General features: G+C 50.2%; 43 protein-coding genes and 1 tRNA gene (1 of these 44 running past the window's edge). 18 read left to right on the top strand and 26 right to left on the bottom strand.

The window, feature by feature from the left end; genetic code table 11:
- Positions 1 to 432: 432 nt before the first annotated feature.
- From ACYVJG_RS08965 to ACYVJG_RS08985, 5 genes are all read left to right on the top strand, one after another.
- The gene (locus ACYVJG_RS08965) at positions 433 to 4,257 is read left to right on the top strand and encodes a YhdP family protein (protein WP_460430762.1); all 3,825 of its coding nucleotides are present in this window, start codon (positions 433 to 435) and stop codon (positions 4,255 to 4,257) included.
- A complete protein-coding gene (locus tag ACYVJG_RS08970; protein ID WP_460430763.1) occupies positions 4,254 to 5,060 on the top strand; it encodes a carbon-nitrogen hydrolase family protein in 807 nt (268 codons plus the stop codon). The genes ACYVJG_RS08965 and ACYVJG_RS08970 overlap by 4 nt, the downstream gene beginning before the upstream one ends.
- A gap of 17 nt (positions 5,061 to 5,077) precedes the next feature.
- Positions 5,078 to 6,520: a metalloprotease TldD gene (gene tldD, locus ACYVJG_RS08975; protein ID WP_460430764.1), complete on the top strand. Its 1,443-nt coding sequence runs from the start codon at positions 5,078 to 5,080 to the stop codon at positions 6,518 to 6,520.
- Between the two features lie 86 nt (positions 6,521 to 6,606).
- Positions 6,607 to 7,320 (top strand): TetR/AcrR family transcriptional regulator, encoded by a 714-nt coding sequence (locus tag ACYVJG_RS08980; protein ID WP_022653061.1) that lies wholly within the window; start codon positions 6,607 to 6,609, stop codon positions 7,318 to 7,320.
- Between the two features lie 36 nt (positions 7,321 to 7,356).
- Positions 7,357 to 7,767: an acyl-CoA thioesterase gene (locus tag ACYVJG_RS08985; protein ID WP_022653060.1), complete on the top strand. Its 411-nt coding sequence runs from the start codon at positions 7,357 to 7,359 to the stop codon at positions 7,765 to 7,767.
- Positions 7,768 to 7,775: 8 nt separating this feature from the next.
- On the opposite strand, the gene ACYVJG_RS08990 is transcribed toward ACYVJG_RS08985, so the two are convergent.
- Positions 7,776 to 8,615 (bottom strand): 2OG-Fe(II) oxygenase, encoded by an 840-nt coding sequence (locus tag ACYVJG_RS08990; RefSeq protein ID WP_460430765.1) that lies wholly within the window; start codon positions 8,613 to 8,615, stop codon positions 7,776 to 7,778.
- 253 nt (positions 8,616 to 8,868) lie between these two features.
- On the opposite strand from ACYVJG_RS08990, the gene ACYVJG_RS08995 reads away from it, so the two are divergent.
- Positions 8,869 to 9,075, top strand: a complete 207-nt coding sequence (locus tag ACYVJG_RS08995; protein ID WP_460430766.1) for a hypothetical protein — start codon at positions 8,869 to 8,871, stop codon at positions 9,073 to 9,075.
- 127 nt (positions 9,076 to 9,202) lie between these two features.
- Here the strand turns inward: ACYVJG_RS08995 and ACYVJG_RS09000 are convergent, their stop codons facing one another.
- Both ACYVJG_RS09000 and mfd read right to left on the bottom strand, forming a co-directional pair.
- A complete protein-coding gene (locus ACYVJG_RS09000) occupies positions 9,203 to 9,721 on the bottom strand; it encodes a metal-dependent hydrolase (protein ID WP_052165366.1) in 519 nt (172 codons plus the stop codon).
- Between the two features lie 2 nt (positions 9,722 to 9,723).
- Positions 9,724 to 13,134: a transcription-repair coupling factor gene (gene mfd / locus ACYVJG_RS09005; RefSeq protein ID WP_460430767.1), complete on the bottom strand. Its 3,411-nt coding sequence runs from the start codon at positions 13,132 to 13,134 to the stop codon at positions 9,724 to 9,726.
- Positions 13,135 to 13,420: 286 nt separating this feature from the next.
- On the opposite strand from mfd, the gene ACYVJG_RS09010 reads away from it, so the two are divergent.
- A complete protein-coding gene (locus ACYVJG_RS09010; protein WP_460430768.1) occupies positions 13,421 to 15,940 on the top strand; it encodes a sensor domain-containing protein in 2,520 nt (839 codons plus the stop codon).
- 314 nt (positions 15,941 to 16,254) lie between these two features.
- Here the strand turns inward: ACYVJG_RS09010 and ACYVJG_RS09015 are convergent, their stop codons facing one another.
- The 6 genes from ACYVJG_RS09015 to leuC all read right to left on the bottom strand — a co-directional run bounded on the left by ACYVJG_RS09015 (position 16,255) and on the right by leuC (position 23,995).
- Positions 16,255 to 18,387: a FimV/HubP family polar landmark protein gene (locus ACYVJG_RS09015; RefSeq protein ID WP_460430769.1), complete on the bottom strand. Its 2,133-nt coding sequence runs from the start codon at positions 18,385 to 18,387 to the stop codon at positions 16,255 to 16,257.
- Positions 18,388 to 18,504: 117 nt separating this feature from the next.
- Complete coding sequence (locus ACYVJG_RS09020; RefSeq protein WP_460430770.1) at positions 18,505 to 19,473, bottom strand: Asd/ArgC dimerization domain-containing protein; 969 nt, start codon at positions 19,471 to 19,473, stop codon at positions 18,505 to 18,507.
- A gap of 194 nt (positions 19,474 to 19,667) precedes the next feature.
- Positions 19,668 to 20,783 (bottom strand): aspartate-semialdehyde dehydrogenase, encoded by a 1,116-nt coding sequence (asd, locus tag ACYVJG_RS09025; protein ID WP_460430824.1) that lies wholly within the window; start codon positions 20,781 to 20,783, stop codon positions 19,668 to 19,670.
- 49 nt (positions 20,784 to 20,832) lie between these two features.
- A complete protein-coding gene (gene leuB, locus ACYVJG_RS09030; RefSeq protein WP_460430771.1) occupies positions 20,833 to 21,894 on the bottom strand; it encodes a 3-isopropylmalate dehydrogenase in 1,062 nt (353 codons plus the stop codon).
- Positions 21,895 to 21,923: 29 nt separating this feature from the next.
- Entirely contained in the window at positions 21,924 to 22,562 is a 639-nt protein-coding gene (gene leuD, locus ACYVJG_RS09035; RefSeq protein ID WP_460430772.1) for a 3-isopropylmalate dehydratase small subunit, read from the bottom strand.
- An 11-nt stretch (positions 22,563 to 22,573) separates the two neighbouring features.
- Positions 22,574 to 23,995 carry a 3-isopropylmalate dehydratase large subunit gene (gene leuC / locus ACYVJG_RS09040; RefSeq protein ID WP_460430825.1) on the bottom strand — a complete coding sequence of 474 codons (1,422 nt, stop codon included), beginning with the start codon at positions 23,993 to 23,995 and terminating at the stop codon, positions 22,574 to 22,576.
- Positions 23,996 to 24,164: 169 nt separating this feature from the next.
- Here leuC and ACYVJG_RS09045 point away from each other — a divergent pair, with 169 nt between their 5' ends.
- On the top strand, positions 24,165 to 25,586 hold the full coding sequence (locus tag ACYVJG_RS09045; RefSeq protein WP_460430773.1) for an MATE family efflux transporter: 1,422 nt from the start codon (positions 24,165 to 24,167) through the stop codon (positions 25,584 to 25,586).
- An 8-nt stretch (positions 25,587 to 25,594) separates the two neighbouring features.
- Entirely contained in the window at positions 25,595 to 26,605 is a 1,011-nt protein-coding gene (gene murB, locus ACYVJG_RS09050; protein ID WP_460430774.1) for a UDP-N-acetylmuramate dehydrogenase, read from the top strand.
- On the opposite strand, the gene ACYVJG_RS09055 is transcribed toward murB, so the two are convergent.
- Both ACYVJG_RS09055 and ACYVJG_RS09060 read right to left on the bottom strand, forming a co-directional pair.
- Positions 26,602 to 27,048, bottom strand: coding sequence for a c-type cytochrome (locus ACYVJG_RS09055; protein ID WP_460430775.1), 447 nt, complete (start codon positions 27,046 to 27,048; stop codon positions 26,602 to 26,604). The genes murB and ACYVJG_RS09055 overlap by 4 nt on opposite strands.
- A gap of 99 nt (positions 27,049 to 27,147) precedes the next feature.
- Positions 27,148 to 28,941 (bottom strand): DEAD/DEAH box helicase, encoded by a 1,794-nt coding sequence (locus tag ACYVJG_RS09060; protein WP_460430776.1) that lies wholly within the window; start codon positions 28,939 to 28,941, stop codon positions 27,148 to 27,150.
- Positions 28,942 to 29,466: 525 nt separating this feature from the next.
- Here ACYVJG_RS09060 and uvrB point away from each other — a divergent pair.
- Positions 29,467 to 31,461: an excinuclease ABC subunit UvrB gene (gene uvrB / locus ACYVJG_RS09065; RefSeq protein WP_460430777.1), complete on the top strand. Its 1,995-nt coding sequence runs from the start codon at positions 29,467 to 29,469 to the stop codon at positions 31,459 to 31,461.
- Here uvrB and ACYVJG_RS09070 read toward each other — a convergent pair.
- The 10 genes from ACYVJG_RS09070 to ACYVJG_RS09115 form a co-directional block, all read right to left on the bottom strand.
- Positions 31,458 to 33,776 (bottom strand): Tex family protein, encoded by a 2,319-nt coding sequence (locus ACYVJG_RS09070; protein WP_460430826.1) that lies wholly within the window; start codon positions 33,774 to 33,776, stop codon positions 31,458 to 31,460. The two genes, uvrB and ACYVJG_RS09070, sit on opposite strands and share 4 nt — an antisense overlap.
- Positions 33,777 to 33,801: 25 nt before the next feature.
- The gene (locus ACYVJG_RS09075) at positions 33,802 to 34,146 is read right to left on the bottom strand and encodes a MerR family transcriptional regulator (protein WP_022653087.1); all 345 of its coding nucleotides are present in this window, start codon (positions 34,144 to 34,146) and stop codon (positions 33,802 to 33,804) included.
- Positions 34,127 to 34,429: an integration host factor subunit alpha gene (locus tag ACYVJG_RS09080; protein ID WP_022653088.1), complete on the bottom strand. Its 303-nt coding sequence runs from the start codon at positions 34,427 to 34,429 to the stop codon at positions 34,127 to 34,129. Before ACYVJG_RS09080 ends, ACYVJG_RS09075 begins: the two co-directional genes overlap by 20 nt.
- A gap of 87 nt (positions 34,430 to 34,516) precedes the next feature.
- On the bottom strand, positions 34,517 to 36,880 hold the full coding sequence (gene pheT / locus ACYVJG_RS09085) for a phenylalanine--tRNA ligase subunit beta (protein ID WP_460430778.1): 2,364 nt from the start codon (positions 36,878 to 36,880) through the stop codon (positions 34,517 to 34,519).
- Between the two features lie 24 nt (positions 36,881 to 36,904).
- Positions 36,905 to 37,888 (bottom strand): phenylalanine--tRNA ligase subunit alpha, encoded by a 984-nt coding sequence (gene pheS, locus ACYVJG_RS09090; RefSeq protein WP_022653090.1) that lies wholly within the window; start codon positions 37,886 to 37,888, stop codon positions 36,905 to 36,907.
- A gap of 161 nt (positions 37,889 to 38,049) precedes the next feature.
- Positions 38,050 to 38,409, bottom strand: coding sequence for a 50S ribosomal protein L20 (gene rplT, locus ACYVJG_RS09095; RefSeq protein ID WP_022653091.1), 360 nt, complete (start codon positions 38,407 to 38,409; stop codon positions 38,050 to 38,052).
- Positions 38,410 to 38,420: 11 nt separating this feature from the next.
- Complete coding sequence (gene rpmI, locus ACYVJG_RS09100) at positions 38,421 to 38,618, bottom strand: 50S ribosomal protein L35 (RefSeq protein ID WP_022653092.1); 198 nt, start codon at positions 38,616 to 38,618, stop codon at positions 38,421 to 38,423.
- A 169-nt stretch (positions 38,619 to 38,787) separates the two neighbouring features.
- On the bottom strand, positions 38,788 to 39,333 hold the full coding sequence (gene infC / locus ACYVJG_RS09105; protein WP_444541696.1) for a translation initiation factor IF-3: 546 nt from the start codon (positions 39,331 to 39,333) through the stop codon (positions 38,788 to 38,790).
- Entirely contained in the window at positions 39,330 to 41,249 is a 1,920-nt protein-coding gene (gene thrS / locus ACYVJG_RS09110) for a threonine--tRNA ligase (protein WP_460430779.1), read from the bottom strand. The genes infC and thrS overlap by 4 nt, the downstream gene beginning before the upstream one ends.
- A gap of 187 nt (positions 41,250 to 41,436) precedes the next feature.
- Positions 41,437 to 41,513, bottom strand: a tRNA-Val gene (locus ACYVJG_RS09115).
- A gap of 127 nt (positions 41,514 to 41,640) precedes the next feature.
- Between ACYVJG_RS09115 and tgt the strand changes: the two genes are divergently transcribed.
- The 6 genes from tgt (at position 41,641) to mutL (ending at position 48,729) form a co-directional block, all read left to right on the top strand.
- On the top strand, positions 41,641 to 42,759 hold the full coding sequence (gene tgt / locus ACYVJG_RS09120) for a tRNA guanosine(34) transglycosylase Tgt (protein ID WP_460430780.1): 1,119 nt from the start codon (positions 41,641 to 41,643) through the stop codon (positions 42,757 to 42,759).
- Between the two features lie 92 nt (positions 42,760 to 42,851).
- Entirely contained in the window at positions 42,852 to 43,175 is a 324-nt protein-coding gene (gene yajC, locus ACYVJG_RS09125) for a preprotein translocase subunit YajC (RefSeq protein ID WP_460430781.1), read from the top strand.
- Between the two features lie 106 nt (positions 43,176 to 43,281).
- Positions 43,282 to 45,096 carry a protein translocase subunit SecD gene (gene secD / locus ACYVJG_RS09130; protein WP_460430782.1) on the top strand — a complete coding sequence of 605 codons (1,815 nt, stop codon included), beginning with the start codon at positions 43,282 to 43,284 and terminating at the stop codon, positions 45,094 to 45,096.
- 29 nt (positions 45,097 to 45,125) lie between these two features.
- Complete coding sequence (gene secF, locus ACYVJG_RS09135) at positions 45,126 to 46,061, top strand: protein translocase subunit SecF (protein ID WP_460430783.1); 936 nt, start codon at positions 45,126 to 45,128, stop codon at positions 46,059 to 46,061.
- 85 nt (positions 46,062 to 46,146) lie between these two features.
- Complete coding sequence (locus tag ACYVJG_RS09140; protein WP_460430827.1) at positions 46,147 to 46,788, top strand: DedA family protein; 642 nt, start codon at positions 46,147 to 46,149, stop codon at positions 46,786 to 46,788.
- A gap of 15 nt (positions 46,789 to 46,803) precedes the next feature.
- A complete protein-coding gene (mutL, locus tag ACYVJG_RS09145) occupies positions 46,804 to 48,729 on the top strand; it encodes a DNA mismatch repair endonuclease MutL (RefSeq protein WP_460430784.1) in 1,926 nt (641 codons plus the stop codon).
- Here the strand turns inward: mutL and ACYVJG_RS09150 are convergent.
- The 5 genes from ACYVJG_RS09150 to ccoN form a co-directional block, all read right to left on the bottom strand.
- On the bottom strand, positions 48,691 to 49,605 hold the full coding sequence (locus ACYVJG_RS09150) for an alpha/beta hydrolase (protein WP_460430785.1): 915 nt from the start codon (positions 49,603 to 49,605) through the stop codon (positions 48,691 to 48,693). The two genes, mutL and ACYVJG_RS09150, sit on opposite strands and share 39 nt — an antisense overlap.
- A 70-nt stretch (positions 49,606 to 49,675) precedes the next feature.
- Positions 49,676 to 50,590, bottom strand: a complete 915-nt coding sequence (ccoP, locus tag ACYVJG_RS09155) for a cytochrome-c oxidase, cbb3-type subunit III (protein ID WP_460430786.1) — start codon at positions 50,588 to 50,590, stop codon at positions 49,676 to 49,678.
- Positions 50,587 to 50,793 (bottom strand): cbb3-type cytochrome oxidase subunit 3, encoded by a 207-nt coding sequence (locus tag ACYVJG_RS09160; RefSeq protein WP_460430787.1) that lies wholly within the window; start codon positions 50,791 to 50,793, stop codon positions 50,587 to 50,589. The genes ccoP and ACYVJG_RS09160 overlap by 4 nt, the downstream gene beginning before the upstream one ends.
- 14 nt (positions 50,794 to 50,807) lie before the next feature.
- Positions 50,808 to 51,422 carry a cytochrome-c oxidase, cbb3-type subunit II gene (gene ccoO, locus ACYVJG_RS09165; RefSeq protein WP_022653104.1) on the bottom strand — a complete coding sequence of 205 codons (615 nt, stop codon included), beginning with the start codon at positions 51,420 to 51,422 and terminating at the stop codon, positions 50,808 to 50,810.
- Between the two features lie 18 nt (positions 51,423 to 51,440).
- Positions 51,441 to 52,868, bottom strand: coding sequence for a cytochrome-c oxidase, cbb3-type subunit I (gene ccoN, locus ACYVJG_RS09170; RefSeq protein ID WP_460430788.1), 1,428 nt, complete (start codon positions 52,866 to 52,868; stop codon positions 51,441 to 51,443).
- Positions 52,869 to 53,221: 353 nt separating this feature from the next.
- Here ccoN and ACYVJG_RS09175 point away from each other — a divergent pair, with 353 nt between their 5' ends.
- Both ACYVJG_RS09175 and pepN read left to right on the top strand, forming a co-directional pair.
- Positions 53,222 to 55,024 (top strand): M61 family metallopeptidase, encoded by a 1,803-nt coding sequence (locus ACYVJG_RS09175; protein WP_460430789.1) that lies wholly within the window; start codon positions 53,222 to 53,224, stop codon positions 55,022 to 55,024.
- An 85-nt stretch (positions 55,025 to 55,109) separates the two neighbouring features.
- A protein-coding gene (pepN, locus tag ACYVJG_RS09180; RefSeq protein ID WP_460430790.1) for an aminopeptidase N crosses the window boundary here: on the top strand, positions 55,110 to 57,671 show its 5' portion. It continues 84 nt past the right edge of the window; 2,562 of the gene's 2,646 nt are visible here — the first part of the coding sequence; it begins with the start codon at positions 55,110 to 55,112; its stop codon lies beyond the right edge, outside the window.

A 57,671-nucleotide genomic window follows, 5' to 3' on the forward strand; every position in this document is an offset into this window, starting at 1 on the left:
CCTTGCCCGCATTGGCGAGACCGCCGTCTCGCCAAGGGCGGCTGTAAATACGCCTGATGTTGGAAATGGGATCAACCATGCTCTCGTTTCACAATAAAGCCTTCGACTTCAGTCGAGGGTTATTTACGGACATTCCTGATTGCGAGACATCACCATACGGGTTAAACAGCAAACATGAGTTGGGGCGCGATATGATGAGACTAAAATTTTAACCTGTATTATCAAAGCATTTTATGCTTTTACTAACAAATCAATCAAGAATAGCGATTTATTGCTATTTTAATTTTTTTGTCGGATCCACCCTGAAAAATGCCGATGATTTACCTCTGTTGCCAAAAAACAGCGATAGCTAATACAGGCTAAAGGTTGTTGTGTTTTCCTCGGTTAGCAGATAATGCGGCCATAATTCCCCTGCTCGGTACCCCATCGCACATGATTGTTGCCCCTCGCCCTCGCTTTTTATCGCTTGCTTGGCGCGCACTACGCGCCATTGCGGTGATATCGGTCATGGCGGTGTTGCTATTGGTGGCGGTATGGCAGGGCTATGTCTTACCACAACTGCCAAACTGGAAAACCACCCTTGCCGCGCGACTGAGTCAAGAAACGGGCTATCGGGTAGAACTTGGCGAACTCAATGCACGTTGGTTGGGTTTACATCCACAAATCGAACTCAGTCGGGTGGTGATTACGCCACCAGATGACAATGCACCCCCTTTGCTATTCAACCGGCTGACCTTGGTACCAGCGTGGTCGAGCCTATGGCAATGGCGACCTAATTTCGCCAACATCGTTTTACATCAGCCCAAAGTGGATATTCGCCGCGATCCACAGGGACAGTTGAGCATTAACGGCATCACCCTGCAACCCGACGCTGAAAGCGATGGCCAACTCGGGCGCTGGTTATTACAGCAAGATCGGTTGGAGATTCGCGAAGCGTGGCTGCATTTCCGTGATGACCGAGTAGGGTTAAGCCCCATTACCTTAAGCCACGGCAACATCACCCTACAACGTGGTTGGTTGGGCCATGAATTAAGCCTCACCGCCACCCCACCCCGCGCTTGGTTACACACCTTTCGTGCCCGTTTGCAATGGCAAGGCGAAGACCCGCAACAGTGGCAGCAATGGCAAGGCGAAATGGAGATTGAGCTAGCAGGGGCGCGTTTTGCGCCGTGGGCGGCTTATCTGAAAGACATTTTGCACCGGCAAGAAGGCGAAGCAGCGGTCAAAATGAAACTGCAATTTGCCGAAGGCCGTATCACCGAATTAGATGCTAAAACCAGCATCAGCAATGGCCTGTTGCAATTTGCTCAACCCAGCAGCGAAACCCTGAGCGTGCCGAATGTCTCTGGTCATATTCGCTACCAACATCACACCCTCGGCACCATGCGTCTACAGGCTAACGACATCAGCGCCAGCACTTCCGCCGGTAAACTGTTTGAACGCGGCAAGATCGAAGGGGAATGGCAAACCGGCCCCCGTGGGCGGGGCAAACTGGCGATGACCGGGCTGACCTTGTCAGCCTTAAAACCGATCATTCGCCAACTGCCCCTCGACGATAACCTAGCTTGGCGCAGCCTCGACCCCAGCGGTTTTATTCAACAAGCGAAAATTGAATGGCAGGGTGATGTCTACCAGCCACAACGCTACCGCTTTCAAGGCACATTTAATGATCTTGGTTGGCAAGGCCAAGCCTCGCTACCCAGCGCACAAGGGCTCAGTGGTCAATTGGAGTTTTCGGAACGCGGCGGACGCATCCGGCTCAGAGGCCAACAAAACACCCAACTGCATCTGCCCGAGGTCTTTGCCCAAGCATGGTCATTACAACAGCTAGAAGGCGATCTGTCTTGGCAACGGCAGACGGCACAACACATTGCGGTGGAAGTGCATCAGCTACGTTTTGCCAACAGCGATTTAGCCGGCGAAGTCGAAGGTCGTTATGACTACCACAGCGGACGGGCAGGGGACATTCATTTAACCGGCCAACTGCACCGGCTACAAGCCTCACAAGTTGCGCGCTATCTGCCCTTGGTGTTGGATAGCGAAGTCCGTCGGTGGTTGGCACAAGCCCTGCCAAAGGGCGAAGCAAAAGCGGCGCAATTCCGTCTTATCGGTAATTTAGATCGATTTCCCTTTGCCGATGGGGGGGGTGAATTTAGCGTTGAGGGGCAGGCCGAAGGGGTGACTTTAGCCTTCGATCCCGCATGGCCAGCGATTGAAAATATCCAAGGCACGCTGTCTTTCCACAACGAGAAGCTGACCATCACCGCAAAACAGGCCTCGGTGAAGGGGGTGCAGGTGCATGAAGTGAGCGCCGAGATCCCCGATTTGGCCGCTGTAGGGGGTCACTTATTTTTAAGTGGGCGCGCCCAAGGCGAGACACAAAACTTCTTCCGTTTTCTTGCTGCCAGCCCACTGAATGCCATACTGGCCTCACTCCCCAGCCGCAGCCGCGCCGAGGGAACAGGCGAGCTACACCTTGCCTTGGATATCCCGTTTGCCGATGTCGAAAAAACCCAAGTCAAAGGCAGCTACCATTTTCAAGGCAATCGTTTACAACTGCTGGCTGATGTACCGCCGCTCGATCACGTCAAGGGTACGCTTTGGTTTGATCAACAGGGCTTGCGAATTGATGGCATCACATTACACGCCCTCGGTGGGCAAAGTGTTTTAACGGCACAACGCCGTCGGGATGGCAAATTGGCGTTTGATGTGCAAGGAGATGTCAATATCCGTGCGGTAGGTCAACGCTATTTACCAGCATGGTTACAGCCTTTGTTACAAGGGCAAACCCGCCATCACACCCAATTTATCATTCATGACGGCTTAGAAAGTTTCAGTGTCAACAGCGATTTACGCGGCATCGAAAGTCAGCTGCCCGCACCGTTGACCAAACCCCGCCTCGGTATCTTACCGTTTAGCCTCGACTGGCAACAAACGACAACACCGTCATCAGAGGTGGCGCTACAGGTCAAAATCGCCGAGCATTTTGCCGGTCAATGGGCATTACAAGGTGAACAGATTCGCGCCAGTACGCTGCATATCGGCCACAGCGAACGCCCTGTCTTACCACGCCAAGGCAGCGTGATTGATGTCAAAAGTGATGAAGCCAGTCTCGACAGCTGGTTAGCCTTACTCGCCCCGTTGGGACAACAAGATGACCGCAGCCATTTGAGTTATCCAATCGTATTAAATCTGGAAAGCCAACGCCTCAATTGGACAGATTACCAACTGAAGCAGGTCTATGTGCAAGCCAGTAGCCAGAATGGTAAAACATGGGACGGCAAATTTCAGGCAGCAGGCCTACAAGGTGGGTTTGTCTGGTGGCAAGGACAACCCAGCCGCTTAGAGCTGCGATTGCCTGAATTAAAATTGCCCTTGGAAAAATACCGTACTTCCACCGGCCACGCCGCCGCAACCCTCGATCAACGCCCACTACAGCAGTGGCCGTTATTAGAATTACAGGTGGGTAAGTTGCAATATCGTGGACGGCAGCTTGGGCAAATGCAGCTCAACGGCCGGCCCAGTGAGCGCGGGTGGGAGATTCAGAAACTGAGTTTGCTTAACCAAGATGGTCGCCTCGCGGCCTCCGGCTATCTACAACAAGAACCAGCCCTGACTTGGTTAGAAGTCGAAACCGATAGCAAACAACTTGGTGGGTTTATCCAACGTCTTTCTGGCAGCCAAGCCATGCGGCAAGGCCAAGGTCATTTACAGGGTCGTGTACAATGGCAGGGAAAATTAGCCGATTTTCAAACTGCAGCCTTAAATGGCACTTTGGCGTTTCGTGCCGAAAATGGGCATTTTGCTAAACTGGATCCGGGGCCCGCAAAATTATTGGGGGTGCTGAGTTTACAATCGCTATCGCGCCGCCTACGGTTAGATTTCCGTGATTTGGTTGGCGAGGGTTTTGCTTTTGATAGCGTTACCGGCAATATCAAAATTGAGAATGGTATTTTTCATAGCCAAAATGTGTTGATTCAAGCACCAGCCGCCGAAGTGAGGTTGCAGGGCAATGTCGATTTAGTACAAGAACAACAAACCTTGCGGGTACAAGTTGAACCACGCATTGCAGAAAGTTTGGCGATTGCCACGGGCGCAGTTTTACTTAACCCCGCCATTGGCATCGCTGCATTAGCGGCACAAAAAGTGCTGCAAGATCCGGTCAGCAAGTTAATGACTTTGGAGTATCAAGTCACAGGGTCGTTACAAGAGCCCACTATTCAAGCCATCACACCACGAGACAAACCACAACCATGACAAAAAATTGGACTGCTGCCGTGATACAGATGGTATCTGGCACCGACATCCCCACCAACTTAGCCCGCGCCCGCCATTGGGTTGCCAATGCGGCGGCCCAAGGGGCACAACTGGTTGTTCTACCTGAATACTTTGCCATCATGGGGCACAGTGACAAAGATAAAGTGGCCCAGCGGGAACGCTTTGGTGAGGGCCCTATTCAAGCGGCCTTGCAGCAAATGGCACAACAGCATCAAATTTGGTTAATCGGTGGCACCTTACCTCTCGATGCCGGCAATGACGAAAAAGTGTGGAACACCACCTTGATGTTTAACCCAGCCGGAGAATGCTGCACCCGCTATGACAAAGTGCATTTATTTGGTTTTAGTGGTTTAGGCGAGCGTTACGCCGAGGCCGACACTATCGAGCCAGGCACAGCGCGGGTGGTTGCAGATACCCCCTTTGGCCGCTTGGGTCTGTCGGTATGCTACGACTTACGTTTCCCAGAGTTATTCCGTGGCATGGGCGAAGTCGATGCAATCATCCTACCCGCCGCCTTTACCGCCACCACCGGACAAGCACATTGGGAACCCTTATTGCGTGCCCGTGCCATTGAAAACCAATGTTATGTTTTGGCCTCAGCCCAAGGGGGTGAGCATGAGAATGGCCGTAAAACACACGGCCATAGCATGATTATCGACCCGTGGGGACGAATTCTCGGTGAGTTACCACAAGGGGAAGGCGTAGTCATAGCAGAAATCAACCCCAGCCTCACCGAATCGGTGCGGACACGCTTGCCTGCCCTTCGCCACCGTATTTTTTAATTTAGGACAACCAGACCATGACCCACCTCTTTGCCGAAGCCGAACAGCGGTTACTTGTGCCTGCTGGCTTAAATGAACAAGCCTTACAACAGGTGTTTTCTCGTTTACACAGTCATGCCATTGACGATGCCGACTTATATTTCCAATTTACCCGCAGCGAAGGCTGGAGCTTGGAAGAAGGTATTGTGAAATCGGGTAGCCATAGTATTGACCAAGGTGTGGGCGTGCGGGCGATTTGTGGAGATAAAACGGCTTTTGCCTATTCAGATGATATTAGCCTGCCAGCGTTACTGGCCGCCGCCGACACCACCCGCGCCATTGCCCAAGTCGGTCAATCGCAACAAATTGGTTTAAGCCAACGCGCCCAAGGCCATCAACTCTACGCCGGCATCGACCCCATCCCCAGCCTTGATTCTGCCGCCAAAATTGCCTTATTAGAAAAAGTAGAACAATTGGCTCGCGCACAAGATCCACGGGTTAAACAAGTGATGGCCGGTTTAGCGGCAGAATATGATGTGGTGTATTTAGCGCGCTTAGATGGCACCCGCGCGGCAGATGTTCGCCCCTTAGTCCGTCTGTCGGTGATGGTGATTGTGGAACAAGATGGCCGCCGTGAGCAGGGCAGTGCCGGCGGCGGCGGTCGTTTTGATTTTGCTCACTTCACCGAAGCACGTTTACTCGATTATGTGCAAAAAGCTGTTCAACAAGCTTTGATTAACCTAGAAGCGCGCCCTGCACCTGCCGGTGCGATGACGGTGGTACTAGGGCATGGGTGGCCGGGGATTTTATTGCATGAAGCGATTGGTCATGGCTTGGAAGGCGACTTTAACCGCAAGGGCAGTTCGGCGTTCTCGGGCAAAATTGGTGAACGGGTTGCCGCCCCTGGGGTAACGGTAATTGATGATGGCACGTTAGCAGATCGGCGCGGTTCGTTGAATATCGACGATGAGGGTACCCCGACACAACGCACGGTGTTAATTGAGGACGGGATTCTCAAAGGCTATATGCAAGACCGCATGAACGCACGCTTAATGGGCATGGCCCCCACGGGTAATGGTCGCCGCGAATCGTATGCACATTTACCGATGCCACGCATGACCAACACCTACATGCTCAATGGTCAACACGATGCACAAGAGATTATTGCCTCGGTCAAAGATGGCTTATATGCCGTCAATTTTGGCGGCGGGCAAGTGGACATTACCAGCGGTAAATTTGTGTTTTCTGCCAGCGAAGCATGGCGAATTGAAAACGGCAAACTGACCTATCCAGTCAAAGGCGCCAGCTTAATTGGCAATGGCCCCGAGGTATTGAATTATGTGTCGATGGTGGGCAATGACATGGCGCTTGACCCAGGCGTGGGCACCTGTGGCAAAGAAGGACAGAGTGTGCCGGTGGGCGTAGGACAACCCACATTGCGCATCGATGGCGGTTTAACCGTCGGTGGCACCCACACCTAAAAAAACAATCGTTTTAATTTTGTCGGCGCTGTGTTAAAAGCGTGTTTTGCCATTATGTGATGGTCTTGTTAAAAAGCCGTTGATTCATGACTGACTCTAGCTATTCTTTTTACGCCTCGGATGCCGCACTCGAACCTGTGCGGCAAGACACTGCAACTCGCATCTTAGATGTGGCAGAGCGCTTGTTTGTTGAACACGGCTTTGAGGCCACCAGCCTGCGGATGATTACGCAACAGGCCGAGGTCAACTTGGCGGCGGTGAATTACCACTTCGGTTCTAAAGATGCCCTGTTACAACAGGCAGTCATCCGCCGCCTTGCACCGTGGAGCCAAGCCTGTGTCACCGAGTTAGACGCGCTTGAAGCGTTGGAAGAGGCGTTGACCGTAGAACGCTTGGTGATGGCTTTTATCTTGCCATCGCTGGCGATGTCACGCGACCCCAGTCGGGGTGGAGCGATTTTTGTCCGTTTGTTATCGCGGACTTTTATCGAAAACCACAAGCTACTGCGCGAAGCAATTTCGGTGCAACACAGCGAATTTGTCAGCCGTTATAGCCGCGCTTTTGCCAAGGTATTGCCACATTTATCGGCAGATGAATTGGCATGGCGCTTACATTTCAGTTTTAGTTTGATGTTTAACGCCTTTGCCGGGAACGATGTGTTAAAGATTTTCCTCAAACGGCAAGGTGCAGTGACGGCGCGAGAACCAGAATTGGTGGCGAAACACTTGGTACCCTATGTGGTCGCAGGTCTATTAGCCCCCCCTTCTGACATCACGTTTACGTCACAGAGCCTAAGCTAATCTACAAACTGCCTTTTCTCTGTCTGTGAGGTCAATATGAGTGATACCCCACTTCCCTCTTTATTAGACTGGTCTGGCCCGCATGGTGTGTTGGCATTGCGCCTTGAAGCCGATAGCCACAGTGTCAATGCCCACGGTCGAGTGCAAGCAGGGTGGTTGATTGCACGGATGGAACAGGCGGCGGTATTGATTGCCGAACGATTGACCCTTGGTGGAGTTACCACGGTCGCCATCAACACCTGTCAATTTAACACACCGCTATTTCGCGGTGATGTGTTGAGCTTATATGTAGAACGGCTGCGGGTTGGGCAGCACTCACTGACTTTGAAAGTCAGTGCCAATGTCCATCGGTTGCATGAGGTGTTGCCGGTGACGGAATTGGTGTTGACGCTGGTGGCGATTGATGAACACGGCCACAGTCGCCTCATCCCCCCGCCACAGGCGTGAATGTTCAATCAAATATAAGGCCGCTGGCGGAGCCACTTGGTGGCGATGTATTTCACGCCAGCCCGCACCGGTGCACCGGCATGGAGTGCGCGCCGGTCGGAACGGCCCTGTTCATCGACATTGCTAAAATACAATGCACGTCCAGTACGAGGCCGCACCGATAAGCCCAACTCAGGAAACTCAGTAGCGCCACCCTCATCCACTTCATTGAGATATAACACCAATGTGGCCACACGTTGCCCACCGTGCCCTAAACGCGCAGCAATGGCAGGGTTGTTAACGTCAAACCAATCATAATGTGCCTTGTACTCACCGCCAGGGGTATAGCGCAATACTTGAATGCCTTCGCCATGTTCGACCGGCCAATCGACCAACGCCGCCAACCGCTGTTCAATGGTCGCCAACAATGGACTTTCACCCCGCTGAAAACCGGCACCATCGCTGCGGCGTTCTGGATGCAACACCGGCTGACCATCATCCCCCACCACCGTCGCACGGGTTAATTTGCTTTCACCCGCACTAATCAGCTCACGGCATTCATCTGCTGTTAGCACATTGTCGAAGACAATCACTTCTGGGCTTTTTAGGTGTAGGGCAATTTGAATTTCATGCCCAGCAATTGACACGCTATTCCCGCTCACCGCCGGTTTCGGTGCAATCAGGGTATTGATATCACTGCTGGCAGCATGGAGGGGCGCTTCGGCGGCGGCGAATAGTTTGACGATAATCGCGTGATCGAGCCCTCCTTTTTCTTTCATATCACGCCATAGATCGGCTGCAAGGCAACCCCGTTGCAAATTATGGCGCAGCCAGTCTAGCCATTGTTGGTACGGTAATAATTCATTCATAGAATCTCCGCAAGGAAACCCCTGACTTGAGTCAGGGGAGGAATTGCGGGTGCGCAAAGCGCACCCTGTGGTATAAACTGTGACGCATGGTCGATGTCGTCACAAAACGTAATTACTTCTATCAAACGGCCTACCATGTGATCTGGTGCCCGAAGTATCGGCGCGACGTACTGATTGGAGCGGTGGCATCAGCGCCGAAACTATCCGCCGCTACATTGAGCGTTGCGAGCATGTCACCAAGAGGCGATGAGCGATGATGCGCACGGCGTCGATTCGGCTTGATACGACGGCGGAACACGCGGGCCGTCTTGCAGCACTTCAAGTGGCCTATGCGGACGCCTGCAACCGTCTTGTTCCCATCGTACGCGAGCGCCGTCTGTACAACCGCGAATGCAAGTCGAAATCTTGCCCGCATTGGCGAGACCGCCGTCTCGCCAAGGGCGGCTGTAAATACGCCTGATGTTGGAAATGGGATCAACCATGCTCTCGTTTCACAATAAAGCCTGCGACTTCAGTCGCGGGTTATTTACGTGATCTGTCACTTTCAGCGGGCCCGCGCCGCATTATCCATTCTGACATCGTATCTTTTAACTGAACAACTGCACCAGCCAATCGAAAAAGGGACGACATTGATGCCCACCACACACCACCCACACGGCAGTAAAGCCCATCAACATCCCCACCACCACCTTCTCACCGACGCCCCCCGTTACCACGGTGACTGGCGAGCGAAAGCGTTGCCGCCAAGGCCATAATAGGGGAATGCCGGAGGGCGTGACAAAATCAGCAGCCAAGTGCGATAAATAACCCAAGGCCAACCCCGTCGCCCAGCCCGGTGGCGTGTTGAGGTAATACAATAAGAACCACAGCCCAACAATGATAATAAGCAAGGAATGCGTAAAACCACGATGGCCAAACAGCTTCGAGATTGGCACAGAAAGAATCTTTACCCGCCGTCCCAAAGTAGAGTGAGGATGATCAATATCCGGCAACATGCAGCCGATCAGCACCGCCAAAATATCCAGCGATTCCAAACCAATCCATCCTGCTTTCACACTGACAATCGCAGTCAGTGCACCCACAGTTAAATGCGAAGAAAACTGCATCGTTAAGCAACCAATTCACGCAATAATTCTTTTAATCTCACTACCCGCATGGCGACATCAGGCAGCGCCACTTCCACTTTTAACTTGTCCTGTCCCAACAATTTGTAATGCCGTTTACTTTGTATCAGCTGGATAATCTTGATCGGCTCAACCGTGGTGGTTTTGTCAAAAATCAACGTCATCCCTTCTGCCGTTGCCACACATTTTTTAATCCCGATCGCGTGGGCAAGCAAGCGCAAGCGATGACTGTCGAGCAAGGTTTTCACCGGCGAGGGTAACAAACCAAAACGGTCGATCAATTCTTCTTGTAGCTGATCAATCTCTTGTTCAGCATCGGCACACGCCATCCGCTTATACAACACCAAGCGTTCGTGTACATCAGGACAATAATCCTCTGGCAATAAGGCCGGTGCGGCCAAGTGAATTTCAGTGTGAATACCCAAAGGTTGGTCAAGATCGGGTTCTTTACCTTGTTGTAAAGCACGCACCGCTTGTTTCAGCATATCGGTATATAAGCTAAAACCCACCTCTTGCATTTCGCCCGACTGTCCCTCGCCTAACACCTCACCTGCACCACGAATTTCTAAATCGTGCATCGCCAACGCAAAGCCCGCCCCCAAGTCCTCCATCGCCTGAATCGCCTCCAAACGCTTTTGGGCGTCGCGGGTTAGGTGATCGGGGGTGAGCAAATAGGCGTAGGCCTGATGGTGAGAACGGCCAACACGCCCGCGTAATTGATGCAGCTGAGCCAAGCCAAATTTATCAGCGCGGTGAATAAGAATCGTATTGGCATTCGGAATATCAATCCCTGTTTCAATGATGGTTGAACACAACAGCACATTAAAACGCTGCTGGGTAAAATCGCGCATCACCTGTTCCAACTCGCGCTCACGCATTTGACCGTGGGCAATTTCTATCCGCGCCTCGGGAAGTAGCTCAACCAAACGCTGCCGCATATTGTCGATGCTATCGACCTCGTTGTAGAGGAAAAACACCTGACCGCCGCGTTTTAACTCACGCAACACCGCCTCCCGAATCACCCCAGGTGCGGTTGGACTGACAAAGGTTTTCACTGCCAACCGGCGGTTGGGCGCGGTGGCAATCACGGAAAAGTCGCGCAATCCTTCTAAACTCATGGCCAAGGTGCGCGGAATAGGTGTAGCCGTCAGCGTCAGAACGTCAACGTCAGTCCGTAGGCGTTTCAGTTGTTCTTTATGGCGAACCCCAAAACGGTGTTCCTCATCAATAATCACCAATCCCAAACGAGCAAAGTCAACATCAGGCTGTAATAAGCGGTGGGTGCCAATCACAATATCCACCGTTCCTTCTTTGATGCCAGCCAGCGCTGTTTTCAGTTCTTTGGCACTGCGAAAACGCGATAACTCGGCAATTTTGACTGGCCAATCGGCGAAGCGGTCGCTGAAATTTTGATAATGCTGTTCTGCCAATAACGTGGTGGGGACCAATACGGCCACCTGCTTGCCCCCCATCACCGCGACAAAAGCCGCCCGCAAAGCCACTTCGGTTTTACCAAAACCCACATCACCGCACACCAAACGATCCATCGGTTTACCCGAGGTCATATCGCTTAACACGGCTTGAATAGCGGCGGCTTGATCGGCGGTTTCTTCAAAACCAAAACTCTCGGCAAACGCATCATAGTCATGGCTATCCAACGCAAAGGCATGGCCGCGCCGCGCTGCGCGTTGGGCATATAAGTTGAGCAATTCAGCTGCAGTATCCCGAACTTTTTCGGCAGCACGCTTACGCGCTTTTTCCCATTGTGTTGAACCCAAGCGAGTCAAAGCGATTTTGTCGCTGGCCATGCCGGCATAACGGGAAATGCAATTTAAGTGCGACACAGGGACATAGAGCTTGGCACCATCGGCATATTCCAACACCATCAACTCGCTTGGCCCATCGCCTAAATCCATGCTGACCAGTCCTTGGTATAAACCAATGCCGTGTTCTTCATGTACCACCGGATCACCAGCGCGAATTTCGGCTAAATCGCGCAACACCGTATCAGGATTATGGCTTTTGCGACGACGGCGACTGAGGCTGCTGCGTTGGTGTTGATAGAGTTCAAATTCGGTGACAAAGGCAATATGGTTTTCATGGTCAATAAAACCGCTGGTCAGTTGTCCTGCCACCAAGATCAAACCGGCGGCGTGCGTCATCGCGGCAGCGACATCATCGACCCATGCCGCTTGCCAGCCATAATCACGCAAAAACTGATTTAAGGTTTCACGGCGACCGACGCTCTCGGCCACTAAACACACCCGACCAGTAAACTGTTGGGTAAATTGTTCAAGCAGCGCAAAGGGGGTGTCGCTGCGGCGTTGGATATGCAAGGGCGGCAAAGGGGCAAGGGTGGGTTGCCATTCACCTTCTTGTGGCAAGCGCCAGCAAGGATAGGCTTTCAAGGCCGCCATCAAAGCATCCGGACGCAGATAGAGTGCATCAGGTGGCAATCCGGGGCGAGCAGGGTCGCTACCAATCATGTTGTAGCGCGATACGATGTCTTGCCATGCCTGTTCTGCGGCAGGCAGGGTGTGATGGTGTAGGACACACGCGGCTTGTGGACCGAGATAATCGAAAATTGTGGCGGTTTGTTCAAAGAATAATGGTAGCCAGTATTCAATCCCTGCCGGCAATATCCCATTAGAGACATCTTTATACAAACGACAACGCGAGGGATCCCCCTCAAATTGTTCACGCCAACGACTGCGAAAAGCCGTAATTGCCGCCTCATCAGACGGAAATTCACGCGCAGGCAACAGTTGAATCTGGGTGACCTGATCGAGGGTACGCTGGCTATCGACATCAAATGTCCGCAAGCCATCGATTTCATCGTCCATCAAATCAATCCGATACGGCAAACTGGCCCCCATCGGAAACAGGTCGATAAGCCCACCACGAATCGAAAACTCGCCGGGAGCATATACCTGTGTCACATGCTGATACCCCGCCAACACCAAATCAGCCCGCAAGCGCTCGGTATCCAGTCGTTGTTTTTCCGACAGCATAAAACTGCGCCCAGCGAGATAATCCAGCGGTGCTAGACGTTGCATGGTAGTGGCGACCGGCAACAGCAACACATCTACCAGCCCTTGGCGTAACCGCCACAAAGTCGCCAGCCGTTCACTGACCAAATCCGCATGGGGTGAAAAATGATCGTAGGGCAACGTTTCCCAATCGGGGAAAACCGCGACGCGTAACTGTGGGGCAAAAAAGCTGATTTCCTCTGCCAACCGCGTGCTATCACGCGCCTGCTCAGTCAACACCAATAAAGGTTGTTTTGCTAAAGCGGCCAACTGTGTCAGACAACGACTATCCGCACCAGCTGGGAAAAAAGGCAAGGTGTGTTTTTCGCCACGACGAGGGAGAGAGAGCAAGCGCAGAGCAGACATAAATCAGCAAATGTTAAAAATAAAGAAGGGATTATAACGGCCATCGCTTTATTGCTGCATTGCAACTAAAGCTAAAAATTAAATTTCTCTATTTCACAAATCAGGTTTTCGTTTTACATTGCAGACTTTCGTTATGCGACTTATTTTGTTTTGGATGTTTAATGCTAATCGGATGCAACAAAAACTGCGTCAAACTGACGCATCAATGTTGCGATCAGGTGTTAGAGTACAATCCATCACTGACTATTTGTTGTTAGCCAAACCAGACGTTTGAGGGGAGACATGAATGGCGTGGCTTATGCCGTTCTTGCTGTTATTGAGCCTAGCGCTTAGCGCAGCGTGCATCTATTTGCTTTACCGTGTTCGGCGGTTGGAGCGCATACGCTATCGTTTTAACAGTGTGTTGCAACACAGCCCCAATCCAGTTTTTGTCAAAGATATTGCTGGTCGTTACTTACATGTCAGCCATAGTTTTGCAGAATTGCTAAATAAAAAAGAAAATGAGTTAATTGGCAAAGAAGCTTTAGATTGTCTACCAGAAAATCAAGGTTTTGAAGAATTACAAAAACTTGACGATATCATTTTCCGTACCGGACAGCCCTGCCATATCGAGACAAAGCTGAATCATGGTGTAGATCAACGTTTTATTATTGCCACCAAATTTCCGCTTTACTCTGCTGATGGCATTCTCAATGCCATTGGTTGTATTGCCACCGATGTGACCGCCCAACGTGAAAATGAACTCCGGCTCAACGAAGCCGAGGAACAATATCGGGCGCTCGCTGAACAAAAATTAGTGGGCGTGTTTATCCAACAACATGGTGCAATTGTCTATATCAATCAACGACTCGCTGATTTGATGGACTACAGTATTGACGAACTCTTGGGTCAGTCGCTTGATGAATGTCTGATCGACAGCGAAATCGAACGGATTCGTCAACAAGCGGCATACCGCATCGAAAATCAAGTCGAACACCACCGTTTCACCACCACGTTGCGCTGCCGTGATAACCGCCCGTTGCCGGTCGAAATTCACAGTCGATTGTTTGACTATCATGGGCAATCTGCCTTTATTGGTGTGGTACTCGATATCTCCGAGCGGCTGGCCACGGAAACTAAATTAAAACTGGCTTCCACCGTATTTGAGAATTCATCGGAAGGTATTTTGCTGACCGACCACGAGGCCAGAATTATTGCCGTCAATGCCGCTTTTTCGCGCATCACAGGCTATAGCGAAGCTGAAGCCGTCGGCAGGCGCTCACGAATGTTCCGTGTTGACCACATGGGTCATGCAGTGAATGCCCAGATGATGCGGGCGTTGGATGAATGTGGTTTATGGCAAGGCGAATTTCTCGACCGGCGTAAAGATGGCGACCTATATCCGGTGTGGCTGTCAATTAGCGCAGTCAGCGATGACACTGGTGCAGTTCAGCATTATGTCTGTGTATTTTCTGACATCACTAAGCGCAAAGTCGCTGAAGACAGGCTACAGTTCCTCGCCAGCCACGACCCGCTGACTCGACTACCCAATCGGGTCAACTTTATCGAAAGACTCACTAAAGCTGTCGATCATGCACGCGAGAATAACAGCCAGCTGGCCGTGATGTTTATCGACCTCGACCGTTTTAAGCTGATCAATGATTCCTTTGGTCATCCGGCAGGGGACGATTTACTGCGCGTGATTTCCGCACGACTGAAATATGCGGTGGGGAATGAGGCTTTTCTGGGACGTTTTGATGGTGATGAATTTACGGTGATTTTCGAGGGGGATTGCCACAAAGACGCCATCACCGCGATAGCGGATCGTTTACTGACCGAGTTAGCACAGCCATTAAAGTTAGAAGAACATGAGCTATTTGTGACCGGCTCTATCGGTATTGCCATCTTCCCAAGCGATGGCAATGATGCCATGTCGTTACTGAAAAATGCAGATACGGCCATGTATCGCGCAAAAGAAGCAGGCAAAAATACGTATGAGTTTTTTGCCGCCACCATGAATGAACAAGCTTTTGAACGCTTGCTCATGGAAAATGGTTTGCGTTTGGCATTAGAACGGCAAGAGTTCCGTTTGGTGTATCAACCACAGGTGAATCCGTTTACCGATAAAGTTCAAGCAGTTGAGGCGTTGTTACGCTGGTATAACCCAGAAATTGGGATGGTATCACCCGCTCAATTTATCCCGATTGCCGAGGAATCTGGCCTCATCCGCCCAATTGGTGAATGGGTGATGGCAGAAGCCTGCCGACAGTTGGCACGTTGGGATGCCGAGGGAGTGGAGGTGCCTCGCGTGGCGGTTAACCTATCACCAAGGCAATTTATGGACAGCCGCTTGTTAGATAAAGTGGTCACTGCATTTACAGCAGCAGGTATTTCACCACAGCGCTTAGAACTGGAAGTGACAGAATCAACCTTGATGCAAGATCCTGCGGAGGCAATTCAGGTATTAAACCAGCTAAAATCGTTGGGGGTGATGCTGGCCATTGACGATTTTGGTACCGGTTATTCTTCTCTGTCGAACTTGAAGCGGTTTCCTTTGGATTGCCTGAAAATCGACCGTTCTTTTATCGAAGGGATCCCAGACGATGGCGATAATGTGGCAATTACTGAAGCAATTATGGCGATGGCGAAGAAACTGCGCTTGTTTGTCGTAGCCGAAGGCGTCGAAACCAGCGAACAACGGTTGTTTTTGAAACGCTGTGGTTGTGAGTTAATACAGGGCTATTTTTACAGCAAACCCCTACCGCCTGAACAACTGGCAGACTTCGTGAGCGAACGTGAGCAAAATGTTGTGCTGAATATTGATTAGAGAAGTTGCAGCACAGCTTTGGTACGTCGCCCCTTGTGCGAATCAAAGATTCACACATAAGGGGTGACATACCCTACTCATCTTCTGTATCCATCATCGAGTGGTAGGATACCGTGGTTTGCACGTCTATTTCAAAAACAAGAATAACTTCTACTTTCCGTGGGAACTACAAATCTGGGACATCGCAGATATGCAAAGCAACATCGACAATCACGAAAAATTCAAACGAAATTTTTTGTGATCTCACACAACAATCAAGCTAATCGGGCAGACCTACGAGTCTGCCCTTATGCTTTTTGCTGAATCGGGAAGAATTACAACGTATCCATCAATGCTCGGGCTTCTGCCTTACGAGCTTCGTCCCCTTCAGCCAACACTTCTTCCAGAATTTCCCGCGCACCTTCGCTATCTCCCATCTCGATATAAACACGCGCTAAATCAAGCTTGGTGCTAATCGGATCACCAATATCCAACTCCTCCGGTTCTTGCTGCGCTTTCTCTTCCGGCGTGGTTAAGCTGAGACTATCTTCATCCTTAACCGGTGGTGGCGGGGGTGGCGGTTCGGCCAGAATATCGTCGATGGCAAAGTCAAAATCGAGGATCGGGTTTTCTACCTCAGGCTTAGGCGGTTCGGCCACTGGCGCAGGTACTGCTTCTGGCTCAGGTTCAACTACCTCGTCATCAGGAATCACCTCTGGTTCAGGCGCAGGCGCCGGTGTTGGTACTGGTGTACCAGACAAATCTTCGGCAAACATCGCCATCATGGCATCAATTTCTGCGTCTTCTGCCGTTGGCGTTAGCGCAGGCGGCGGGACAGCTTCAGTTAAAACTGCCGGCGCAGGAACCACTTCTTCTAAATCGTCTAGCAAAGCTTCCATTTCCAACTCAGGAATTGCATCGGCTGGGCTCGGTGCAGGAGGAATAGCCGCGCTGACCGGTGGAGATGCGGGTTGACCGGGGATGGCCAACATGTCGAAATCTTCTGTGAACTCTAACAGTGCGCCGGGCGGTGGCGTTGGCGCAGCCGCAGGTGGCGGTGTGTCTGTTTCAGACACCACCGCCTCCAACAGCGGCTCAGCCACGATTTGAGACATTTCAGGTGGCTCTGGTTCAACTGCAACCGGCTCAGGTAAAGGTTCCGGCTCTGGCTCAATCACCGGCTCAGGTGGCAGCGGTGGTGCAGTAGCAATCACCTCATCAACAGCCGCCAATTCTTCCGTTTTTTGCTCTTGCCGGCGACGCCAATAGAATAGGCCCCCTAACACGGCGGCTAGACCAGCTGCCCCACCTGCCGCCCACGGCCAAATGGGTTCTTCTTCTGGCTCGGGTGTCGCTGCTTTTTCAACGGGAGCAGGTTTGGTGGCAGCCGGAGCAGCTTGTTCTGTGGCAGGCGCTTGGGCCGGATCGGGCTTACCTTCACTGCGGTTTTGCTGTTCAGCCAGTGCCTTATTTTTCAGCTCTAACAAGGCTTTCATATCGCTGACATTTTTTTCCAGCTCTTTGATACGATCATTTGCCTCGTCTATCGCTTTATCACGCGCAACCAATTCTTCTTCTAAGACTTGCACTTTTTTCTGTGCATTGGCTAACGCTTTCTCATCAGCACGAGATAAACGTAAGACATCCCGCCCTGCATCAGCACTCGGTGCCGCAGTTTCAGGCGTTTGCGCGACAATACGACCTTTAGTAGTGTCTGGTGCGCGCTGTTGTCCGGTTTGTTGCGACGCCATATCCGCTACACGGCCACGATAAGCACGCCAGTTGGCAACCTGTGCCTGTACCTCGCGATGCGCTTCAGCAGGCGGCGTTTTGGCCAATTCATTTTTTGGAGGGACGTTTAATGTTTTGCCGGCAATCACGATGTTCATATTGCCAGCAAAAGCACGGGGATTAGTTTCATACAACCCGACCATCACCTGTTCCAAACTCACGCCACTTGGCTTTACTTTACTGGCAATACCAGACAACGTATCACCGGTGCGAACAGGATAGGTTTTACCATTGGCCAATGGACCAGCGGCCTCTTCTTTGGCAATGGTCTTTTCTGAGGGGGTAGCAGGGCCACCGATAAGACCGGTTAGCGCCTGTGAACGAGTTTTCCCTGCTGTTTCAATATCCAATAACACTGAAACATAAGCACTACGAGCAGGCGTCGGCGAGGCCAAACGCACCACCGCTTTACCATCTGCTTTTTTCTCGACTGAGATCACCGCATCACGGAGAAATTCGGGATAGGGCAAGCGGTTACGTTTAAATTGATCAGCCGAGGCAATACGAATTTTTAAGTCGTTGGCTGCAACATCGCTCACTTCTAATTCAGCCCGAAATGGCTGACCCAAGCCAGAAGTAATCCGCAAGGCACCCAGCTCGGCAGCCATAGCCGGTGCGGCAGACAGCAATAAAGAAGTCGCCAGCACATTTCGTCGGAAAGTCGGGGAAAAGTTCACAGCCCACCTTTTTCTTATTGCGTAGAATTTTTTATGGTCCTGAATAGCCACGCTACCCAAGCCGTAAACTGACACAAGCTATCAAGTGTGTCGTGATTTTACGGGTGTCGCAATATTTTACTGTCCTGTTGCCAGCAGTTCTAGCACAGGTTTTGCAACCGCAACCCGCACATTATCGGCACACAACCAGAAATTCAACAGCGATTTTTGCGTTTCTGCGCGATTGATACGGGCAATAGTCAAGGTATCTTGGCCAGTCACCGACATTGGATTCGCATCTGCTAAGGCTTCCTCTGCCAAGACGACACACCCTGCGGCCCGCCACCATTCGCATAACACCTCGATATCCACAGGCATTTCTGTTTCTATTTCAACATTTAAGGTATGACCAAAAAACACCGGCACCCGATGACGGCGCACAGTGACATTGTCTTCAGTCAACAGCAACAGTTGTGCCAACTGTTGTTGTGCTTGGTCTTGCTCTGCTTGTGACAGTGGCAGAATATTAAACGCCATCCGTTGAGGAAAAATGTCGTTAATCAACGGTTGTTGATTAAACAAGGCGGTGGTTTGCGAAGCCAGCTCTTCAATGCCAGCCTGACCATAATCTGATACCGCTTCCATACTGACAGCCGACACCCGACGCAAGCGGGTATGTTGTTGAATCGGCAACAAAGCTTGTGCCAAGACACTGACCACCGGCAAAGGCAAAGCCACCGCAGTGGTTGCTGTGGTTTTGTGTAAAGCGCGTACTGCCTGCGGCCAACAATTGGCTACGTCATCCACTGCCAACACCACCAACAGCCCAAGTTGTTGTAATTCACGCGCTAAATCGCTGTCATGTGCCACGGCCGCATGGCAGATCACCACGGCTTGTACCTGCGTGAAATCAAAGTCGTGATAGTCACCGACGGTTAACTCATGATGACCAAAATAAACAGATTCGCCGGCCAAATCGGCCAAATCGAGAGCATAGACATTTGCCAGCGGCCAACTGGCGCCAGCGAGTAAATCACAGATTGCACCACCCACCACAGTTGTGGCACCAATAATTGCAATTGCAGAAGAAGAAACCATGTGAGACATAAAACATCCTAAAAAATACATAAAACAGCGTGAAAACTTGTTGCAAAAACAACACGCTTTAGCCAAATAAAGGTGAATTTAATTGCAAAACCGTCAACAAAACAGCAACCCACACATTCACTAAAAAGGGCATCGCAGATGATGCCCTTGCTGATGCCGCATGGGGGCAGTAGCTGCCCCCACACACCTTCAGATTACTTTTCCAACACAATACGCAACATACGACGCAGTGGCTCAGCCGCACCCCACAACAGTTGGTCACCGCAGGTAAAGGCACTGATATATTCACCACCCATGCCGAGTTTGCGAATACGACCCACTGGTACGGTCAAAGTCCCTGTCACCGCTGCTGGTGTCAATTCTTTCATCGACACTTCGCGCTGGTTTGGCACCACTTTTACCCAATCGTTGGCTTTGGCCAACAAGGCTTCGATTTCGGCAACAGGCAGATCTTGTTTCAGTTTGATGGTCAGCGCTTGGCTGTGGCAACGCATGGCACCAATCCGCACACACAGGCCATCAATCACGATAGGATTGGTTGCACGACCCAAGATTTTATTGGTCTCAACGCCGCCTTTCCATTCTTCTTTCGATTGACCATTGCCTAAATCTTTGTCAATCCAAGGGATCAAGCTCCCAGCCAACGGCACACCGAAGTATTCAGTTGGGTTGGCATCAGAACGGATAAACTCTGCCACTTTGCGATCGATGTCGAGAATCGCGCTGTTTTTGTCGGCCAATTCAGCAGCCACAGCCGCATTCACGGCACCCATGCCTTTGAGCAATTCGCGCATATTGTTCGCACCAGCGCCCGACGCCGCTTGGTAGGTCATCGATGTCGCCCACTCAACCAGATCGTTTTGGAACAAACCACCCAGTGCCATCAACATCAGACTGACGGTGCAGTTCCCACCCACGAATGTCTTACCGCCTTTAGCGAGGGACTCTTTGATCACATTCATGTTGACTGGATCTAAGATAATGACTGCTTCATCTTCCATCCGCAGCGCGCTGGCAGCATCAATCCAATACCCATCCCAACCAGTCGCACGCAATGGGGCGTACACTTCGTTGGTGTAGTCGCCACCTTGGCAGGTGATAATCACGTCACATGCTTTGAGCTCGTCGAGATTTTTCGCATCTTTCAGTGCAGGGGCGGTTTTGCCACCAAAGCTTGGTGCAGCACCACCGGGGTTAGAGGTGGTGAAATAAATCGGCTCGATATGGGCAAAATCATTTTCTTCTACCATGCGCTGCATCAGCACCGAACCGACCATCCCGCGCCAGCCAACTAAACCGACTTTTAACATCATCTATCCTTTATCTATTCAAAAATTGATTTTGATCCAATCACACGGCTTACAGTGCCGCTAACACAGCATCGCCCATTTCACGGGTACCGACGCGGTGGGTGCCAGGTTCGTAAATATCACCGGTACGCAGACCTTGTGCTAACACGGCCTTCACTGCGTTTTCGACACGCTGTGCCGCTTGTTCCTGATTGAAGGTATAGCGCAACATCATGGCAGCAGACAGAATCGTTGCCAGCGGATTTGCCACCCCTTTGCCAGCGATGTCGGGTGCCGAACCGTGGGAGGGTTCGTACAAGCCTTTGTTATTGGCGTCGAGTGATGCCGAAGGCAACATCCCAATCGAACCGGTTAACATCGAGGCTTCATCGGACAAAATATCGCCAAACATATTGCCGGTAACCATCACGTCAAACTGTTTTGGCGCTTTCACCAGCTGCATAGCCGCGTTGTCCACCAACATGTGGGTCAGTTCGACTTCCGGATATTCTGGTGCCAATTCGGTCATCACATCGCGCCATAATTGGGTGGTTTCCAGCACATTCATTTTGTCCACCGAGCACACCCGCTTGTTGCGCTTCATCGCCGCTTCAAACGCCACCCGACCAATACGGCGGATTTCGCTTTCGGTGTAGTGCATGGTGTTGTAACCGAAGCGTTCGCCATCGCGCACTTCTACACCGCGTGGTTGACCAAAGTAGATATCCCCCGTTAATTCACGCACGATCAGAATATCCAAACCGGCGACAACCTCAGGCTTGAGGGTAGAAGCATTCGCCAGTTCAGGATACAAAATAGCCGGGCGCAAATTCGCAAACAGGTTCAAGTCTTTACGAATCGCCAACAAACCGCGTTCTGGACGGAGTGGACGGTCGAGGGTGTCGTACTGTGGCCCACCGACTGCGCCCAATAAAATTGCATCCGCTTCGCGAGCCAATTTTTGCGTCACATCGGGATAAGGCTGACCATATTGGTCATACGCCGCCCCACCCAAAGGCGCTTCTTCCATTTCAATCGGCAAACCGTCACTACGCAGGGCGTCTAACACCCGCTTGGCTTGTTCAATAATTTCTGGGCCAATCCCATCACCCGGTAAAACAGCAATTTTCATGAGCAGTGTGCTTTCGTTGAATCAGCCAGTTAGGCGAATAACCAAGGTTGTTGCTGACGTCGCGCTTCTTCATAACGACGGATTGCTTCAGCATGGGCCAACGTCAAACCAATTTCATCCAAACCATTTAATAAGCAATGTTTGCGATGTTCAGTGATGTCGAACGCGAACGAAGTACCGCCGGGAGTGGTGACGGTTTGTTGTGCCAAATCGACGGTGAGGGTATAGCCGTCTTGGGCTTCACATTCACGGAATAGCTGATCGACCGCTTCGGCGGCTAAGACAATCGGCAACAAACCGTTTTTGTAACAGTTGTTAAAGAAAATATCGGCAAAACTTGGGGCAATCACAACGCGAAAACCGTAGTCTTCGAGTGCCCAAGGTGCATGTTCACGGCTCGAACCACAACCAAAGTTTTCGCGGGCTAACAGCACTTGCGCACCCTGATAGCGTGGAAAATTCAGCACAAATTCAGGATTGCGTGGCCGTTGGCTGCAATCTTGACCGGGTTCACCGTGGTCGAGATAACGCCATTCATCAAACAAATTCGGGCCAAAACCAGAGCGTTTGATCGATTTCAAAAACTGTTTTGGAATAATGGCATCGGTATCGACGTTAGCGCGGTCGAGTGGGCAGACAAGGCCATTGAGTTGCGTAAACGCTTTCATAGTGTTTTCTCTCAGAACTGGCGGATATCAACAAAGTGGCCACTGATTGCGGCAGCCGCAGCCATCGCAGGACTAACCAAGTGGGTCCGTCCACCCTGACCTTGGCGGCCTTCAAAGTTGCGGTTAGATGTCGAGGCACAGCGTTCACCCGGCTCGAGACGGTCGGCATTCATGGCCAAGCACATCGAGCATCCCGGTTCACGCCACTCGAAACCAGCAGCCAAGAACAGATGATGCAAGCCTTCCTGTTCTGCTTGTGCTTTCACATTACCCGAACCCGGTACCACCAAGACCTGTTTCACTGAGGGCGATTTTTGCCGGCCTTGAATCACGGCAGCTGCCGCACGTAAATCTTCAATCCGAGAATTGGTACAGGATCCAATAAACACCTTATCAACAGCAATTTCGGTAATCGGGGTGTTGGCCTGTAAGCCCATATAGTTCAAGGCGCGCTCAATGCTGCCCTTTTTCACCGGATCGGCTTCTAAAGCCGGATCGGGCACGCGGCCATCGACCCCAATCACCATTTCAGGCGAAGTCCCCCATGTTACCTGAGGCACAATCTCGGCAGCAGGCAATTCCACCACGGTATCAAACTGTGCGCCTTCGTCAGAATGCAGGGTATTCCAATACGCGACAGCAGCCTCCCATGCCTCTGCTTTTGGCGCAAAGGGACGGCCCTTGACGTATTCAATGGTTTTTTCATCCACTGCCACCATGCCAGCACGCGCACCGGCTTCGATCGCCATATTACACAAGGTCATCCGGCCTTCCATCGACAGGCTACGAATGGCTGAACCTGCAAACTCAATCGCATAACCGGTGCCGCCAGCGGTACCAATTTTACCGATGATGGCCAAGGCCACATCTTTAGCCGTCACGCCAGCGCCTAAATCACCCTCGACACGGACTAACATCGATTTCGATTTTTTCGCCACCAGTGTTTGTGTCGCTAAGACATGCTCGACTTCTGAGGTACCGATACCGTGAGCCAAGCAGCCAAAGGCACCGTGGGTCGACGTATGGCTATCACCACACACCACGGTCATCCCCGGCAGGGTTGCGCCTTGTTCAGGCCCAACTACGTGCACGATCCCTTGGTTGATATTTTTGAAGGGGAAATACGCTAACGCGCCCACTTCGCGGATGTTGGCATCCAACGTTTCCACTTGTTGCCGTGAAATAGGGTCGTCAATGGCTGCCGTCCCTTCCGCTTTATCCCAATCAGTAGTCGGGGTGTTGTGGTCGGCAGTAGCGACGATGGAAGAAATTCGCCACGGTTTGCGGCCAGCCAATTTTAAGCCTTCAAAGGCTTGTGGGCTGGTCACTTCGTGTACCAAGTGACGATCGATATATAACAGCACAGTGCCATCGGCTTCTTCGCGGATGACATGACTGTTCCAAAGCTTGTCGTAAAGGGTGTAGGCCATGATAGGGGATGCTTCTGTCAATATTCTCCGAACCGCAGATTATTGCATGAGCCAGTGCGCTGCACCAGACTGCACCCCTATCGAGCATTGACCATTGCAGGCGGAGGGCGTACATTGCTTGACAGATTTTCACTCACCCAACACCCGCTTATCTTTGCTGAAGCGGGTTTTTTTGTTATGGCTTATGGTTGCTGATTTATTTCAACGTTCGGCAAGTTTGCGTGAAATGCGTGCTTTGCTGGCCTTGGCATTACCGATGATGGTGGCGCAAATTGCCCAAGTCGCCACCGGTTTTGTCGATACCGTCATGGCTGGGCGCGTCGGGACGGCTGATTTGGCAGCGGTGTCGCTCGGTTCAAGCATTTTAATCACCGTCACCATCACGTTTGCGGGTTTGTTGATGGCCTTAAATCCCATCATCGCCCATCATTTTGGCGCACAAGAACATCAGCGGATTGGTAGCAGTTTTCGGCAAGGTTTGTGGATGGGCTTGGCACTTGGCGTGATCGGTTTATTGTTAACATTGGGGCTGGCCTATACTGTCCCCGCCATGTTGGGCGTTGAAAGCCAAGTCGCAGAACAAACCAAAATCTATCTGATTGGAGCCGCACTCGGTGTACCGGGATTTCTATTATTTCGGGTATTCCATGCCACCTCATCCAGCCTGAATCACACTAAACCGATTATGGTGGTCAGTGTTTTGGCGTTGATTTTGAATGTTCCCCTGAATTATTTCTTTATTCATGGTTGGTTTGGACTGCCAGCACTCGGAGGGGCAGGTTGTGGCTGGGCAACAGGACTGGTGTTTTGGTTTTCTGCTTTGGCACTCGGGGGCTATGTGGCATGGGCGGCACCTTATCGCGGTTTTAAGCTGTTTCAGCAGATGGAGTGGCCAAACCTTGCTCAACAGCGCAACATCATCCACCTTGGGGCCCCCATTGCACTGTCGTTCTTTCTCGAAGTCAGCGCATTTAGCTTTGTCGCACTATTCGTGGCACAACTCGGCACTGTCGTCGTTGCCAGCCACCAAGTGGTGATCAATGTCTCTAGCCTGTTGTATATGATCCCACAAAGCCTTGGCACCGCATTGAGTGTCCGCGTCGGGCAAGCCATCGGTGCTGGTGACTATCAAGCCGCCCGTTTTAAAAGTCGGGTCGGGGTATTGGCTGGGCTGTTATTGGCATTGCTTACCGCCTTGCTGATTTTGTTGGGGCGTGAAGGCATTGCCCGTGGTTACAGCCCCGACCCACAGGTGATTGAATTGGCAAGTGCATTGTTACTGTTTGCCGCTTTATTTCAGATTGTCGATGCCACACAAACCATTGCTTCGGGTGCCTTGCGTGGTTATAAAATCACCACCATTCCGATGGTCATTCATGCCGTTTCATTTTGGGGCGTGGGATTGGGTATGGGTGTGTGGTTTGGCTTATATCTGCCCCCAATAGCTTCACTTGGTCTCGACGGGCCATTGGGCGCGCATGGTTTTTGGTTGGCACTGACCATTAGCCTGACTGTTGCCGCCATTTTATTAGTGTCTTACTTAAACCATATCAGTCGCCAGCGCTTACACCGCCAGCGTCACACCACTGCCTAGCCATGACGATGTTAACGCCAATTTTTGATGCTGATTTACAGCCTTACAACAGCTTTGGTTTTGCCTCACGGGCAGAGCGTTTATTCACCCTCACGCAAGCGGAACAACTGCCTGCCTTGCTTGCCGATCATGGCTTTCGTCACGGCCCACGTTGGATTTTAGGTGGAGGCAGTAATGTATTACTTCCTCCCTATTTGGCCGGTACCGTTGTGCTGATGTCTGTCAAAGGCATTGCCTTACTCAGCGAAGACGATCAACAGGTGAAGATCCGCGTCGCAGCAGGAGAAAATTGGCATGAGTTTGTGCAATTTTGTCTGGCTCAAGGATGGTATGGCCTTGAAAACCTCAGCCTGATTCCGGGTACCGTCGGTGCAGCACCGATACAGAATATTGGCGCGTATGGAGTGGAAGTCGGGCAATGGATTGAGACTGTCGAATTTATCGACTTAGAGAACGGACAAACCCACCGTTTATCGGCAGCGGCATGTCAGTTTGCCTACCGCGACAGCATATTTAAACGGCAATGGCGACACCGCGCGTTGATTACCGCAGTCGAGTTTCAACTGTCTAAACACGCCCAACCACGCTATGACTACGGCGATCTTAAACTCGTGCTACAACAGTGGGACACCATCACACCACAGGCCGTCGCACAGGCGGTCATGACTGTCCGCCAAAGTAAGCTACCCGACCCAAAACAGTTAGGCAATGCCGGTAGTTTCTTTAAAAACCCACTGGTGGATGATGCAACGTTACAGCGTTTAATCGCCCAACACCCTACCCTCGCCCACCACGGTAACAAACTGGCCGCAGGTTGGTTAATTGATCGGGCTGGTTTGAAAGGCTATCGGCAAGGGCCAGTCGGGGTGCATGAAAAACAAGCGTTGGTGTTGGTCAATTACGGCGGTGGCAGTGCAGCGGACATCATGGCGCTGGCCGAGCATGTGCAGCACACCGTCGCTACATGCTATGGCGTGCTGTTAGAACGTGAACCGGATGTGATGGGCAATTCGGTTTAAGGCAAGACTTTGCTACGGAAACTGTCGTGACAGGATTTACAGCTTTGCGCCACTTCACCATAGCGTGCCCGTAGGGTTGCTAAATCGGCTTGGGCGGTGGTGGCTTGGTGCAAAGCTTTTACACGCGAAGAAAATAGCTGTTGTTCTGCCTGAAAATCAGCCGCTTGGGTCCAAATCTCGGCTTTTGCACGGGTTTTACCGCGATCGGAACCGGGAGGGAAGTATTGCCACGGGGTGTTGTGGCTATTGAGCAGCGCCAACGCATGTTGTTGGAAAGGCTGTGCTTGATAGGGCTTTGCCCCACGAATCATCATCCCCATCGGTTCGAACGCCCGCAGGATTTTTTTAAATTCAGCTTGCCGCGTCGCCACCGGATCGTTAGCCCAAGTTAAAGGGGCCAATAAAGTACTCGTCAGCAACACCACTACCGTTTTTTTCCACATGACAAACTATCCTGAATAAACAACAACGGCCCTTAAACAAAGTTAAGAGCCGTCGTAAGACATTGAATGGCCATTGTTTAAGGCAATGGCAGCATTCGATTATACCGTGTCGCGGAAGTTCCGGCGTTGGCCACCACCGCCACCAAAGCTACGTGGTGCACGGCTATCGTGGCCTTGACGCTGACCACCACCATTGCTGGAGAAACGACCACCTTCGCTACGATGGCTGCTGCCTTCGTTGCGATGACCGTGCGCTTCGCGATGGCCAGAGAAACCACTGCGGTTGCCGCCGTTACCAAAACCGCCGTGATGTTGACCATCAAAACCAGCGCGTGGTTGACCATCGAAACCGCCACGGCCTTGACCGTATTCACGACGGCCACTGTTGTTGCCGTCTTCGGTACGACGAGCACCGCCGCCAAAACTACGTTCTTGACCAAAGTTGCGTTCGGTTGTGTTGCGTTCACCGCTATAGCTACGGCCTTCGCCACGTGGCGTACGGGTAACATCACCAGCAAAGCCTTGGCTGTCGCGTGAACGTTTCCAGTCACCATCACCACCGCGTGGAGCGCGATCTTGGCCACCCGAGAAACCACGGCTTTGACCTTTGCTAAAGCCACTGCCTTGACGCTTACCAAAACCACCACCGCCACCACCTGGTTTACCACCGCGACCAGCGGCAGCAGGGGCAGGACGGAAACGGGCTTCTAAGCCGTTGACTTGCAATTCTTCTAAGCGTTGGCCAATGAAACGCTCGATGCGTTTTAATGGACCGACATCGATACGACCGACTAAGGAAATCGCGACGCCTTTCGCACCAGCACGACCGGTACGACCAATGCGGTGGACGTAATCTTCAGCAAATTTTGGCAAGTCGAAGTTAAAGACATGGCTGATACCCGCAATATCCAAACCACGCGCTGCCACATCGGTAGCAACTAAGATATCGCAGTGGCCACGTTTTAAGCTGTCAACGGTACGTTGACGGTCACGTTGGCGCATATCGCCATGCAATGCCGCTGCACGGATACCGCTGGCGTCTAATTCATTCGCCAGTTGGTCACAATCGCGTTTTGTTGCGGTGAAAATAATTGCCTGACGCACTTCATCACTTTGCAAGAAGTGGTCTAACAATTTGCGTTTGTGTTCCAAACCGTCGGTGTAGCACAGTTTTTGTTCGATGTTTTCGTGGCGTTCAGTGCGCGCAGCAATTTCAATCGTGGCAGGATCGCGCAGCAAGTGAGCAGCGAAATCGTTCACAGTGTTGTTCATGGTGGCGGTAAAGAACACTGTTTGGCGTTCTTTTGGCAGTTGTTCTGCAATCGCCAACACGTCATCAGAGAAGCCCATATCTAACATACGGTCGGCTTCGTCGAGGACAAATGTATCTAAGCGGCGGAAGTCAACCACACGCGCTTCGATCAGATCCAACAAGCGACCGGGAGTTGCGACCAACACTTCTACTGGACGCGACAAAGCTTCACGCTGAGCACGGAAAGGCATCCCACCCGTGACACACAGGGTGAACACACGGCTCATTTCACGAGAGAACATGCGGGAGGCGTCAGAGACCTGCTGCGCCAATTCGCGAGTTGGTGTCAACACCAAAATACGAGGGCCACGGCCTTGACCACGTACGTTTTCGCTTAAGCGATGCAGCGCAGGCAACATAAAGGCAGCCGTTTTACCGGTACCGGTTTGTGCCGATGCAATCAAGTCTTTACCTTGCAACAGGTAAGGAATCGCTTGAACTTGAATAGGTGTTGGTGTTGTCAGGTTATTTTTGGTCAGAGCAGCAACAATACGTGCTTCAAGACCCAATTCGGTAAAAGAAGGTACAGCGGTATCAGCTTGGGAGGAGGTAATAGTTTCTACGGTCGAAAAATCGGACACAAGATTTCCTTAAAAGGGCAATAAGTCAAGTGGGCGCCCAGCGCCAAGCACGGCGTCATGCTGAACTTAGACAATACGGTGAGCGCACTCGAACACAACGTGGAGTGACAGCTAATAAACCGGAGGGTCGTCTACAGGTTCCAAAAGACGGTCGGCAAATACATCGATGCCAACCAAAGTGCCGAATCAAGAGAAAATCGACGGGGGGCCAGATATCGATGAAGCGTTGCAATAACGCAAGCTGAGCAAAACGAACACGCATTATTAACGAATCTCGGACAAAAGGCAAATAGAAAATATCATTAGGACACATATTTATTTTTGTTTTGCAATTGTTTTACCAATTTCTGGGGAAAAAGCCGCTGCCATTTTTCAAGTAGAAAAGGCAAATTCTGCGTTGAGCACATGGGACATCGAGTCTAGACAGACTGCATCACCATCCCCCTCGGCAAATGCAACTTTATCTTGGCAGATCTGACCAATACAATTGACGGTCTTTTGTCTTTATCTTTGAGTCTCTGCCACATGGTCAACGCTGCTACGGTTTTTAACCTGCACCAACCCTTTCCACCTGCCGGTGATCAACCTCAAGCGATTGCACAACTCTATGCTGGTTTGCAGCAGGGCTTGGCGTATCAAACCCTGCTTGGTGTCACGGGATCAGGCAAAACCTACACGATGGCCAATGTGATTGCACAGACCGGGCGGCCGGCGTTGGTGATGGCGCCCAACAAAACGCTGGCAGCACAGCTCTACGCAGAAATGCGCGAATTTTTCCCTAACAATGCGGTGGAGTATTTCGTTAGCTACTACGACTACTATCAACCTGAGGCTTACGTCCCCAGTCGGGATTTGTTTATTGAAAAAGATTCACAAATCAACGAACACATCGAACAAATGCGGCTGTCGGCCACCAAATCCTTGTTGGAACGGCGCGATGTCGTCATTGTGGCCACAGTCAGTGCCATCTATGGCATCGGCGATCCCAGCGACTACCACCAGATGATTTTGTATCTACGGGAACAAGAAAGTCACAGTCGCCAAAGTATCATCAGCCGCCTCACCACCATGCAATATGAACGTAACGACAGCGATTTCAGCCGTGGCTCGTTCCGCGTGCGTGGCGACATTATTGATATTTTTCCGGCAGAACATGCTGAATTGGCCGTTCGAATTTCGCTGTTCGATGAAGAAGTCGAAAGTCTTCATCTATTCGATCCCCTCACTGGCCATATTAAACAACGAGTGAGCCGTTTTACTGTCTTCCCCTCAAGCCACTATGTCACACCACGCGACACAGTGTTACGCGCTTGTGAAGCGATCAAACTCGAGCTGAATCAACGTCGACGGCAATTTGAACAAGAGGGCAAATTGGTGGAAGCGCAAAGGCTGGAGCAACGAACCCGTTTTGATTTAGAAATGTTGTACGAGATGGGCTTTTGTAAGGGGATTGAAAACTACTCGCGCCATCTTTCCGGCAAGCCGGCTGGCTCGCCGCCACCGACGCTATTTGATTATCTGCCCCCCGATGCCTTGCTATTTATTGATGAATCCCACGTCACGATTCCACAAATTGGCGGGATGTATCGCGGTGACCGCGCACGGAAAGAAAATTTAGTGGAATATGGCTTTCGCTTACCGTCGGCGATGGATAACCGCCCATTACGGTTTGAGGAATTTGAAAGTTTGATGCCACAAACCATCTTTGTTTCTGCCACCCCCGGGGTATATGAAAATGAGCACAGCGGCCAAGTGGTCGAACAATTAGTGCGGCCAACCGGCCTTATCGACCCAGAAGTGATTGTGCGGCCGGTATTAAGTCAAGTGGATGATTTAATGAGTGAAATCACCTTACGTGTTCAACAAGGTGAGCGCGTGTTAGTAACCACTTTGACTAAGCGAATGGCAGAACAGCTCACCGACTATTACAGCGAACATGGCATTAAAGTGCGCTATCTCCACTCGGATATTGATACGGTAGAACGGGTTGAGATTATTCGAGACCTGCGGCTTGGGGTATTTGATGTCTTAGTTGGGATTAACTTATTGCGTGAGGGTTTGGATATCCCCGAAGTCAGTCTGGTCGCGATTTTAGATGCAGATAAAGAAGGTTTTTTACGCAGTGAACGCTCTTTGATTCAAACCATTGGCCGAGCAGCGCGGCATTTACACGGAACGGCCATCTTATACGCCGACCGCATCACTCCTTCGATGCAAAGAGCGATGGAAGAAACTGCCCGACGCCGCGAAAAGCAACAACAATTCAACATCAAGCATGGCATTGTGGCACGCGGGGTAGCGAAGAAAATCACCGATATGATTGATGGGGTTTACGCCGCCGAACCGGCGGCACGTTTTGAAGCCAATAGCAGTGTCTTAGATGAAAAAACGCTGGCTAAGCGGATTAAAGATACAGAGAAGGCGATGTTAGAAGCGGCACGCGACCTGCGCTTTGAGCAGGCCGCTGAGCTGCGGGATCAACTGCGCCAGCTCAAGGCGCAGTTGTTTCAAGGCGATTAGCGTTTCAGTTTAGCCAATGCCTCGGCCATCGCTTGATTGCGCGGCGGGGCGTTGTCTCGTGATGCAGGTTTTGCTGCAGCACGCGCACCCTCGCTGCGGCGATTGCCCCCTTGACGAGCAGTCGCCGGTGCCCCTAGTTCATCGTCTAAGCGCATGGTTAAGGCAATCCGTTTACGCACCACGTCCACCTCTAACACCTTGACCTTGACCAATTGCCCTGCCTTGACCACTTTACGCGGATCGCTGACAAATTGGTGTGATAGCGCGGAAATATGTACCAAACCATCCTGATGCACACCAATATCGACAAAAGCACCGAAGTTAGCCACATTGGTGACCACGCCTTCCAACACCATGCCCACCTGCAAATCGGTCAGCGACTCCACGCCCTCGGCAAACGTCGCGGTCTTAAACTCGGGGCGGGGATCACGTCCGGGCTTCTCTAATTCGCGCAAAATATCAGCTACCGTGGGCACACCAAAACGCTGGTCAGTGAAATCCTGTGGGCGCAATGTTTTGAGTAATTGACTATCACCAATCACAGTTTGGATATTGCGCTGGACCGTCGCCAAAATTTTTTCGACGACAGGATACGCTTCTGGATGCACTGCCGAAGCATCGAGAGGATTGTCTCCTTGCATAATGCGCAAGAAACCCGCCGCTTGTTCAAACGTTTTTTCACCCAAACGCGGGACATCGAGTAGCTGTTTGCGGCTGCGGAAGGCACCATGTTGATTGCGCCACTGCACAATATTATTCGCCAAGGTGCTATTCAATCCTGATACCCGCGTCAACAGTGGCACCGAAGCCGTATTGACATCCACCCCAACCGAGTTAACACAGTCCTCGACCACGCTATCCAAAGATCGCGCCAAACGCGAAGGATTAACATCATGTTGATACTGGCCAACACCAATCGATTTTGGGTCGATTTTGACCAGTTCAGCTAAGGGATCTTGTAAGCGGCGGGCAATCGATACTGCCCCACGCAAGCTGACATCCAAATCAGGGAATTCTTTCGCCGCTAATTCACTGGCCGAATACACCGAAGCCCCCGCTTCAGACACCATCAATTTATGCAGCTTATAGTCAGTTTGACACTGCGCGACCAACTCAGCAGCCAATTTATCCGTTTCGCGACTGGCCGTGCCGTTACCAATCGCAATCAGTTCAACACGGTGTTTTTTCACCAATGCCGCCAACACTGCCAGCGATTTATCCCATTCTCGACGCGGTTCGTGGGGATAGACGGTTGCCGTATCCAACAGTTTGCCCGTGCGATCAACCACCGCCACCTTCACGCCAGTCCGAATACCGGGGTCCAGCCCCATCGTGACACGAGGCCCTGCAGGTGCCGCCAGCAACACGTCTTGCACATTACGTGCAAACACCTGAATTGCCTCGGTTTCAGCCTGCTCACGCAAAGTTTGAATCAGTTCCAACTCCAACGACAAAAACACTTTAGCGCGCCAGCATAGGCGAACCGTATCAAGTAACCAACGGTCGGCTGGGCGGCCTTGGTCACTGATGGCAAAGTGCTGGGCTATTCTTTGTTCGTAATAGCTGCGCTCAGTCACCGGTGTGTCTTCTGGTTGATACTGCACCGCAAGGGTGAGTACCCCTTCATTGCGTCCACGCAACATCGCCAGTACGCGATGCGAAGGAAGGGTTTTAAGTGTTTCTTGATATTGGAAGTAGTCAGCAAATTTAGCACCGTCTTGTGCCTTACCTTCGACACAACGCGCCACCAAGACGGCATGCTGCCATAGATGTTGGCGAAACTCACCCAGTAACTCGGCATTTTCAGCAAAACGGTCAATCAAAATTGCACGCGCACCATCGAGTGCAGCTTTTGCATCAGCCACGCCTTTATCGACGGCAATAAAGGGCTGTGCCGCTTGTTCTGGTGATTGTGAAGGATCGTCTAACAGAGACTCTGCCAATGGTGCCAACCCCGCCTCACGTGCGATCTGTGCTTTGGTGCGGCGTTTGGGCTTATAGGGTAGATATAGGTCTTCTAACGTCGTTTTGTTTTCCGCCGCATATAAAGCAGCTTCCAACGCAGGTGTCAGTTTTTCTTGTTCACGAATGCTGTTGAGGATGGTCTCGCGGCGGTCATCCAGCTCGCGCAAGTATTGCAAACGCTCTGCCAATTCACGCAACTGGGTATCATCTAGTCCCCCAGTGGCTTCTTTACGATAACGCGCAATAAAGGGAACCGTGGCCCCTTCATCCAATAAACCAACGGCAGCAACGACTTGGGGCTCACGAACATTGAGTTCGGAGGCCAAACGATGAGTCACACTAGGCAGCATAATCATTTCAAAAAAGGCCGCCGCCTCAGCGCGTAGCTAATAACGGGGCTTGGGCAGAAGACAACAAGCCTTGGAGTTCGGCTCGTAATTGGGCAGGACTCAGACCATCGCGTTCACGCAGGCGACGGCGCAGGCCATTGAGGGTGTATTCCTCATCGACTAACAAGGTACGCAAACGGCGTGCAATCAACACTTCATGATGTTGATAATAGCGACGTTGTGCCATGCTGCGACGAGGTTGTAGGGGTAGGAAAACGCTTTCCCACTCTCGTAATTGTTCAACACTTACCCCTGCTAACTGCGCCACTTCACCGACCGTGAAGTAGCGCTTGGCAGGAATAGGCGGCATCTTAGCCACGGGCTGCGCCATGATGATCCTCTACCATTCCCTTGAGTTTTTGGCTGGCATGGAAAGTCACCACCCGACGGGCAGTGATTGGAATTTCTTCGCCAGTTTTTGGATTACGGCCTGGACGCTGTGGTTTATCACGCAATTGAAAATTACCAAAACCGGATAATTTGACCGATTGTCCCTCTTCAAGCGCCAGTCGGATTTCTTCGAAAAACGACTCTACCATATCCTTAGCATCACGCTTATTCAAGCCAACTTTATCAAATAACAAATCCGAGAGTTCCGCTTTAGTCAGCGTCATAACAATCCTCAATACAATGGTAAAAATATACCCCACCACCGGTATGATTTGACATACCGGTGCCTGAATCAATTTAGGCAGGGGACATTACAGACGGAGCTGAGCGGCATGGCTGTTTGCTGCAGCCGCGATCAAATCTTGCATCACAGAATCTACTTCTGCATCTGTGAGCGTGCGGGCAGTATCCTGCATTAACACCTTGAAAGCAAGACTCTTTTTCCCTTCTTCCACGCCTTTACCACGATAGACATCGAACAAAGCAATCTCTGTCACCAAGTGGGATGCTGCAGCGCGCAATGTGGTTGCCAAAGCATCCACTTCTAGCGTATCTGCCACCACCAAAGCCAAATCACGACGTACAGCAGGGAAACGCGACACGGCTTGGGTTTGGATGGTGTGTCGTGCTAACAGCGGCTGTAAATCAAGTTCAAAGTAGATGGGCGCTGCCACTAAATCGTATTTCTGTACCCATTGCGGATGCAGTTCGCCCAAAATACCGACCACTTTGTCGTCAAGCAACACCTCAGCACAACGACCCGGATGGAGGGCTGGATGAGCTGCGCGGCGGAAAGTCAGTTGCCGTGGTGAGAACAAGACTTCGATATCCGCTTTGACATCAAAGAAATCGACTTTTTCTGCTTGATAAGACCACTGCTCGGCAAAGCGAGTGCCATACGCCAAGCCTGCCAATTTTTCGGGTTGTTCGACTTCACCAGTGGCCGTTTTGAGAAAAACACGCGCCATCTCAAATACGCGAACTCGGTTTTGTTTGCGTTTGAGATTGTGGCTTAAGGTATCGAGTAAGCCACCTAACAAGGTCGAGCGCATCACGCTCATCTGGCTGGCAATCGGGTTGATCAAACGAATCGGCGTCGTATTGGCGGCAAAATCGTTTTCCCACTGCTCATCAACAAAAGCGTAGGTCACCACTTCTTGATAATCGCGCTGCACCAATACCCGGCGCAATTCCGCCCGTGGAGTCTGCTGTTCCGGCAATGGCAACATTGCCAAACGGCCACGAATATTGTCAGCGGGGATGGCATCATAGCCATACACACGGGCGATTTCTTCGATGAAATCTTCCTCAATCGCCAAATCAAAACGTGCTGCTGGTGGAGTGATGATAAAACTATCGGCCTGCTGTTCAAACGGCAAACCTAAGCGGGCAAAAATTGCTGCCATTTCAGTTGCAGTCAACGACATGCCTAACACACGGTTCACACGGTCAACTCGCACAGCCACGGGCTTGCGGGCAGGCAATTCCGTCACTTGTTCCACCACTGGCCCTGCCACGCCACCGCAAATGTCAATGATTAAAGCCGTTGCCCGTTCCATCGCCTCAGCTTGTAGCGTGAAATCAACGCCACGCTCATAGCGGAAGGAAGCATCCGAGCTAAAACCTAATCGACGAGCACGGCCAGCAATGGCTTCTGGTGCAAAGAACGCCGATTCGAGAAACACAGCCGTCGTGTTGTCATCTACTTCACTATTTGCCCCACCCATCACACCTGCCAATGCCACTGGCCCAGTTTGGTCGGTAATCAACAGCATGTCAGCATCAAGAGCAATTTCTTTACCATTCAGCAACGTCATCCGTTCACCAACCTGTGGCAGACGTACCTCGATATCGCCCTGTAGTTTGTTGTGATCGAAGGCGTGTAAAGGCTGCCCCAACTCAAGTAGCACAAAATTGGTGACATCCACAATCGCGGAAATTGAACGCACACCAGCACGTTCAAGGCGTTGCTTCATCCATGCTGGTGTTGGCGCTTGGGCATTAACTTGTTCAATCACGCGCCCGAGGTAACGACCGCACGCCGCCCCCGCTGACAATTTCACCCCACGTTGACTGGTGATCGTCACCGGAGCAGGGGAAACAGTAGGTGCCTGCAATGGGGAAGCAGTCAGGGCTGCCACTTCACGAGCAATGCCACGAATACTTAAACAATCGGCACGGTTTGGGGTGATTTTCAGTTCAATAACGGTGTCGTCTAATGCCAAGTAATCGCGCAAATTGACTCCAACTGGCGCATCTTGCGGCAATAACAATAAGCCATCGACACCGTCGGGAATACCCAATTCTTGGCCAGAACATAACATGCCATTTGATGCCACACCGCGCATTTTAGTGGCTTTGATTTTGAAATCACCCGGCAAAAGGGCACCCAAAGTTGCACAAGGGACTTTTGCCCCTTCGCTGACATTGGGTGCACCACACACAATTTGTTGCAACTCGCCGGTGCCAATATCGACTTCACACACACGCAGACGGTCGGCATTTTCGTGCTTACGCACAGATTTCACTTCCGCTACCACCACGCCAGAAAAAGCGGGAGCCGCTGTAGTGTGTGATTCAACCTCTAACCCTGCCATGGTCAACAAATGACCCAATGCCTCGCTCGCCAAGTTGGGGTTGACCCACTCACGCAACCATTGTTCTGAGAATTTCATATTATCGTCCTTGCTGACCCACGATTATTGGAATTGCTTAAGGAAAGCCAGATCGTTTTCAAAGAATAACCGCAGGTCATTCACGCCATAACGCAACATGGCAAAGCGATCTAGGCCGATGCCAAAGGCAAAGCCAGTATATTTTTCAGGGTCGATATTGACGTTACGCAATACATTGGGATGCACCATGCCACAGCCACCCACTTCGAGCCAGCCACGCTCACCCAAGACATCAATCTCTGCAGATGGCTCAGTAAACGGGAAGAAAGAAGGACGGAAACGCACTTGCAGATCATCGCGCTCGAAGAAACGACGCAAGAAATCGGTCATGGTCGCTTTCAAGTCGGCAAAACTGACCCCTTCATCTACCCATAAGCCTTCCATTTGGTGGAACATCGGCGAGTGAGTTGCATCTGAGTCAACACGATAAACCCGACCGGGTGCAATGATTTTAATTGGGGGCTGGTGTTGCAGCATGTAGCGAATTTGGATGGGGGACGTGTGGGTACGCAACACATCGCCACCTTCGACATAGAAGGTATCCGCCATCGCACGAGCAGGATGATTTTCTGGGATATTTAAAGCTTGGAAGTTGTGAAAATCGGTTTCGATTTCTGGCCCATCCGCGACTTCAAAGCCCAAAGAACGGAATAGACTGGTAATGCGTTCTAAGGTCAGGGTCACTGGATGCAGACCGCCCTGACGCAAACCACGGCCAGGTAAGGTGACATCTAAGGCTTCTGCTGCCAGTTGTGCGGCAAGCTGAGCTTCGGCTAGGGCCTCACGACGAGCAGCAATCGCCGCCTCAACTTGTTGTTTGGCTGCGTTAATCGCTTGGCCAGCTTGTTTCTTTTCTTCTGGAGGTAATTTACCTAATTGTTTTAATAATTCGGTAATTTCACCTGATTTGCCGAGATAACGCGCTTTGACCTGCTCAAGGGTCACGACGTCTTGTACCTCATTGAGCGCAGCTAAAGCAGCGGCAAGAAGAGTATCAATAGAACTCATGTTAGATCGCTATCGTCGAGAAAGGAAATAAGAGAAAAACGGAAATTAACAACACTTCACGGCAAAATGCCACCACACTCTAGCGTCAAGCGTTGTTCACGATTAAAACCACACGGGGATAAAAAAAGGGAGGCAAAGCCTCCCTTCTCTGATGCTTTCGATTAAGCTGCGAGGCTGGCTTTGGCTTTTTCAACCAATTGAGCAAACACTGCTTTTTCGAACACAGCCAAATCGGCCAACACTTTACGGTCGATTTCAATTGCAGCTTTTTTCAGGCCGTTCATGAATTTGCTGTATGGCAAACCGCACTCACGTGCAGCTGCGTTAATACGTGCAATCCACAATTGACGGAACTGACGCTTGCGTTGACGACGATCGCGGTAAGCGTATTGACCGGCTTTCATCACCGCCTGTTTGGCGATGCGATAGACGTTTTTACGACGGCCGCGATAGCCTTTGGCTAAAGCAAGAATTTTTTTGTGACGAGCACGGGCGGTAACACCGCGTTTAACGCGAGGCATAAATTAACTCCTTAAGCGTAGGGCAACATAGCACGAACGGAAGCCATATCGCTGGCATGTACCATGGTGGTACCGCGCAACTGGCGTTTGTTCTTCGTGGTTTTCTTGGTCAGAATGTGGCGTTTGAAGGCCATTGAGCGCTTCACACCACCGTTACCCAACACTTTCAGGCGTTTTTTCGCACCCGATTTGGTTTTCATCTTTGGCATGGGAATAATCCTACAACCTATTTTTTTAGATTCGGCACAAGGTGGTCGATGATCGACACTTAGTCACCTTTGCGCCCCGCTTTTGTGCGAGAGATAACCCTTTCTCGCAAAAACCAGAGCGGCAGGTTGCCCTGCCGCACCAGTTAATTCTTACTAGAACGCTGTCAGATTATTTTTTCTTTGGTGCCATGACCATGACCATCTGACGGCCTTCCATTTTGGGGAACTGCTCGACAACGCCGTATTCCGCCAAATCAGCTTCCACCCGTTTTAACAAGGCCAAGCCTAATTCTTGGTGAGCCATCTCACGCCCTCTAAAGCGGAGCGTGATTTTTGCTTTATCACCTTCGTTCAAGAAGCGAGTCAGATTACGCACTTTAACGTTGTAATCACCGTCGTCGGTACCGGGACGGAATTTCACTTCTTTCACTTGAATCTGTTTTTGCTTGAGCTTAGCTTCGTGCTTACGCTTGCTTTCTTGGTATTTAAATTTACCGTAGTCCATGATCCTGACAACAGGCGGCTGGGCATTCGGTGCAATTTCAACCAGATCTAACTCTAACTCTTCTGCTTTCGCAAAAGCCTCACGTAAATTCACGATGCCGAGTGGCTCGCCTTCATTTCCTACCAAACGAACTTCACGGCCAGTAATTTCGCCGTTGATTCGTGGTTCGCGTTCCTGAGCGATGGCAATTCCTCCAAACTTAAATCTTATTGTGCTGCGCGTTTTTGGGCGGTTTCTGCTTTCATGCGTTCGATAAACGCATCTAAAGACATTTGACCTAAATTTTCACCCGAACGGGAACGAACAGCGACCAAGTTGTCTGCTTTTTCTTTGTCACCCACGATTAACTGGTATGGCAACTTTTGCAGACTGTGTTCGCGGATTTTATAGTTAATCTTCTCGTTTCTCAAGTCAAGTTCAACACGCAGCCCTGCCTGACGCAGCTTTTGTGCAACGTCACGGGCATAATCTGCCTGAGCTTCCGAGATATTAGCCACCACCATTTGCAATGGTGCCAGCCACATCGGGAAAGCACCGGCATAGTGTTCAATCAAAATACCTGTGAAACGCTCTAACGAACCAAACAAGGCACGATGTAACATCACTGGTCGTTTTTTCGTATTGTCTTCAGCAACATAGGCAATATCAAAACGCTCTGGCAAGTTCATATCGACCTGCAAGGTGCCACATTGCCAATCACGACCGATGGCGTCACGCAAAACAAATTCTAGCTTCGGCCCATAGAATGCCCCTTCGCCAGGGAACAACTGATAAGGCATACCCATGCTTTCTAAAGCACCGGCTAATGCGCCTTCTAATTTGTCCCATACTTCATCTGAACCGATGCGATTTTCTGGGCGAGTCGACAGTTTGATGATGACATTATCAAAACCAAAGTCTTTATAGATGTCGAGAATCAGCTTCACGACATCGCGACATTCGCCTTCCATCTGCTCTTCGGTACAGAAAATATGCGCATCATCTTGCGTAAAGTGACGCACACGCAACAGGCCATGTAATGCACCAGAAGGTTCGTAGCGATGCACTTTACCAAACTCAGCCATACGCAAAGGCAAATCGCGATAGCTCTTCAAGCCTTGGGCAAACATCGACACCGCACCGGGACAGTTCATCGGCTTGAGCGCATACACTCGCTCATCCTCAGTGGTAGTGGTGTACATGTGGTGATGATAGTTAAACCAGTGGCCGGAGATTTCCCACAAGCTGCGATCCATCATATCGGGGGTATTGACCTCGACATAGCCGGCTTCTTCCTGACGGTCGCGCATATAGTTAATCAGGCTGTTGAATAAACGCCAGCCTTTAGGATGCCAAAACACTGCACCAGGGGCTTCATCTTGCATGTGGAACAAGTTGAGCTGTTGGCCTAATTTGCGGTGGTCGCGTTTCTCGGCTTCTTCCAGCATGTGCAAATAGGCTTCTAAGTCTTCCTTTTTCGCCCATGCCGTGCCGTAGATACGCTGCAACATTTCATTTTTTGCATCACCGCGCCAATAGGCACCCGCCACTTTCATCAGCTTAAACACTTTTAAGCGACCGGTGGAAGGCACGTGCGGGCCACGACAGAGATCAGTGAACAGCCCTTCGGTGTACAACTTGATTTGTTCGCCTTCAGGAATCGCAGCAATCAACTCACATTTGTAGTGTTCGCCCTGTTCTTTGAAGAAAGCAATCGCTTCATCACGGCTCACCACACGGTGAGAGACGGGAATATCTTGTTTTGCCAATTCCGCCATTTTCTTCTCGATGGCTTCAAGGTCATCTGGCGTAAATGGGCGAGTGTAGGCAAAGTCGTAGTAAAAGCCATTTTCGATCACAGGGCCGATGGTCACTTGTGCTTCAGGAAACAGACTTTTTACGGCAAAGGCTAATAAATGTGCGGTCGAATGGCGGATAACATCGAGGCCTTCACTGTCTTTGTCTGTGACAATAGCAAGGTCGGCATTCTGTTCAATCAAAAACGAGGTATCAACCAATACCCCGTCCACACGACCAGCAAGGGCAGCACGAGCCAAGCCCGCACCAATTGACGCGGCCACCTCAGCAACCGTTACCGGCTGCGCAAAAGAACGGATCGAACCGTCCGGCAAGCGAATATCAGGCATGATGTCTCCAGCGCACCCAGTGCGCGTGTATTCAGGAAATAACCATTCAGAAGAAAACGACAGACGAAAAAAAAGTGCGGCCGGAGCCGCACTTTTTCGAGAATTGCCTCAAATGGCCCAACCATGTCAGTTTATGGGTGGGTAGTGGTAGTTCGCACAGCCATTTGAGTTATCCTTTTTGGAATTTTGGTAGGCGCGATTGGAATCGAACCAACGACCTCCACCATGTCAAGGTGGCGCTCTAACCAACTGAGCTACGCGCCTGTCGTTGAGAGACACGAACTATACAGATGCCGTTTAGGGAACGCAAGCCCTTTTTGAAAAAATTTTCACTTAAGGGGAGTGGGGTATACTTGTCGGCTAATTTTTCAGCAAGCTTGCCCTTGATAACATGCTCAAATTTTCCGTCAAAAAAACCAGCACCGGTGGTGCGCGGCGTGGCACCTTAACCTTAAACCACGGCACAGTCGAAACGCCTGTCTTTATGCCAGTCGGTACTTATGGTTCGGTTAAGGCAATGAGCCCAGCCGATTTACACGCCATTGATGCACAAATCATCCTCGGCAATACTTTCCACTTATGGCTACGCCCTGGCCTAGACGTGGTGGAACAGTTTGGTGGATTGCACCGCTTTATTGGCTGGGATAAACCGATTCTGACCGATTCTGGTGGCTTTCAGGTGTTTAGTTTGGGTGAATTGCGAAAAATCACCGAGGAAGGAGTCACCTTTCAATCACCGATCAATGGTGACAAATTATTCCTATCGCCAGAAAAGTCGATGGCGATTCAAAAAAGCCTTAACTCAGACATCGTGATGATTTTTGATGAGTGCACCCCAGGCCAAGTTGATCATCAACGTGCCGCTGAATCGATGCGTTTATCGCTACGCTGGGCAAAACGCTCCCGTACTGCCTTTGATGAACAAGAAAACCCGAATGCCCTGTTTGGTATTATTCAGGGTAACCTTTACACCGACCTACGCCGTGAATCATTGGCAGGGTTGATGGAAATTGGGTTTGATGGTTATGCGATTGGAGGGTTGTCAGTCGGTGAGCCTAAACCCGAGATGTACCGCATGTTGACAGAAATGAAAGACATGCTGCCAGCAGACAAACCACATTATCTGATGGGAGTCGGCACACCAGAAGATCTCGTGTATGGCGTATCACAGGGCATCGATATGTTTGATTGTGTGATGCCCACTCGCAATGCGCGCAATGGTTGGCTATTTACCCGTTTTGGTGATCTAAAAATTCGCAATGCCCGCCACAAAAACGATGAACGTCCGCTTGATGAGAGTTGTGATTGTTACACCTGCCGCCATTTCAGCCGCGCCTACTTACATCATCTGCACCGTGCCGGTGAGATTTTGGGCGCACACTTAAACACAGTACACAACTTACATTACTATCAACAGCTGATGAAAGAGATGCGGAATGCAATTGAGGAAGACCGCTTTGACCACTTTGTGACCGAGTTTCATCACAACCGTGCCCGTGGGACAGAATAAGTCATCCATCGCAAGCCGATAGATTTTCCAAAACAATCACCGTTACAATTCTTGTTTAATTTGCATTTTTCCCTCAAGGAGCATTGAGTCTCATGTTGTTCATTACCCCTGCTTACGCTAACGCTGCTGCCCCTGCTGGTATCGATTTCATGCAATTTTTGCCGATGATCGGTATTTTTATCTTGTTCTGGTTCTTATTGGTGCGGCCACAACAGAAAAAGGTAAAAGAACATAAAGCCATGCTCGAAGCGCTGCAAAAAAATGATGAAGTTGTCACCCAAGCCGGTATTGTGGGTCGTATCATCAAGCTGGAAGAACAAAATGTCAGCTTGGAAATCGCCTCTAACGTCACCATTCAAGTGCGCCGTGACGCGATTGGGATGAAACTGGAAAAAGGCAGTTTCAAACCTCAATAAGGGTTTATGAGCTTGTAACGTGTTTCTTTCGAGACAAGCTCATCCTTCGGGCCTGCCATGTTTTCATCATGGCAGGCTTCATTTCTCTTAATCTGGCGCTCGTCTCATGAATCGATATCCCCTCTGGAAATACTTGGTCATTGCAGTGACCTTATTGCTCAGTGCGGTTTACACTTTGCCTAACTTCTACGGTGAAACGCCTGCCGTCCAGGTTTCTAGCACTCGGCAAGCCCTGCCCGTTGATACCAATCTTATGCAACGGATTGAGAAACGACTGGCCAATGAAAAAATTCAGGCTAATGGTATTTTCCTTGACGGGAATAGCCTGAAAATTCGGTTAAATGATACCGATACCCAAATCAAAGTCCGCGATTTAGTGCAACAGGAAATCGGCGATAACTACATTGTGGCGCTTAATTTATTGGCGGCTTCCCCAACATGGTTAACCCAGCTCAAAGCTCACCCAATGTTCCTCGGTTTGGATCTGCGCGGTGGTGTTCACTTCTTATTAGAAGTGGATATGAATGCAGCAGTGGATAAAACCTTAGAACGCTACGCAGGTGATGTGAGACGCGAATTGCGAGCGCAAAAAATTCGTTATGGCAGTTTGAAACGCAATCGCGACAATATTGAAATTTCTATGCGTGATGAGGCTGAACTGCAAAAAGTTGAAGCACTCGTCCGCGACAAGCTCCCCAATCTTTCACTGAAAGCGGATGACAGCAGCCGCATACTGCGACTGAGTTTGACAGATGCAGAAATGATCAAAATTCAAGGGGATGCCATCCGTCAAAACATCACAACATTACACAACCGCGTCAATGAATTGGGTGTGGCGGAACCCGTGATTCAACAATCTGGTGCAAATCGGATTGTGGTTCAGTTACCTGGGGTACAAGACACGGCAAAAGCCAAAGATATTTTAGGCCGTACCGCCACCCTAGAAGTGCGGATGGTGGAAGATGATCCAAGCAAATTGGCTGAGGCCCTGTCTGGTATTGTCCCAGCAGGTTATGAGCTATTGGATGAATTGAGTGCACAGGGTTCACAAAAAATTCTGGTCAAACGAGAAGTCGAACTCACTGGCGACAATATCAATGATGCACAACCCGGGTTTGATGAAAATGGCACGGCTGCCGTTCATATCAACCTCGATTCCACCGGTGCAAGCATTTTCCGCCAAGTCACAGCGGATAACATTGGCAAACGCATGGCAATGGTGTTGATTGAAAAAGGGAAAGGCGAAGTCGTCACAGCACCCGTTATTCGTAGCGAAATCGGTGGTGGTCGCGTGCAAATTTCTGGCTCAATGAACGCCGCAGAAGCCAGTGATATTGCTTTATTACTCCGTGCCGGCTCACTTGCCGCGCCAATGAACATTATCGAGGAACGCACGGTAGGCCCTTCTTTAGGTAAAGAAAACATCGAGAAAGGCTTTAACTCAACCTTATACGGTTTTGCTGCTGTGGCCTTGTTCATGGCGATCTACTACCGTGTTTTCGGGATGATTTCAGTCATTGCATTGGCATGTAATGTGTTAATGCTGGTTGCTTTGCTGTCAATGCTACAAGCCACACTCACACTGCCCGGTATTGCTGCCATCGCCTTGACATTAGGGATGGCGATTGATGCTAACGTGTTGATTAACGAGCGGGTGCGAGAAGAAGTCCGCAATGGGGTGCCACCACAATCGGCGATTAAAGCTGGCTATGAACATGCATGGGCGACGATTCTCGATTCAAACATCACCACACTGATTGCAGGTTTGGCACTATTGATTTTTGGCTCAGGCCCCGTTCGTGGCTTTGCAGTGGTGCATTGTCTTGGCATTTTGACCTCGGTGTTCTCTGCTGTTTTGGTATCTCGCGGCATTGTGAACTTGGTCTATGGTGGTCGCCGTATCAACAAATTATCGGTTTAGGTTTTTTCGACCTAGGTTGAGGAGTCGACGTGGAATTATTCAGTTTTAAAAAAGACATTCCGTTTATGAGCTATGGCAAGCTCACGACGGCAATCTCTTTATTGACCTTTATATTGGCTGTGTTTTTTTTGCTCTGGAAAGGACTTAACCTTTCGGTTGAATTTACCGGCGGCACGGTGATGGAGGTGCAATATCAACAAGCGGCGAACCTAGAGACCATTCGCGAGCAAGTGGCCAAAGTATCACAAGGTGAGCCAACGGTACAAAGCCTCGGCACCACGCGTGATGTGTTAATTCGTTTGCAAAATCAGAATGATAAAAGCTCTGCTCAGTTGTCGAATGAGGTTTTAGCAGCACTCAAAGCTAATGGTAGCCAAGTCGAATTACGAAAAGTGGAATTTGTTGGGCCGCAGGTGGGCGAGGAATTACTCACCCACGGCTTAACGGCCCTCAGCTTAGTGATTGTCGGCATCATGGCCTACTTAGCCATCCGCTTTGAATGGCGGTTTGCGGTATCGGCAATTATTGCCAACCTGCATGATGTGATCATCATTCTGGGATGTTTTGCTGCTTTTCAATGGGAGTTTTCGTTAACCGTGTTAGCCGCTGTGCTAGCGGTGCTAGGCTATTCGGTGAATGAGTCGGTCGTGGTGTTTGACCGTATTCGTGAGAACTTCCGTAAACCCAGTATGCGCGGTCGTAGCGTGGCAGAAATTATCGACAATGCCATCACAGCCACCATGAGCCGGACGATTATCACCCACGGTTCAACCGAAATGATGGTATTAGCGATGTTGTTGTTTGGCGGCCCTAGCCTACACTACTTTGCAGTGGCGCTGACCATTGGCATCGTGTTTGGTATCTATTCTTCTGTTTTAGTGGCCAGCCCGCTATTAATGTTTTTAGGCGTTTCTCGTGAGAATCTCATTAAGCCGCCAAAACCAAAAGAAGAAGCTGTAGTGTAAATTACAGTGCTATTTCATTTTGCCTTAAGCCCGCCAGCTGCTTTTTACAGTATGCTGGCGGTTGTTTTTTGATCTGGGGTTAAGTATGGATTTCGTATGGTTTTTGGTTGATTTCATCCTTCATATCGACCGCCACTTAGCAGAGTTAGCCAGTCAATATGGGCCTTGGCTGTTTTTAATTTTATTTTTGATTATTTTTTGTGAAACAGGTTTAGTGGTTACCCCATTCCTACCGGGAGATTCACTGTTATTTGTCACGGGTGCCATTGCTGCGACAGGGGCTTTTGACATTCATTTGATGGTAGTCACCCTGCTGATTGCTGCGATTTTAGGTGACACAGTGAATTATCATATTGGCCAAAAATTAGGCTTAACCGTTTTTGATCGACCAAATTCTCGTATTTTTCGGCGAGAATACTTAGACAAAACTCATGCTTTTTATGAAAAGCATGGCGGAAAAACCATTATTATCGCCCGTTTTGTTCCCATTGTTCGGACTTTTGCGCCATTCGTCGCCGGAGTGGGTAGCATGAGCTATCGCCAATTCCTATCTTATAATGTCATCGGAGCCGTACTCTGGGTATGTGGCTTTGCTTATGCAGGGTATTTATTTGGTAATTTACCTTGGGTAAAACAAAATTTAAGCCTTCTTATTTTCGCCATCATTATTTTATCGATTTTACCCGGCGTCATTGAAATTGTGCGCCATCGTAAATCTGCTGCCTAATTGAAATGCTGTCCTATGCAACCAAAACGTATTCAAACCCTATCATCGCTCTTAATTAGCCAAATTGCTGCAGGAGAAGTGGTCGAGCGCCCTGCTTCTGCCTTAAAAGAAGTCTTAGAAAATAGCTTGGATGCCGGCGCACATAGTCTTGCCATTGAGCTTGTTGAAGGTGGGATGAAGCTGATTCGGGTACAGGATGATGGAATTGGGATTGCAGCAGAGGATTTGCCTTTGGCGCTGCAAAGACATGCCACTTCAAAAATTCACGCTTTAGAAGATTTACAACAAATCAACACCCTCGGCTTTCGGGGTGAGGGTTTGGCTTCGATTGCAGCCGTTTCTCGGTTAACGCTGAGTAGTCGCACCGAGGACAGTGAAATAGGCTGGTTAATTCGCGCAGAGAATGGCGTACTCTCGGAGCCAGAGCCCTGTCCGCGTTCAGTCGGTAGCAGCATCGACATTGCTGATTTATATTTTAATACTCCGGCTAGACGTAAATTTCTGAAAACAGCATCAGCAGAGTTTGCGCAATGTCATGCAGTGGTTGAGCGGTTAGCTTTGGCATGGCCACATTGTGCTTTTTTACTCAAACACAACCAAAAACAGATTGTACGTCTTGGCAGCCATACCCCCGATGAGCGTATCGCCGCGATTGCTGGGGAAGATTTTGCCCAACATGGCATCAAACTCAACACACAAGCCGCCCATCTTAAACTGCAAGGGATATTGGGACATCCCACTCTGCCTCATCGACAACGTGAGGTGCAGTTCTGTTTTGTGAATGGTCGGTTTGTGCGTGACAAAGTATTACAACACGCCCTACGGCAGGCTTATCACGATGTGTTACATCATGAGATTAAGCCGCACTATGTGCTGTTTCTTGAATTGCCTCCCGAAGAGGTTGATGTCAACGTCCACCCTACAAAAACAGAAATTCGCTTTCGTGATAGTCAGGCCATTCATCGTTTTGTATTTCAGGCCGCACATCAAATGCTGTCACAAACCCGTGCTGGCCATCTTGTGACTCAAGCAACATCACCTGTTACGGTGATGCCACCTGCTGCACCATCAACACCTCACCAACCGGTGACAACCAACAGCACGGAGAGAGCATCTCGACCCACCACATCGTCAAGTTCAACACGGGAAAGCGCTTCATTTGGCACGCCATCTCGTTCTAATTCGACCATATCAGAGCGGAGTCAACACGATGGAGGAAAAGGCCTCACGTTTTATCAAACCTTGTTTCAGGGAACACAAGAAGAACCCGTATTACAAGAGCCCAATGTAGACAATGTACCAATCATCAACACCCCGACACCTTCTGTTGCGGAATCCGTTGGAGAATCACGCTTTCCTCCACTAGGCTTTGCTATAGGTCAGCTACATGGGGTGTATATTCTGGCGCAAGCGGAAACAGGTTTGGTCATTGTCGATATGCACGCAGCCCATGAGCGGGTTGTGTATGAAAGACTAAAAAACGCTTTTCACCGCGACCGAAATCTACCCAATCAAAGCTTGCTATTACCGTATAGCTATGCGGCAAGTACAATCGAATGGGTAACAGCGGAACAAGGCCAATCAACGTTAAGCCAATTAGGTTTTACCTTTACGCTTACTGAACCGAATCAAATTGTGCTCCATACCATTCCAGCCGCCTTGGACAAGGCAGATCCTATTCCTTTGTTTAGTGCTACCTTAGCTGAACTTCACGAGTTTGGTAGCAGCCGCGTGATACAAGAACGACTTGATCATCTACTTGCCACCATGGCCTGTCATGGTGCAGTAAGAGCGAATCGCCAACTGAGCTTAACGGAAATGAATGCCTTACTGCGTGATATGGAAGAGACCGAGCGTAGCGGTCAATGTAATCATGGCCGACCCACTTGGCGCACCTTGTCACTACAAGAGCTCGACCAGCTGTTCCTGCGCGGGCGATGAAGAAGGAGGTTGCAGGTCAAGATGCAAACGTAGGAAACGCACCACGGCCTGTGCCTCAGCCGCCATATCAGTAAAACCTTCATGATCGCCTTGACTGACACGCAATTGACCAAGGCCGAATGGAGCGGCTTGGTATAAAGCCTGAGCCTCTGACATCGGCACGGTTTGATCTTGTTCTCCATGCAAAATCAGCACCGGACAACGCAATTTATTGATCGAACGGATAGGGGCAATGTTGTCGAACGAGTAGCCAATCACTTTCTGCACATAACGTAAGATATATGTCCCAATCGGTTTCATTGGAATACGTTTACTTGCTAACCAGCGTCGCATCACAATTTCCGGATGTGTAAAGGCAGCCACGCTCACCACTGCGACCACATCACGGCGCCGACTGGCCACCAATAAAGCAGCCCCTGCACCCACCGAGTGGCCAAGCAACGCTATCGGCTGGTGTTGGCATAGAACATGTTGTTTTAACCACACAAGACCGGCCTCTATGTCTTCAGCAAAGCGTGGTAGTGAAGAAAAATTGTCATCCTCACTGCGACCATGACAACGCGCTTCTAACAAGAGGACATGAAAACCAGCTTGTTGTAATGGGGTCACCAGAGGCAACATCAACGCCACATTGCTACCCCAGCCATGCATCACCAACAGTGTCGGGCGCGGTTGATCTGCACAAGGAAGCCACCATGCAAATAATTGTTTCTGATTTTTGCTGGTAATAAAAACAGTCTCTGCAGACAAGCCCAAGGCCATGGGCTCAGTATGATGCGGCACACGAGGTGCACGTAACCCGCGTCGGATCAACCAATGAAACCCTGTCCGTAATGCTAAACCTAAACCCACCCCTGTTATTGTCGCTAACCACATCACCATACCCTTAAAAAAATAACGCCCTCAACAAGTGAGGGCGTTATCTCAGGTGGTCAACAGCGCGAAATTACTTCGCTGCACCGTTGCTCAAACCCCATACATAAGCGGTCAGCAAGTGAATTTTGCCTTCGCCCAAGAATTCATTCCAAGCAGGCATCTGGTTCTTACGACCGTTGGTGATGCCTTCCATGATGACTTTCTCAGTGCTGCCGTACAACCACACATTGTCAGTCAGGTTAGGCGCACCAATCGCTTGGTTACCTTTGCCATCAGGACCGTGACATGCCGCACATACTGCATTGAATGCTTCTTTACCACGAGTAGCGCGCTCGGCATCATGCTTTTTGCCGGACAACGACAACACATAGTTAGCGGTATCACGCACTTTTTCTTCACCAAACGCAGCACCGAAGGCTGGCATTTGACCAATACGACCATTCACTAAAGTTTCGTGAATTTTTTCTGCCGAACCACCATACAGCCAGTCGTTATCAGTCAGATTGGGGAAACCTTTTGCACCGCGAGCATCCGCACCGTGACACTGCATACAGTAGGTTTGGTACAAACGATTACCCATTGCACGCGCTTCAGGATCTTTTGCCAACTCTTCCACGCTCACTTTTAAGTAGCGGTCGTATAAAGGCTGGTATTTTGCTTCAGCTTGTGCGCGCTCTTCCTTGTACTGGCCTACCGAAGTCCAGCCACGGATCCCTTTGAACGTTCCCAAACCTGGATACAACACCAAGTAGGCCACGCCGAAGATCAAGGTGAGGTAGAACATCCACATCCACCATTTCGGCAGAGGGTTGTTGTACTCCTCAAGGTCACCATCCCACACATGACCCATCGTCTCAACTTTTTCACCAGCCTTAACCGTTTTGGCTTTAGCTTGAGTCGTCAACAGTAATGTCAGGCCGACAATACCGATGATGACAATCGCCGAGATCCAGATGCTCCAGAAATCACTTACGAAGTCACTCATTGTTTTGCTCCAAGGGAGCCCGCTGTCTGACCCGATGGTGCCTGCTGTGGACGATCTGAAGCATCATCAGCAAAAGGCAGATGAGAAGCTTCATCAAAGCGCTGCTTAGGCGCTCGGCTATAAGCCCAGAACACAATCGCCAAGAAACACACAATACCCATCACCGTGACGATGGTACGAATCAGATTAGCGGTATCACCCATGATAATTTTCCGTATTAGCGGGTATTTTTAATAGCCAGACCAAGACCTTGCAGATAGGCAATCATTGCATCCATTTCGGACTTGCCTTCCACTTCGCTCTTAGCGTTAGCGATTTCTTCATCGGTGTAAGGAACGCCCAGAGTACGCAGCGTTTTCATCTTGGCAGCAACGCCATCAGCGTCAGCCAAGTTTTTCTCTAACCAAGGGAAACCGGGCATATTGGACTCAGGCACCACATCACGAGGATTGATCAAGTGCACACGATGCCATTCATCGGAGTAACGACCACCAACACGGGCCAAGTCTGGACCTGTCCGCTTCGAACCCCATTGGAATGGACGATCGTAAACCGATTCACCTGCAACGGAGTAGTGACCATAACGCTCAGTTTCAGAACGGAAAGGACGGATCATCTGTGAGTGACAGTTGTAGCAACCTTCACGAACATAGATGTCACGACCAGTCAGTTGCAAGGCGGTATAAGGCTTGACCCCTGGTGCTGGCTGAGTGGTTGATTTCTGGAACATCAAGGGCAAAATTTCCACCAACATTGCCACACTGATGACGAGGAAGGTCAGCACGATCAAATAACCGACGCGTTCCTCAATAAGCTTCTGAATTTTTTCCATGAGTGTTAAACCTCGACCTTAAGCGTGAGCGTGAGTGGAGAGAGCCGGAATCTTGGCATCCACAGCACGACCGAGGCCAGCGGTACGCCATACGTTGTAGGCCATCAGGAACATACCAGCCAGATACATAAAGCCACCCAGCAGACGGATAAAGTGGTATGGATAGGTTGCTTTCACCACTTCAGCAAAAGCGTAGGTCAAAGTGCCATCTGGGTTCAGCGCACGCCACATCAGACCTTGCATCACACCAGAGATCCACAACGCAGCGATGTACAACACAACGCCGACAGTTGCCATCCAGAAGTGCGCTTCAATCAGTTTGTTGGAGTACATTTGTTCACGACCGAACAAGCGTGGCACCAAGTAGTAGATAGAACCGATACTGATAAAGCCCACCCAACCCAAAGCACCAGAGTGAACGTGACCCACAGTCCAGTCAGTGTAGTGCGACAAGGCGTTGACGGTTTTGATCGACATCATTGGGCCTTCGAAGGTGGACATACCATAGAAGGACAACGACACAACCAAGAATTTCAACACAGGGTCGGTACGCAGTTTGTGCCATGCGCCAGACAGGGTCATGATACCGTTGATCATACCACCCCAGCTTGGTGCCAACAGAATCAGCGAGAACACCATGCCGATCGATTGGGTCCAGTCAGGCAAAGCGGTGTAATGCAGATGGTGAGGACCCGCCCACATATAGGTGAAGATCAGCGCCCAGAAGTGCACCACCGACAGACGGTAGGAATAAACAGGACGGCCCGCTTGTTTTGGCACAAAGTAGTACATCATGCCCAAGAAAGCTGCGGTCAGGAAGAAACCCACCGCATTGTGGCCGTACCACCATTGCACCATCGCATCCACGGCACCGGCGTAAGCAGAGTAGGATTTGGTGAAGGACACAGGCAAGGCCATGCTATTCACAATGTGCAACAGGGCAACGGCGAGAATAAACGCACCGTAGAACCAGTTAGCCACATAGATGTGCTTCACTTTACGGACAGCAATGGTGCCGAAGAATACGATTGCATACGACACCCAGATCACAGCGATCAAGATATCGATTGGCCATTCCAGCTCGGCATATTCTTTACCCGAGGTAAAGCCGAGTGGCAGGGTTACTGCGGCCAATACAATCACCAGCTGCCAACCCCAGAAGGTAAAGGAAGCCAGCTTTTCAGCGAATAGACGAACTTGAGAAGTTCTTTGAACAACATAGTAAGACGTAGCAAACAGCGCACAGCCACCAAAAGCAAAAATCACCGCATTGGTATGCAGGGGGCGCAGACGGCCAAAGTGAAACCACGGGCCAAAATTCAGCTCGGGCCACACCAACTGGGCGGCGATAATCACGCCAACCAGCATGCCAACAATCCCCCAGACCACGGTCATGATGGCAAATTGGCGCACCACCTTATAATTATAAGTGGATTGCGTTTCCATTTAAGGTTTCTCCAAGGTTACAAACGTAAAATCTTGCGAGGTTGCCGCTCTTAGGCTATTGACGGCACGTCCCTCCGCCACCAGCTTGAAATCTCATCCCAACACCTTATCTAGAGATGACTTTTCTGTCGTTTCAACATCCTGACTTTTGAAATTCGACATTATTACCGGTGGATCACCCTGCCCGACACAGATGCTTTTGTATCGGACCGACATATTGCACCGCGCTATTCTACATCCAGACGGGCTTTGTACCAACGCTACATAGGCTGTGGTAGCTGGATTGTATTGTCATGTCTTGACATCTTATTGACCTACATCAAGCGCATTCGGCCTAACAACGAGCAAATCACATGTTTACTGTTCATTATCAGATCTCGGCACATCCCACCCATGCACAAGCATTGGACGTGGCCATCGCGATTACGCTTCCAGCACCACAAGATATACAGCTCATGCTACCAACATGGATACCAGGTAGTTACCTTATCCGTGAGTTCTCACGGCATCTGCACGCGGTAACTGCCAGTACAGCCAAGGGCCAACCATTATCGTGTGAAAAACTCAACAAACACCGTTGGTGCGTCGCAGCAACGGAAACCCATTTTACCGTACGCTACACCGTTTATGCTTACGATTTATCAGTGCGAGGTGCTTACCGTGACCAACAACGGGTATTTATCAACCCCGCTTGCGTTTGTTTGGCACTAGAAAACGCACCAGATACGGCAATTTCACTGACACTTTCACCCTTTGGCAACCCAGACTGGGCGGTTGCAACTGCACTGCCCGCACAGAATGTCGATTCACAGGGATGGGGATGTTACACAGCGACCGATTATCAGCATTTGATCGATTGTCCCATAGAAATCGGTTCGTTTCAGCGAGTTTGCTTTGATGTTGAGGGGCTTCCCCATGAATTTGTTTTATCGGGTGCAGACCAACGAGTCGATCTCTCTCGTTTAGTCAACGACACGGCAGCGATTTGCCGTGAACAAATTCGTTTTTTTGGTGGAGAAACACCATTTACACGCTATGTCTTTTTGTTACATGTTGGGGATAGCCTGTATGGTGGCTTAGAACACACCTCAAGCACCGCTCTCCTTGCAGATCGTAAAGCCCTACCCCTACCCAACCAAGCACAGCCCCATGATGAATATCATGACTTACTCAGCTTGATTAGCCATGAATACTTCCATGCGTGGAATGTCAAAACCATCAAGCCACAGGCTTTCACCCCTTATCAACTACAAGCAGAAAGCTATACCCGTTTATTGTGGGCATTTGAGGGGATTACTTCGTATTACGATGAGCTTTTCGTATTACGTGCAGGGCTGATGTCATTCGAAACCTATTGCAACAAACTGGCCCACAGCATCAGCCACGTTCAACGCCAACCAGGACAACAGCGACAAACACTGGAAGCATCAAGCTTTGACGCATGGATTAAATTTTACCGACCGGACGAAAATACCGCGAATGAAGTCGTCAGTTACTATCAAAAAGGGGCGCTAGCCGCACTGGTACTGGATTTAGCGATTAGACGTCATAGCCAGAACCAAAAGGCTTTAGATGATGTCATGCGCCATCTCTGGCGGCATGTGACAACAACACAACAAGGCTTAGCAGAACACGAATGGGAACAATTGGCCAGTGCCTACCTTGGTTGGGACATTTCACCGCTGTGTGATGTGCTGTTAAGAAGCACACAACCGCTTCCCTTGGCAGCGTATTTGGCTGATGCAGGCATTGATTTAAGTTGGCATGTTGCAGCGCATGACCAAGATAAGGGCAAAGCGATCACCACCGCTACTCCTTTACCCTCTCCAGCAAAATGCAGCGTCAGCTTGGGTGTTCGAACACAAACCGATGTACTAGGGTGCAAACTACACACTGTTTATCAGGGTGGTTCGGCAGCAACGGCAGGCCTTGCAGGTGGTGATATTATTTTAGCAATCAATGGATTACGTGTTAAAGACTTAGACAATGCCTTAGCTGGCTATCAGGCAGGGGATACAATTTCTGTCCATATTCTACGCCGAGAGTATTTATTGCAATTTGAAATTGTTTTGTCAGATAAGGCACTAGATACTTGTTATTTACAACATCCAGATTTTGCATTGCAGCAAAATATCTGGCCAGCTGCTATTCAGTAAAACCAACCCAAACAACAATTTATGTCTTTTTTAAAGATGCCGTCTTATAATAGGCGGCATTGTTTTTTATCTCTCGCTGACCATTATGACTGCAACCCATTCCCCCCCAACCATTCATCTTCGCCGCGATTATCAAGCTTCGCCATTTTTGGTAGACCGTGTCGATCTTACTTTTGATATTCGTGAACAATCAACTCGTGTTCACTCACGGTTGTTAATTAAACGCAATCGTCACGCTATTACACATCATAATCTGGTATTACATGGCTCTGCTTCACTGAATGTTATTCACTTAGATGGTGAAGTTTGGCCAACCGAACGCTATGAACTCAACTCAGTGGAAGAAACATTAACTTTATTTGAGGTGCCCGAGAGTTTTATTCTAGAAATTGAAACTGAGGTATTTCCAGAAAAGAATACCAGTTTAATGGGGCTATATGCCTCTAATGGCAATTTATTTACTCAATGCGAACCAGAAGGTTTCCGCAAAATTACCTATTATCTCGACCGGCCTGATGTGATGGCAAAATTCTCCACCACATTAATTGCTGATAAAACACGCTATCCAGTTTTATTATCAAATGGCAATAAAGTTGGGCAAGGACTTTCTGATAAAAAACGGCATTGGGTCAAGTGGGTTGATCCCTATCGCAAACCCAGCTATCTGTTCGCGGTGGTAGCAGGAAAATTAGCCGTGGTACGCGATGAATATCTCACCCGTTCTGGCCGTAAAGTTGCTCTCGAAATTTATGTCGAAGCCCATGATGTGGATAAAACCCAACATGCCTTGCGTTCACTAAAACGCGCCATGAAATGGGATGAAGATCGCTTTGGCCTTGAGTACGACCTCGATACTTATATGATTGTTGCTGTCAGCGACTTTAATATGGGCGCGATGGAGAACAAGGGCCTCAATGTTTTCAATACAAAATTTGTCCTTGCACGGCAAGACACAGCGACCGATTTTGATTTTGAAGGTGTGGAATCGGTCATTGGTCACGAGTATTTCCATAATTGGACCGGTAATCGTGTGACATGCCGCGATTGGTTTCAGTTATCGCTGAAAGAAGGCCTCACCGTTTTTCGTGATCAAGAATTTACTGCCGATTTATACAGTCGTGCGGTCAAACGGATCGAGGATGTACGACAGCTACGCACAGCACAGTTTCCAGAAGATGCTGGCCCAACCGCCCACCCGATTCGCCCCGATTCGTATATCGAAATGAATAATTTCTACACCATGACCGTATATGAAAAAGGGGCCGAGGTGGTGCGGATGTACCAAACACTGTTTGGACGAGAGGGATTCCGCAAGGGGTTAGAACTGTATTTCCGCCGCCATGATGGCCATGCCGTGACCTGCGATGATTTTCGTCAAGCGATGGCCGACGCTAATCAATATGACTTAACGCAATTTGAACGGTGGTACGACCAAGCGGGTACCCCCGAAGTCGCCGTGGAAATGTTCTATCACCCCTCGGCACACAGTGTCACTTTGCATATCCGACAGCATTGCCCACCTACACCCGGTCAAACAGAAAAAGCCCCGTTTCTTATTCCATTAACCGTTGCTTTATTTGATCCAAATGGCCATGCCTATCCTCTGCAGATGTCGGAGGAAAGCGAAGCACAGGGCAATGAGCGGGTGTTAATTCTGCGTGAACGGGAACACAGCTTTACTTTCATTCATATCGATCACCCACCGATTCCATCACTGCTGCGTGATTTCTCAGCACCAGTCAAACTGCATTACCACTACAGCGCACAAGAACTGGCGTTTTTATTTGCCCATGACACCGACGCTTTTAACCGTTGGGAAGCCGGTCAGGTGCTGTTTAGACAAACTATTTTGCAGCAGTTAGACCATCCACAATCGACGCTCAATCTCCCTTCTGTGATTGTTGAAGGGGTACAACGCATTTTACACAGCGAAACCTTAGATCCTGCTTTTAAAGCATTGGCTTTAACACTACCAAGCGAGGTGGAGTTATTTGAAGCTGTGCCGGGTGAAGTCGATCCAGTGGCGCTGGTACACGCTCGGGAAATGGTTAAAGTCGCGCTTGCGCGCAGCCTGCGCCATGAATGGCAAACCATGTATCAGCGTTGTCAACGCACCACGTTCCGCCACGAGGACAATGGATGGCGTAGCTTGAAAAACCTATGTTTGGCTTATCTCAATGCAGTGGATGACCCCATTGCAGTGGAATTGGCACAAGTACAATATCAAAAAGCAGACAATATGACCGATCAAGCAGGGGCGTTGAGTGCCTTGCGTGATCGGCAAGGCACGATACGAGACCATTTATATGAAGATTTTGCTCAACGTTGGCAAAAAGAAGCGTTGGTAATGGATAAATGGTTTGCTCTCCATGCCGCTAGTTTGCGCTCAGATACGCTCAGCCGCACCGAAGCCCTGCTACAACACCCGTGTTTTTCTTTGAAAAATCCGAATAAGGCGCGGGCGGTACTCGGTTCATTTGGCCGCAATTTGCTGCATTTTCATGCAGCGGATGGCAGTGGCTATCGGTTCTTGGCGCAAAAAGTGCTGGAAATCGACCAGTTCAATCCACAGGTGGCATCCCGCTTAGTCAGCTTATTTAACCGCTGGACACGGCTCGAACCCCAACGGCAGCAGTTAATGAAACAG

Source organism: Aquaspirillum soli, from assembly GCF_054781915.1.

What these genes read in the sequence shown, in the direction of transcription:
- ACYVJG_RS08965 (WP_460430762.1), top strand. Translation starts at nt 433, where the DNA reads ATGATTGTTGCCCCTCGCCCTCGCTTTTTATCGCTTGCTTGGCGCGCA.
- ACYVJG_RS08970 (WP_460430763.1), top strand. Translation starts at nt 4,254, where the DNA reads ATGACAAAAAATTGGACTGCTGCCGTGATACAGATGGTATCTGGCACC.
- tldD (WP_460430764.1), top strand. Translation starts at nt 5,078, where the DNA reads ATGACCCACCTCTTTGCCGAAGCCGAACAGCGGTTACTTGTGCCTGCT.
- ACYVJG_RS08980 (WP_022653061.1), top strand. Translation starts at nt 6,607, where the DNA reads ATGACTGACTCTAGCTATTCTTTTTACGCCTCGGATGCCGCACTCGAA.
- ACYVJG_RS08985 (WP_022653060.1), top strand. Translation starts at nt 7,357, where the DNA reads ATGAGTGATACCCCACTTCCCTCTTTATTAGACTGGTCTGGCCCGCAT.
- ACYVJG_RS08990 (WP_460430765.1), bottom strand. Translation starts at nt 8,615, where the DNA reads ATGAATGAATTATTACCGTACCAACAATGGCTAGACTGGCTGCGCCAT.
- ACYVJG_RS08995 (WP_460430766.1), top strand. Translation starts at nt 8,869, where the DNA reads ATGATGCGCACGGCGTCGATTCGGCTTGATACGACGGCGGAACACGCG.
- ACYVJG_RS09000 (WP_052165366.1), bottom strand. Translation starts at nt 9,721, where the DNA reads ATGCAGTTTTCTTCGCATTTAACTGTGGGTGCACTGACTGCGATTGTC.
- mfd (WP_460430767.1), bottom strand. Translation starts at nt 13,134, where the DNA reads ATGTCTGCTCTGCGCTTGCTCTCTCTCCCTCGTCGTGGCGAAAAACAC.
- ACYVJG_RS09010 (WP_460430768.1), top strand. Translation starts at nt 13,421, where the DNA reads ATGGCGTGGCTTATGCCGTTCTTGCTGTTATTGAGCCTAGCGCTTAGC.
- ACYVJG_RS09020 (WP_460430770.1), bottom strand. Translation starts at nt 19,473, where the DNA reads ATGTCTCACATGGTTTCTTCTTCTGCAATTGCAATTATTGGTGCCACA.
- asd (WP_460430824.1), bottom strand. Translation starts at nt 20,783, where the DNA reads ATGTTAAAAGTCGGTTTAGTTGGCTGGCGCGGGATGGTCGGTTCGGTG.
- leuB (WP_460430771.1), bottom strand. Translation starts at nt 21,894, where the DNA reads ATGAAAATTGCTGTTTTACCGGGTGATGGGATTGGCCCAGAAATTATT.
- leuD (WP_460430772.1), bottom strand. Translation starts at nt 22,562, where the DNA reads ATGAAAGCGTTTACGCAACTCAATGGCCTTGTCTGCCCACTCGACCGC.
- murB (WP_460430774.1), top strand. Translation starts at nt 25,595, where the DNA reads ATGTTAACGCCAATTTTTGATGCTGATTTACAGCCTTACAACAGCTTT.
- ACYVJG_RS09055 (WP_460430775.1), bottom strand. Translation starts at nt 27,048, where the DNA reads ATGTGGAAAAAAACGGTAGTGGTGTTGCTGACGAGTACTTTATTGGCC.
- uvrB (WP_460430777.1), top strand. Translation starts at nt 29,467, where the DNA reads ATGGTCAACGCTGCTACGGTTTTTAACCTGCACCAACCCTTTCCACCT.
- ACYVJG_RS09070 (WP_460430826.1), bottom strand. Translation starts at nt 33,776, where the DNA reads ATGCTGCCTAGTGTGACTCATCGTTTGGCCTCCGAACTCAATGTTCGT.
- ACYVJG_RS09075 (WP_022653087.1), bottom strand. Translation starts at nt 34,146, where the DNA reads ATGGCGCAGCCCGTGGCTAAGATGCCGCCTATTCCTGCCAAGCGCTAC.
- ACYVJG_RS09080 (WP_022653088.1), bottom strand. Translation starts at nt 34,429, where the DNA reads ATGACGCTGACTAAAGCGGAACTCTCGGATTTGTTATTTGATAAAGTT.
- pheT (WP_460430778.1), bottom strand. Translation starts at nt 36,880, where the DNA reads ATGAAATTCTCAGAACAATGGTTGCGTGAGTGGGTCAACCCCAACTTG.
- pheS (WP_022653090.1), bottom strand. Translation starts at nt 37,888, where the DNA reads ATGAGTTCTATTGATACTCTTCTTGCCGCTGCTTTAGCTGCGCTCAAT.
- rplT (WP_022653091.1), bottom strand. Translation starts at nt 38,409, where the DNA reads ATGCCTCGCGTTAAACGCGGTGTTACCGCCCGTGCTCGTCACAAAAAA.
- rpmI (WP_022653092.1), bottom strand. Translation starts at nt 38,618, where the DNA reads ATGCCAAAGATGAAAACCAAATCGGGTGCGAAAAAACGCCTGAAAGTG.
- thrS (WP_460430779.1), bottom strand. Translation starts at nt 41,249, where the DNA reads ATGCCTGATATTCGCTTGCCGGACGGTTCGATCCGTTCTTTTGCGCAG.
- tgt (WP_460430780.1), top strand. Translation starts at nt 41,641, where the DNA reads ATGCTCAAATTTTCCGTCAAAAAAACCAGCACCGGTGGTGCGCGGCGT.
- yajC (WP_460430781.1), top strand. Translation starts at nt 42,852, where the DNA reads ATGTTGTTCATTACCCCTGCTTACGCTAACGCTGCTGCCCCTGCTGGT.
- secD (WP_460430782.1), top strand. Translation starts at nt 43,282, where the DNA reads ATGAATCGATATCCCCTCTGGAAATACTTGGTCATTGCAGTGACCTTA.
- ACYVJG_RS09140 (WP_460430827.1), top strand. Translation starts at nt 46,147, where the DNA reads ATGGATTTCGTATGGTTTTTGGTTGATTTCATCCTTCATATCGACCGC.
- mutL (WP_460430784.1), top strand. Translation starts at nt 46,804, where the DNA reads ATGCAACCAAAACGTATTCAAACCCTATCATCGCTCTTAATTAGCCAA.
- ACYVJG_RS09150 (WP_460430785.1), bottom strand. Translation starts at nt 49,605, where the DNA reads ATGTGGTTAGCGACAATAACAGGGGTGGGTTTAGGTTTAGCATTACGG.
- ccoP (WP_460430786.1), bottom strand. Translation starts at nt 50,590, where the DNA reads ATGAGTGACTTCGTAAGTGATTTCTGGAGCATCTGGATCTCGGCGATT.
- ACYVJG_RS09160 (WP_460430787.1), bottom strand. Translation starts at nt 50,793, where the DNA reads ATGGGTGATACCGCTAATCTGATTCGTACCATCGTCACGGTGATGGGT.
- ccoO (WP_022653104.1), bottom strand. Translation starts at nt 51,422, where the DNA reads ATGGAAAAAATTCAGAAGCTTATTGAGGAACGCGTCGGTTATTTGATC.
- ccoN (WP_460430788.1), bottom strand. Translation starts at nt 52,868, where the DNA reads ATGGAAACGCAATCCACTTATAATTATAAGGTGGTGCGCCAATTTGCC.
- ACYVJG_RS09175 (WP_460430789.1), top strand. Translation starts at nt 53,222, where the DNA reads ATGTTTACTGTTCATTATCAGATCTCGGCACATCCCACCCATGCACAA.